At 64.3% G+C, this 55,610-nt stretch carries 50 protein-coding genes and 1 pseudogene (1 of these 51 running past the window's edge); 29 read left to right on the forward strand and 22 right to left on the reverse strand.

Annotated elements, in window-relative coordinates; all coding sequences use genetic code 11:
- Positions 1 to 467, forward strand: a pseudogene (locus ACODS0_RS13170) (methyl-accepting chemotaxis protein); the annotation flags it as partial.
- Between the two features lie 187 nt (positions 468 to 654).
- On the opposite strand, the gene ACODS0_RS13175 reads toward ACODS0_RS13170, so the two are convergent.
- Positions 655 to 1,461: an esterase/lipase family protein gene (locus ACODS0_RS13175; RefSeq protein ID WP_055398168.1), complete on the reverse strand. Its 807-nt coding sequence runs from the start codon at positions 1,459 to 1,461 to the stop codon at positions 655 to 657.
- A 332-nt stretch (positions 1,462 to 1,793) separates the two neighbouring features.
- Between ACODS0_RS13175 and ACODS0_RS13180 the strand changes: the two genes are divergently transcribed.
- Positions 1,794 to 3,599 (forward strand): methyl-accepting chemotaxis protein, encoded by a 1,806-nt coding sequence (locus tag ACODS0_RS13180; RefSeq protein WP_487255324.1) that lies wholly within the window; start codon positions 1,794 to 1,796, stop codon positions 3,597 to 3,599.
- Between the two features lie 188 nt (positions 3,600 to 3,787).
- Here the strand turns inward: ACODS0_RS13180 and ACODS0_RS13185 are convergent, their stop codons facing one another.
- Positions 3,788 to 5,275 (reverse strand): aminotransferase-like domain-containing protein, encoded by a 1,488-nt coding sequence (locus ACODS0_RS13185; RefSeq protein ID WP_488835446.1) that lies wholly within the window; start codon positions 5,273 to 5,275, stop codon positions 3,788 to 3,790.
- A gap of 166 nt (positions 5,276 to 5,441) precedes the next feature.
- On the opposite strand from ACODS0_RS13185, the gene ACODS0_RS13190 reads away from it, so the two are divergent.
- The 12 genes from ACODS0_RS13190 to ACODS0_RS13245 all read left to right on the forward strand — a co-directional run bounded on the left by ACODS0_RS13190 (position 5,442) and on the right by ACODS0_RS13245 (position 22,169).
- Complete coding sequence (locus ACODS0_RS13190) at positions 5,442 to 6,272, forward strand: c-type cytochrome (RefSeq protein WP_488835448.1); 831 nt, start codon at positions 5,442 to 5,444, stop codon at positions 6,270 to 6,272.
- A gap of 14 nt (positions 6,273 to 6,286) precedes the next feature.
- Positions 6,287 to 7,567 carry a c-type cytochrome gene (locus ACODS0_RS13195; RefSeq protein ID WP_488835450.1) on the forward strand — a complete coding sequence of 427 codons (1,281 nt, stop codon included), beginning with the start codon at positions 6,287 to 6,289 and terminating at the stop codon, positions 7,565 to 7,567.
- 57 nt (positions 7,568 to 7,624) lie between these two features.
- Positions 7,625 to 8,023 carry a thioredoxin family protein gene (locus ACODS0_RS13200; RefSeq protein WP_488835452.1) on the forward strand — a complete coding sequence of 133 codons (399 nt, stop codon included), beginning with the start codon at positions 7,625 to 7,627 and terminating at the stop codon, positions 8,021 to 8,023.
- Positions 8,024 to 8,193: 170 nt separating this feature from the next.
- A complete protein-coding gene (locus ACODS0_RS13205) occupies positions 8,194 to 11,568 on the forward strand; it encodes a DEAD/DEAH box helicase (protein ID WP_488835454.1) in 3,375 nt (1,124 codons plus the stop codon).
- Between the two features lie 276 nt (positions 11,569 to 11,844).
- Positions 11,845 to 12,441: a ribosome maturation factor RimP gene (gene rimP / locus ACODS0_RS13210; RefSeq protein ID WP_176886345.1), complete on the forward strand. Its 597-nt coding sequence runs from the start codon at positions 11,845 to 11,847 to the stop codon at positions 12,439 to 12,441.
- 79 nt (positions 12,442 to 12,520) lie between these two features.
- Positions 12,521 to 14,005, forward strand: coding sequence for a transcription termination factor NusA (nusA, locus tag ACODS0_RS13215; RefSeq protein ID WP_121420486.1), 1,485 nt, complete (start codon positions 12,521 to 12,523; stop codon positions 14,003 to 14,005).
- Positions 14,006 to 14,029: 24 nt separating this feature from the next.
- Complete coding sequence (gene infB / locus ACODS0_RS13220; protein ID WP_488835457.1) at positions 14,030 to 16,903, forward strand: translation initiation factor IF-2; 2,874 nt, start codon at positions 14,030 to 14,032, stop codon at positions 16,901 to 16,903.
- Positions 16,904 to 16,921: 18 nt separating this feature from the next.
- Positions 16,922 to 17,293, forward strand: coding sequence for a 30S ribosome-binding factor RbfA (rbfA, locus tag ACODS0_RS13225; protein WP_010458038.1), 372 nt, complete (start codon positions 16,922 to 16,924; stop codon positions 17,291 to 17,293).
- A 3-nt stretch (positions 17,294 to 17,296) separates the two neighbouring features.
- Positions 17,297 to 18,289, forward strand: a complete 993-nt coding sequence (truB, locus tag ACODS0_RS13230; protein ID WP_121420484.1) for a tRNA pseudouridine(55) synthase TruB — start codon at positions 17,297 to 17,299, stop codon at positions 18,287 to 18,289.
- Positions 18,286 to 20,112, forward strand: a complete 1,827-nt coding sequence (gene typA / locus ACODS0_RS13235) for a translational GTPase TypA (RefSeq protein ID WP_055398157.1) — start codon at positions 18,286 to 18,288, stop codon at positions 20,110 to 20,112. Before truB ends, typA begins: the two co-directional genes overlap by 4 nt.
- A 91-nt stretch (positions 20,113 to 20,203) precedes the next feature.
- On the forward strand, positions 20,204 to 21,097 hold the full coding sequence (locus tag ACODS0_RS13240; protein ID WP_488835753.1) for a DMT family transporter: 894 nt from the start codon (positions 20,204 to 20,206) through the stop codon (positions 21,095 to 21,097).
- Positions 21,075 to 22,169 carry an enoyl-CoA hydratase/isomerase family protein gene (locus ACODS0_RS13245; protein ID WP_488835461.1) on the forward strand — a complete coding sequence of 365 codons (1,095 nt, stop codon included), beginning with the start codon at positions 21,075 to 21,077 and terminating at the stop codon, positions 22,167 to 22,169. The genes ACODS0_RS13240 and ACODS0_RS13245 overlap by 23 nt, the downstream gene beginning before the upstream one ends.
- A gap of 51 nt (positions 22,170 to 22,220) precedes the next feature.
- Here the strand turns inward: ACODS0_RS13245 and ACODS0_RS13250 are convergent, their stop codons facing one another.
- The 4 genes from ACODS0_RS13250 to smpB form a co-directional block, all read right to left on the reverse strand.
- On the reverse strand, positions 22,221 to 23,138 hold the full coding sequence (locus tag ACODS0_RS13250; protein ID WP_488835463.1) for an anti-sigma factor family protein: 918 nt from the start codon (positions 23,136 to 23,138) through the stop codon (positions 22,221 to 22,223).
- An 8-nt stretch (positions 23,139 to 23,146) separates the two neighbouring features.
- Positions 23,147 to 23,692, reverse strand: a complete 546-nt coding sequence (locus ACODS0_RS13255; protein ID WP_055398154.1) for an RNA polymerase sigma factor — start codon at positions 23,690 to 23,692, stop codon at positions 23,147 to 23,149.
- A 33-nt stretch (positions 23,693 to 23,725) separates the two neighbouring features.
- Positions 23,726 to 24,097: a COG4315 family predicted lipoprotein gene (locus ACODS0_RS13260; RefSeq protein ID WP_488835465.1), complete on the reverse strand. Its 372-nt coding sequence runs from the start codon at positions 24,095 to 24,097 to the stop codon at positions 23,726 to 23,728.
- A 145-nt stretch (positions 24,098 to 24,242) separates the two neighbouring features.
- Complete coding sequence (gene smpB / locus ACODS0_RS13265) at positions 24,243 to 24,716, reverse strand: SsrA-binding protein SmpB (protein ID WP_055398252.1); 474 nt, start codon at positions 24,714 to 24,716, stop codon at positions 24,243 to 24,245.
- A 118-nt stretch (positions 24,717 to 24,834) separates the two neighbouring features.
- Here smpB and ACODS0_RS13270 point away from each other — a divergent pair, with 118 nt between their 5' ends.
- Both ACODS0_RS13270 and ACODS0_RS13275 read left to right on the forward strand, forming a co-directional pair.
- Entirely contained in the window at positions 24,835 to 25,275 is a 441-nt protein-coding gene (locus ACODS0_RS13270) for a type II toxin-antitoxin system RatA family toxin (protein WP_121420481.1), read from the forward strand.
- Positions 25,268 to 25,627 (forward strand): RnfH family protein, encoded by a 360-nt coding sequence (locus ACODS0_RS13275; RefSeq protein WP_055398152.1) that lies wholly within the window; start codon positions 25,268 to 25,270, stop codon positions 25,625 to 25,627. The genes ACODS0_RS13270 and ACODS0_RS13275 overlap by 8 nt, the downstream gene beginning before the upstream one ends.
- A gap of 21 nt (positions 25,628 to 25,648) precedes the next feature.
- Here the strand turns inward: ACODS0_RS13275 and ACODS0_RS13280 are convergent, their stop codons facing one another.
- Entirely contained in the window at positions 25,649 to 26,188 is a 540-nt protein-coding gene (locus ACODS0_RS13280) for a DUF4124 domain-containing protein (RefSeq protein ID WP_488835755.1), read from the reverse strand.
- A gap of 108 nt (positions 26,189 to 26,296) precedes the next feature.
- Between ACODS0_RS13280 and guaB the strand changes: the two genes are divergently transcribed.
- From guaB to ACODS0_RS13305, 5 genes are all read left to right on the forward strand, one after another.
- Positions 26,297 to 27,772 carry an IMP dehydrogenase gene (guaB, locus tag ACODS0_RS13285; protein WP_228897898.1) on the forward strand — a complete coding sequence of 492 codons (1,476 nt, stop codon included), beginning with the start codon at positions 26,297 to 26,299 and terminating at the stop codon, positions 27,770 to 27,772.
- A gap of 269 nt (positions 27,773 to 28,041) precedes the next feature.
- Positions 28,042 to 28,299 carry a type II toxin-antitoxin system Phd/YefM family antitoxin gene (locus ACODS0_RS13290; RefSeq protein WP_142145376.1) on the forward strand — a complete coding sequence of 86 codons (258 nt, stop codon included), beginning with the start codon at positions 28,042 to 28,044 and terminating at the stop codon, positions 28,297 to 28,299.
- A complete protein-coding gene (locus ACODS0_RS13295) occupies positions 28,296 to 28,730 on the forward strand; it encodes a type II toxin-antitoxin system VapC family toxin (RefSeq protein WP_055398149.1) in 435 nt (144 codons plus the stop codon). Before ACODS0_RS13290 ends, ACODS0_RS13295 begins: the two co-directional genes overlap by 4 nt.
- A gap of 12 nt (positions 28,731 to 28,742) precedes the next feature.
- Positions 28,743 to 30,362 carry a glutamine-hydrolyzing GMP synthase gene (gene guaA, locus ACODS0_RS13300; protein ID WP_218300134.1) on the forward strand — a complete coding sequence of 540 codons (1,620 nt, stop codon included), beginning with the start codon at positions 28,743 to 28,745 and terminating at the stop codon, positions 30,360 to 30,362.
- 32 nt (positions 30,363 to 30,394) lie between these two features.
- Entirely contained in the window at positions 30,395 to 31,396 is a 1,002-nt protein-coding gene (locus tag ACODS0_RS13305; protein ID WP_488835471.1) for an acyltransferase, read from the forward strand.
- A 65-nt stretch (positions 31,397 to 31,461) separates the two neighbouring features.
- Here ACODS0_RS13305 and ACODS0_RS13310 read toward each other — a convergent pair whose 3' ends face one another.
- Positions 31,462 to 32,364 (reverse strand): hypothetical protein, encoded by a 903-nt coding sequence (locus ACODS0_RS13310; protein ID WP_488835473.1) that lies wholly within the window; start codon positions 32,362 to 32,364, stop codon positions 31,462 to 31,464.
- A gap of 399 nt (positions 32,365 to 32,763) precedes the next feature.
- Here ACODS0_RS13310 and ACODS0_RS13315 point away from each other — a divergent pair, with 399 nt between their 5' ends.
- Positions 32,764 to 33,834: a DUF6352 family protein gene (locus ACODS0_RS13315; RefSeq protein ID WP_121506036.1), complete on the forward strand. Its 1,071-nt coding sequence runs from the start codon at positions 32,764 to 32,766 to the stop codon at positions 33,832 to 33,834.
- A gap of 100 nt (positions 33,835 to 33,934) precedes the next feature.
- On the opposite strand, the gene putA is transcribed toward ACODS0_RS13315, so the two are convergent.
- Entirely contained in the window at positions 33,935 to 37,681 is a 3,747-nt protein-coding gene (gene putA, locus ACODS0_RS13320) for a trifunctional transcriptional regulator/proline dehydrogenase/L-glutamate gamma-semialdehyde dehydrogenase (RefSeq protein ID WP_488835475.1), read from the reverse strand.
- A 139-nt stretch (positions 37,682 to 37,820) separates the two neighbouring features.
- On the opposite strand from putA, the gene ACODS0_RS13325 reads away from it, so the two are divergent.
- The 3 genes from ACODS0_RS13325 (at position 37,821) to rlmD (ending at position 40,234) form a co-directional block, all read left to right on the forward strand.
- Positions 37,821 to 38,294 (forward strand): Lrp/AsnC ligand binding domain-containing protein, encoded by a 474-nt coding sequence (locus ACODS0_RS13325; RefSeq protein ID WP_121506038.1) that lies wholly within the window; start codon positions 37,821 to 37,823, stop codon positions 38,292 to 38,294.
- Positions 38,295 to 38,403: 109 nt separating this feature from the next.
- Positions 38,404 to 38,715, forward strand: a complete 312-nt coding sequence (locus ACODS0_RS13330; RefSeq protein WP_055398142.1) for a hypothetical protein — start codon at positions 38,404 to 38,406, stop codon at positions 38,713 to 38,715.
- Positions 38,716 to 38,770: 55 nt separating this feature from the next.
- Positions 38,771 to 40,234 (forward strand): 23S rRNA (uracil(1939)-C(5))-methyltransferase RlmD, encoded by a 1,464-nt coding sequence (rlmD, locus tag ACODS0_RS13335; RefSeq protein ID WP_488835478.1) that lies wholly within the window; start codon positions 38,771 to 38,773, stop codon positions 40,232 to 40,234.
- A 60-nt stretch (positions 40,235 to 40,294) separates the two neighbouring features.
- Here rlmD and ACODS0_RS13340 read toward each other — a convergent pair whose 3' ends face one another.
- A complete protein-coding gene (locus tag ACODS0_RS13340) occupies positions 40,295 to 40,669 on the reverse strand; it encodes a hypothetical protein (protein ID WP_055398140.1) in 375 nt (124 codons plus the stop codon).
- 117 nt (positions 40,670 to 40,786) lie between these two features.
- Positions 40,787 to 41,482: a Bax inhibitor-1/YccA family protein gene (locus ACODS0_RS13345; RefSeq protein WP_055398139.1), complete on the reverse strand. Its 696-nt coding sequence runs from the start codon at positions 41,480 to 41,482 to the stop codon at positions 40,787 to 40,789.
- A gap of 251 nt (positions 41,483 to 41,733) precedes the next feature.
- Between ACODS0_RS13345 and ACODS0_RS13350 the strand changes: the two genes are divergently transcribed.
- Positions 41,734 to 42,141 (forward strand): GlcG/HbpS family heme-binding protein, encoded by a 408-nt coding sequence (locus ACODS0_RS13350; RefSeq protein ID WP_121420472.1) that lies wholly within the window; start codon positions 41,734 to 41,736, stop codon positions 42,139 to 42,141.
- Positions 42,142 to 42,431: 290 nt separating this feature from the next.
- Here ACODS0_RS13350 and hemP read toward each other — a convergent pair whose 3' ends face one another.
- The 9 genes from hemP to ACODS0_RS13395 all read right to left on the reverse strand — a co-directional run bounded on the left by hemP (position 42,432) and on the right by ACODS0_RS13395 (position 50,089).
- Positions 42,432 to 42,653, reverse strand: coding sequence for a hemin uptake protein HemP (gene hemP, locus ACODS0_RS13355; RefSeq protein WP_488835482.1), 222 nt, complete (start codon positions 42,651 to 42,653; stop codon positions 42,432 to 42,434).
- Between the two features lie 269 nt (positions 42,654 to 42,922).
- A complete protein-coding gene (locus ACODS0_RS13360) occupies positions 42,923 to 43,333 on the reverse strand; it encodes an ExbD/TolR family protein (RefSeq protein WP_055398136.1) in 411 nt (136 codons plus the stop codon).
- Positions 43,334 to 43,336: 3 nt separating this feature from the next.
- Positions 43,337 to 44,056, reverse strand: coding sequence for a MotA/TolQ/ExbB proton channel family protein (locus ACODS0_RS13365; protein ID WP_055398135.1), 720 nt, complete (start codon positions 44,054 to 44,056; stop codon positions 43,337 to 43,339).
- Positions 44,057 to 44,095: 39 nt separating this feature from the next.
- The gene (locus tag ACODS0_RS13370) at positions 44,096 to 44,785 is read right to left on the reverse strand and encodes an energy transducer TonB (protein WP_121420470.1); all 690 of its coding nucleotides are present in this window, start codon (positions 44,783 to 44,785) and stop codon (positions 44,096 to 44,098) included.
- A 98-nt stretch (positions 44,786 to 44,883) separates the two neighbouring features.
- A complete protein-coding gene (locus ACODS0_RS13375; RefSeq protein ID WP_055402706.1) occupies positions 44,884 to 45,156 on the reverse strand; it encodes a (2Fe-2S)-binding protein in 273 nt (90 codons plus the stop codon).
- A 116-nt stretch (positions 45,157 to 45,272) separates the two neighbouring features.
- Positions 45,273 to 46,406, reverse strand: a complete 1,134-nt coding sequence (locus ACODS0_RS13380) for an alpha-hydroxy acid oxidase (protein ID WP_488835485.1) — start codon at positions 46,404 to 46,406, stop codon at positions 45,273 to 45,275.
- Positions 46,403 to 47,086 carry a Fe2+-dependent dioxygenase gene (locus ACODS0_RS13385; protein ID WP_488835487.1) on the reverse strand — a complete coding sequence of 228 codons (684 nt, stop codon included), beginning with the start codon at positions 47,084 to 47,086 and terminating at the stop codon, positions 46,403 to 46,405. The genes ACODS0_RS13380 and ACODS0_RS13385 overlap by 4 nt, the downstream gene beginning before the upstream one ends.
- Before the next feature lie 162 nt (positions 47,087 to 47,248).
- A complete protein-coding gene (locus tag ACODS0_RS13390) occupies positions 47,249 to 49,420 on the reverse strand; it encodes a TonB-dependent receptor (RefSeq protein WP_488835757.1) in 2,172 nt (723 codons plus the stop codon).
- A 348-nt stretch (positions 49,421 to 49,768) separates the two neighbouring features.
- Positions 49,769 to 50,089, reverse strand: coding sequence for an SWIB/MDM2 domain-containing protein (locus tag ACODS0_RS13395; protein ID WP_055402700.1), 321 nt, complete (start codon positions 50,087 to 50,089; stop codon positions 49,769 to 49,771).
- Positions 50,090 to 50,563: 474 nt separating this feature from the next.
- Between ACODS0_RS13395 and rraA the strand changes: the two genes are divergently transcribed.
- On the forward strand, positions 50,564 to 51,079 hold the full coding sequence (rraA, locus tag ACODS0_RS13400; RefSeq protein ID WP_218300103.1) for a ribonuclease E activity regulator RraA: 516 nt from the start codon (positions 50,564 to 50,566) through the stop codon (positions 51,077 to 51,079).
- A gap of 20 nt (positions 51,080 to 51,099) precedes the next feature.
- On the opposite strand, the gene ACODS0_RS13405 is transcribed toward rraA, so the two are convergent.
- Positions 51,100 to 52,062 carry a DMT family transporter gene (locus ACODS0_RS13405; protein ID WP_488835490.1) on the reverse strand — a complete coding sequence of 321 codons (963 nt, stop codon included), beginning with the start codon at positions 52,060 to 52,062 and terminating at the stop codon, positions 51,100 to 51,102.
- Between the two features lie 38 nt (positions 52,063 to 52,100).
- Between ACODS0_RS13405 and ACODS0_RS13410 the strand changes: the two genes are divergently transcribed.
- Both ACODS0_RS13410 and aceA read left to right on the forward strand, forming a co-directional pair.
- The gene (locus tag ACODS0_RS13410; protein ID WP_488835492.1) at positions 52,101 to 52,523 is read left to right on the forward strand and encodes a gamma-glutamylcyclotransferase family protein; all 423 of its coding nucleotides are present in this window, start codon (positions 52,101 to 52,103) and stop codon (positions 52,521 to 52,523) included.
- Positions 52,524 to 52,787: 264 nt separating this feature from the next.
- Positions 52,788 to 54,119, forward strand: a complete 1,332-nt coding sequence (gene aceA / locus ACODS0_RS13415; RefSeq protein ID WP_055402695.1) for an isocitrate lyase — start codon at positions 52,788 to 52,790, stop codon at positions 54,117 to 54,119.
- Between the two features lie 161 nt (positions 54,120 to 54,280).
- Here aceA and ACODS0_RS13420 read toward each other — a convergent pair whose 3' ends face one another.
- Positions 54,281 to 55,610, reverse strand: the 3' portion of a protein-coding gene (locus ACODS0_RS13420; RefSeq protein ID WP_488835494.1) for a hypothetical protein. Its footprint extends 554 nt past the window's final position; only the last 1,330 of its 1,884 coding nucleotides appear in the window; its start codon lies beyond the right edge, outside the window — the gene reads right to left on this strand; it ends in the stop codon at positions 54,281 to 54,283.

Raw genomic sequence — 55,610 nt, forward strand, 5'->3', positions numbered from 1 at the left:
CGGACATCATGGGAGAGATCAGCGCCGCCAGCAGCGAACAAAGCGCAGGGGTGGGTCAGGTGGGAGAAGCCGTCACGCAGATGGACCAGGCCACGCAGCAAAACGCAGCGTTGGTGGAAGAAATGGCGGCTGCTGCCAGCGCCCTGAACGCCCAGGCGGGCGAACTGGTCAACGCCGTGGCGGTCTTCAAGCTCGACGCCAACGCCATGCGCAGCGCACCGGCACCCCGAGCGCCCATCGCTGCCCCGGCATTCACCGCCCAACGCAGTGCAGGCGCGACCAAAGGCGCCAGCAAGATCGGCAGCGCAAAGCCCGCCAAACCCCAGGCCAGCCTGGCAGCGCCCAAGGCCAGCGCAGCCACCCCTGCAGCCGCCCCTGCAGCCAGCACCCGGCCCCCGGTTGCCAGCGCGCCAGCGCCTGCAGCCGCAGCCAAGGGCGGCAACGACGACGAATGGGAGAGCTTCTGAGCGGGTATGCCCCCGCCTGAGGGAGAGCGACGAGGGATATGGATAAAAACAGGCCCTGGCGCTTGCCCATCAAGCGCGGGTAGCTATCAAAAGTAAAGCACGCTGAGGGGCATCCTCAGCGTGCTTTTTTTGTTCTCTGTTTTCTATTTCTTTGGGCGGACTGGCTGCATAGCCCCGCGCAAGTCGCTTAGCGGTGGGGATCTGGATACACCAGGTGCAAGCCCGGAACCCGGGGGCGCTGAAAAGGCTGCCACACCACTTGCGGCCCATGCGGTTGTCCGAGGCGGTCGGCCACGGCCCACCAGGCGCTGGGGTTCAGGCCGATGCCAAAGTGGCTGGCCACCACTTCGATGTTTTCGGTGTGCGGGTTGTGCGCCGCCGGGGCCTGGATGCTGCCGCGCCAGGCCACCACGCCATCTGTGCGCGAGTAGATGCTGGTGGTGGGCACGGGGGGCGCTTCGGGCAGGTTGTAGCTCTCGGTTTCGCGCTCGATGTTGCGGCCGCTGGCGAACTGGTAGATGCGCCAGGCATTGGTCGAGGTGTGGTGCCCTGCGAATGGCGTGCCCAGTGTGATCACACAGCGCACCAGGTCGGGCATCTCCTTGGCCAGCTCGCGGGCATAGACGCCGCCCAGGCTCCAGCCCACCAGGCTCACCTTGCCGCCACTGGCTTGGGCTGCCTCCTGCAGCTGGCGCTTGGCGGTTTCCAGCACGCCATCGCGGGGGCCCAGGTTCAGGCCCTGGCCCCAGCCCAGGGTGTCGTAGTTGCGCGAATCCAGGTAGCGGCGCAGCGGCACGGTGGTGGCGTCACCCGCCGTGAGGCCCGGGAACACGATCACCGTGTGGCCGTCGCCCAGCGGGGCGCGCTGCAGCACCGGCCAGGCGGGCAGCACCGCGCCAAACTCCCAGGGCGCCCGCAGCTCCAGCGCCAGCAGGGGCAGGCCCGGGGCGGGGATGTGGTTGGGATCGGTTTCTTTGTTGCTGAAAAGGGGCATCGGATCGTCAGTCAAAAGCGGGGGCGCACCGGCGGTAGGGCCGCTGTGGAAGGTAGCATTTTTTTGCCTGCGCACCGGGGCTGGGACTGGAGCTAGCTCTCCAATCCCAACCGGGCAGGCCGGGGCTGCGACAGGGGGGGAGCGCACTGAACCGACCGGATGCAACGTTTTGTCAATAAATGCCCGGGCGAGTGCAGGGTGATCTGTGGCGCCCAGGCCGGAGTTGCTGCGCTGCGGCGAAATAGCACTGGTGACAAAGATCGCTCACGGATAAGGTGGTGACAGCCAAAAAAACCACCTTCAAACCACCACCAGTCCAGAGGAGAAGCAGGATGAATCAGCTGAAGATATCAACCCGACTTACCGTAGCGTTTGCCGTCATGGTGTTGTTGCTCATCGCGCTGGGGGCGGTCAGCCTGATCCAGTCTGCGAGCCAGCGCGCAGAGCTGAAGGACGTGATTGACGTTCGCATCCCCATCACTAAAGCGCTGGGCACGTTGACCGACCGGGTGAATGTGCAAGCCATCCAGGTGCGCAATCTGGCGATTTTCACGACCGAGGCCGTGACTAAGTCGTCCATGGACCAGATTGCCGCGTCGAGGGCGGAAGTGGACGCACAGTACAAAACCCTTGACGCGCTGATCGTCTCGGAAAAAGGCAAAGAAATTCTGGCGCGCATGCAACAGCGGCGCGCAGACTTTGCAAAGATTGGCGTGCAGTACCTCACCATGATCCAGCAAGGGCAGAAGGACGAAGCCACTAAGCTGCTGGAAGAGCAGTATCGCCCCGCGCAGCTTGCCTACCAGGCGGCTATTCAGGAGCAGGTTGAGTTTCAGGCCCAGACCACGGTCAAAGCAGGTGAGCGGGCCGAAGCTGCCGCCGCTGCGCTGCAACGGGATGTGTTGATCGCTGGCGTGCTCGCCATTGCGATTGCCGTCTTTCTCGCCATCACCATCATCCGCTCCATCACCCGCCCCCTGGCGCAGGCCGTGGAGGCTGCCGACCGTGTGGCCAGCGGCGATCTCAGTGGCCAGATCACCGTGAGTTCCAAAGATGAAACCGGCCACCTGCTGGGCGCCTTGCAGCGCATGCAGCAAAGCCTGGTGAACACCGTGGGCTCGGTGCGCCAGAACGCGGAAGGGGTTGCCTCGGCGAGCTCACAGATTGCCTCGGGCAACAACGACCTGTCGGCCCGCACGGAGCAGCAGGCCAGTGCGCTGGAAGAAACGGCAGCCTCGATGGAAGAGCTGGGTTCCACCGTGCGCCAGAACGCCGACAACGCCCGGGCCGCCAACCAGCTGGCGGTGAGCGCCAGCACCGTGGCCGTGCAAGGCGGCGAGGTGGTGGCCGAAGTGGTCGAGACCATGAAAGGCATCAACGACAGCAGCAGAAAGATCGCCGACATCATCAGCGTGATCGACGGCATCGCCTTCCAGACCAACATCCTGGCCCTGAACGCCGCCGTGGAAGCCGCCCGGGCCGGAGAACAAGGCCGGGGCTTTGCGGTGGTGGCCGGCGAAGTGCGCAGCCTGGCAGGGCGCAGCGCAGAAGCCGCCAAGGAAATCAAAGCCCTCATCACCGCCAGCGTAGAGCGCGTGGAACAAGGCACGGCCCTCGTGGACAAGGCAGGGGCCACCATGACCGAAGTGGTGGCCTCCATCCGCAGAGTGACGGACATCATGGGAGAGATCAGCGCCGCCAGCAGCGAACAAAGCGCAGGGGTGGGCCAAGTGGGAGAAGCCGTCACGCAGATGGACCAGGCCACGCAGCAAAACGCAGCGTTGGTGGAAGAAATGGCGGCTGCTGCCAGCGCCCTGAACGCCCAGGCGGGCGAACTGGTCAACGCCGTGGCCGTGTTCAAGCTCGACGCCAACGCGATGCGCAGCGCACCGGCACCCCGAGCGCCCATCGCTGCCCCGGCATTCACCGCCCAACGCAGTGCAGGCGCGACCAAAGGCGCCAGCAAGATCGGCAGCGCAAAGCCCGCCAAACCCCAGGCCAGCCTGGCAGCGCCCAAGGCCAGCGCAGCCACCCCTGCAGCCGCCCCTGCCGCCAGCACCAGGCCCCCGGTTGCCAGCGCGCCAGCGCCTGCAGCCGCAGCCAAGGGGGGCAACGACGACGAATGGGAGAGCTTCTGAGCGGGCATGCCCCCGCCTGAGGGATAGCGACGAGGGATATGGATAAAAACAGGCCCTGGCGCTTGCCCATCAAGCGCAGGTAGCTATCAAAAGAAAAGCACGCTGAGGGGCATCCTCAGCGTGCTTTTTTGTTTTCGCCCTGGCTCAGACCCGTGTCTGTGCCGGACAGGTTGTGCTGCGTCGCCGCTCTATAGATTTGAGTTGTTGGTGCGCTCACCAGGGGGTGTGCGCGCACCCTCGGCCGCCAGAACAGTGGCCAGGCGGCCCACGCATTCCAGGGCGGGTTGCAGGCGGTCGTGTGCCGGGTGCCCGTAGTTGATGCGCACGCAGTGCGCAAAACGCCGGTCGGCCGAAAAAATCTGCCCGGGCGCCAGGCTGATGCCCTGCGCGAGTGCCTGGCGATGCAGCGCCAGTGCATCGACCTCCTGCGGAAGCTCTGCCCACAAAAAGTAGCCCCCCTCGGGCCGCGACACGCGCGTGCCCCGCGGGAAGTGCTGGGCCACCGCCGCCAGCGCAATCGCCTGCTGCTGTTCCAGGCTGCGGCGCAGCGCGCGCAGGTGCCGGTCGTAGCCGCCCTGGGCCAGGTATTCGGACAGCGCCTGCTGCGATGGTGTGGCGGCTGATAGGGTGGTCATCAGCTTGAGCCGCTGCACCGCCGTGGCAAAGCGGCCCGCCGCCACCCAGCCCACGCGGTAGCCGGGCGCCAGGCTTTTGCTGAACGAGCTGCAGTGCATGACCAGCCCCGTGCCATCAAACGCCTTGGCAGGCGGCGGGCGCTGGGGGCCGAAGTGCAGCTCGGCATAGACGTCGTCCTCGATCAGCGGGATCTGGTGGCGGGCGAGCAGTGCCACGAGTTCGCGTTTTTTGTCCTCCGGCATCAGGCTACCCAGAGGGTTTTGAAAGCTGGGCATGAGCCAGCAGGCCTTGATGGGCTGGTGGGGGGGCTGGCGCTCCAGCGCCTCGGCCAGCGCGGCCAGGTCAATGCCGTCGCGCGGGTGGGTGGCGATTTCCAGCGCCTGCAGGTTCAGCCGCTCCAGGGCCTGCAGCGCGGCGTAAAAGGTGGGCGATTCGACCACCACCACATCGCCCGGCTGGGTGACGGCCTCCAGGCAGAGGTTGAGCGCTTCCATCGCGCCGTTGGTGATGATGATTTCTTCCACTTCCACCGCCATGCCGTGCAGGCCGTAGCGCAGTGCGATCTGCTGGCGCAGGCGTTCGTCACCCGGTGGCAGGCTTTGCACGATGTTCCACGGGTCGAGCTTGCGCATGCCGCTGGCCAGGCAGCGCGCCAGGCGGTCCAGCGGAAACAGCTCCAGCCCCGGGAAGGCCGAGCCCAGCGGTACCAGGTCGCGGTCACGGGCCAGGCCCAGCACCTCGAACACCAGGTCGCTGATCGCCACGCCGGTGGAAGTGGCGGCGGGCTGCGAGGGCAGGGGCTCGGCGGGGCGGGCCTCGGCCGTGCTGGGCAGCCGGGCGCTCACGTAGTAGCCCGAGCGCGGCCGGGCGTGGATGAGGCCCTGTGCCTCCAGCAGGTAGTACGCCTCGAACACGGTGGACGGGCTGATGCCCCGCGTGCGGCTGGCCTCGCGCACCGAAGGCACGCGGTCGCCAGGCCGCAGCGCGCCGCTGTGGATGAGCTGCGCGATGGTGTCAGCGTGGCGTTCGTAGCGTTTCATTGGGGTGGTGGGGCTGGCTGCTTGTCAAACTGATCTGTATTTTTAACAGGAAACTGAATCTGTACTGTTTTTGCCGCTGGGCGTAGAGTGTCGGCTTGTGTTGATGCATGCCCCGAGCGCACGGCTTGTAGGTGCCCGCCGACCGTTTCCCCACGGAAAAATCCCCATGATCGATTGCCTGCGCGGCTTGCTGCGCCCTGTTTTTTCCGCACCCGGCGCGGCTGCCCTGGTGGCGCTGGCGTTGACGGCTGGCGCTGCGGCCCAGACGGTGCCCGCCAGCACGCCTCCTGCCGCCCCTGCCGCCCCTGCCGCCCCTGCCGCCCCTGCCGCCCCTGCGGCCACGGTGCCCGTGTCGTCCATGTCCTCGCGCGTGCTGGCCTGTACCGCGTGCCACGGCAAAGAGGGCCGGGCCACGCCAGATGGGTACTTTCCGCGCATTGCGGGCAAACCGGCGGGCTACCTGGCCAACCAACTGCTCAACTTTCGGGACGGGCGGCGCAGCTACCCGCAGATGACTTACCTGATTGAACACCTGACCGACGACTACCTGCGCGAGATGGCCGAGCACTTTGCAGCGCTGGACTTGCCTTACCCGCCGCCGCCCGCACCACAAGCGCCCGCCGCTGTGCTGGAGCAAGGCCGCAAGCTGGTGCAAGGGGGCGATGTGGCCCGCAATATCCCCGCCTGCGTGGCCTGCCATGGCGCAGCCATGACGGGTGTGACCCCGTCCATACCCGGCCTGCTAGGCCTGCCGCGCGACTACCTCAACAGCCAGCTGGGCGCCTGGAAGACCGGCCAGCGCGGGGCGCATCTGCCCGACTGCATGGCCGACATTGCCCGCCAGCTCACGCCCGACGATGTGAGTGCTGTCTCGGCCTGGTTGGCCGCCCAGCCCGTGGCGGCGGGGGGCAAGCCCGCCCGCACCTTGCCTGCTGCGATGCCCGCGCGCTGCGGTGGTGTGGCCGAAGTGCCCGTGGCCGCTGCGGCTGCACGTTGAGAAGGGATGCACCGATGAAACGCATCCTCTGGACGATCTCTTCCATTCTGGCCGCGTTGGGCATTGCGGCAGCACTGCTGATCAGCCTGAACTTGCGCGGCGAAGAGCCTCTGCCCGCTGGCGAGACGCTGCAGAGCACACCTGAATTGATTCAGCGCGGCGAGTACCTGGCCCGCGTGGGCAACTGCATGGCCTGCCACACCACGCAGGGCGGTGCGCCGTTTGCCGGCGGGCGCGGCATCGAGACGCCGTTTGGTGTGGTGCACAGCTCCAACCTCACGCCCGACAAGGCACATGGCATTGGCAGCTGGACCTCGGCCGAGTTCTGGCGCGCCATGCACCACGGCCGCAGCAAGGACGGGCGGCTGTTGTATCCGGCCTTTCCGTACCCCAACTACACACAGGTGACGCGCGAGGATTCGGACGCCATCTTTGCCTACCTGCACAGCCTGCCCGCCGCCGCTGAAGCCAACCGCGACCACGCGCTGCGTTTTCCGTACAACACGCAGGCGGCGCTGGGTGTTTGGCGGGCGCTGTTCTTCACGCCCGGGGCGCCTCAACCCGAACCCACGCAGTCGGCTGAATACAACCGGGGCGCTTACCTGGTCAACGGCCTGGGCCATTGCACCGCCTGCCACACGCCGCGCAACGCATTGGGCGCCACCACCGACGCCAAGGCCTTTACCGGCGGGCTGATCCCGGTGCAGAACTGGTATGCCCCTGCGCTCAATGCTGCGCATGAGGCGGGTGTCAAAGAATGGAAAACCGAAGACGTGGTGGCCTTGCTGAAAACCGGCGTGGCCCCGCACGGCTCGGTGCTGGGCCCCATGGCCGAAGTGGTGTTCCGCAGCACCCAGTACCTTACCGATGCCGATGCGCGCGCCATGGCCGTGTACCTGCAGGGCCTGCCGCAGCAGGATCGCAAGGTGCCTGCCACCGTAGCCGCCCCACCAGCCAGTGCCATGGCACGCGGCAGCAAGGTGTACGAACAACACTGCGCCCAGTGCCATGGCGACAAAGGCCAGGGCGAACCCGGCGCCTTCCCGGCGCTGGCGGGCAACCGCGCCATCACGCTGAGCGACCCGACCAACCTGGTGCGCGTGGTGCTGCAGGGTGGCTACCTGCCTGCCACGGCGGGCAACCCGCGCCCGCACGGCATGCCACCGTTCCAGCAGTTTCTGTCCGACGAGGACGTGGCGGCGGTGACGACCTTTGTGCGCAACAGCTGGGGCAACCAGGCGCCGGGTGTGGGTACCATCGAGGTTTACCGCGCCCGCGAACGGCGTGGTTTGTAGCGCGGGGCCTGCTGTCTTCACAGGGCTCCCGCCACGCCAGCCCCAGGAGCCCGTTTGATGTCCAGCCCCGCCGCATTGCCCCCGTCCTCCCCGCCAAGCCCGGCGGCCGCCACGCCCGGTGGCTGGTGGGCCGTGTGCTTGTGCGCTGCGTGGTGTAGCACCTGTGGCATCTACCGCCCCCTGTTCAACGAATTGGCCCGCGCGCATCCGGAGGTGCGTTTTGAATGGGTGGACATCGAAGACGAGTCCGATCTGGCTGGCGACCTGGACGTGGAAACCTTTCCCACCCTGCTGATTGCCGACGGCCAGCGCGCGCTGTTCCTGGGGCCGCTGCTGCCCCAGGCGCCCGTGCTGGCGCGGCTGCTGGCCAGCCTACAGGACGCCCCTGGCAGCGCAGGGGCGGGCAGCGAGGCCCAGGGCGTTTTTGAGCGCGTGCGCGCCGCGCGCAGCCGGTAAGCGTCGCGTTCTAAATACTCACTCAATGCTCATTTTTTAGTAGCTGCTAGCGCTTGATAGTAAAGCGCTAGGGCCACTTTCCGCTTTTATTTGTGTCTTCCCCCACTGCTCCGTCCTTTTCCCTCAGCTCGCTGCAGGCCCACTGCGACCAAGGCGCTTGGTCGCGTGGTATGGGACTTTTCCGGCAGTCCGCCGTCGTCCGCATCGACGTTGAAGAGGAAGGCAAAGGCGTCTGGCGCATCGGCGGCGACGTGCAGGGCACCCAACCCGAGCCGTACGCGCTGTCGGTAGAGCTGGTGCTGGCGCCCAACGGCCAGGTCCGCTCCTGGACGGGCGAATGCACCTGCCCGGTAGGCGAAGACTGCAAACACGCGGTAGCCCTGACGCTGAAGGCCCTGGACATGCGCCCAGGCGCAGAGCCTGCCCCCCGTTCGCCCCCTACAGCGCAGGCCGCGCAAGCGCTGCAGGCTATGCAGGAGCGCGTGGCCGCCCAGGCCCGCGCAGAGGCCGAGGCCCGCCTGGTGCGTTGGCTGAACGACTGGGATCTGGCGGCAGACAACGCCGCGCCGCCACTGGCTGGCGCACAGGCAGACCGGCCGGAGTGTTACCTCTACCTGCTCTCCACCATCGGGCGCCTGCGCAATGGCGCGCCACAGCTGCAGATCGAGGCCGTGGTGTCCTACCCCAAGCTCACCGGCGGCTGGGCCAAGCCCAAGGCCGTCCGGACCCAACCTGGACCCGGCCAGGCGGTGTATGACCGCGCCACGGATGCAGACCGCCAGCTGCTGCAACTGCTGCGTGCCATGCCGCGCAGCGTGGGCTACTACTCGGCCTACAGCGGCGCACCGACGGGTGTGCTGGAGGGAGCTGTAGGCCTGCTGGCGCTGCAGCAGGCGGCCGCCACGGGGCGTCTGTTTGTGGATGCAGGCGGCTCCACGGTGGGCGTGCCGCTGCGCTGGGGCGATCCGCTACCCATTGCCTGGGCCTGGAAAGAAAAAGTCACGTCCGGTGGTGGCGACGGTGGCGACAACGCCTGGACCTTGCAGGCCCGCCTGCCCAGCCCCAGCGCCACGCTGTGTGCCAACCACCCGCCCCTGTACCTCGATGTCGCCCAGGGCCTGTGCGGCCCCGTGTCGGCCGAGGGGTTGAGCCCTGCGCAGCTGGAGCTGCTGCTGCAGGCGCCCCCGCTGAGCGCCGCCGCGCTGGAAAAACACCATGCGGAGGTGGCCAGCCGCCTGGGCGGCATGCTGCCGCTGCCGCCGGTGCTCCGCCCCCTGGCGCGCGTGCAGGGCGTCAAGCCCGTGGCGCGCCTGCACCTGGCGCCCGTGGCCGAAGCCGATGTGCCCACTCTGGGCCTCATCACCGCGCAGCTCCGTTTTGACTACCAGGGCCATGTGGGCTGGTGGGCGGGGCAGGACTTGAGCGTGCTGGTGACCGGCGCCGACGGCAGTCAGGTGCTGCTGCAGCGCGACGCGGCGGCCGAGCTGGATGCCATTGAACGCCTGATGGACCTGGGCCTGCTGGCCACCGACGATGGCCTGTTCGGCATCCCCGGCGAGGAATCGCAGGACGACTGGATGCACTGGTTTGACAACGGGTTTTCTGTGTTGCGCGAGGCCGGTTTTGTGCTGACGCAGGACGCGGCGCTGGACGGCTGGATCACCCATGCCGACACGCTGGACGTGTCACTGCAACCCAGTGGCGAAGATGAGGCCACATCGCCCTGGTTTGCGCTGTCGCTGGGCATGGAAATCAACGGCGTGCGCCACAACATCCTGCCGTTGCTGCCCCTGCTGATCGCCGCTGCCGCCCAGCAGCCGCCCGACCCCGTCACTGGACAGCCGCAGCTGCCGCCGTTTGCTTACCTGCGGGGTGTGGGTACATCGGGTTTTGTGCGGGTGCCGACCGACGCGCTGCGCCCCTGGATGGCCGCCTTGCTGGACCTGGTGGGCGACCGCGCGCACGACTTCAGCGGCGACAGCCTCAAGCTCTCGCGCATGGACGCGCTGCGCACCAGCGCCGCGTTGGGCGAGGGCGCGGTGTGGCAGGGCGCCGATGCCTTGCGCGCCATGGTGGCCCAGTTGCAGGGCGTCGGCGCCTTGCCGGAGGTGCCTTTGCCCGCCAGCGTGCGGGCCACCTTGCGGCCGTACCAGCAGCAGGGGCTGAACTGGCTGCAGTTTCTGAGTGCCCACGGACTGGCCGGTGTGCTGGCCGACGACATGGGCCTGGGCAAGACGCTGCAGACCCTGGCACACATCCAGGTCGAAAAAGACGCGGGGCGGCTGACCGCACCTGCGCTGGTCATCGCACCCGTGAGCCTCATGGGCAACTGGCAGCGCGAGGCGGCCCGCTTTTGCCCTGGGCTGCGTTGTCTGGTGCTGCATGGCGCCGGCCGACACGGCATGGCAGATACAGTCACCGAGCATGACCTGGTCATTGCCCCGTATTCGCTGCTGCAGCGCGACCGCGAGCGCTGGTTGGCGCACCAGTGGCACCTGGTGGTGCTGGATGAAGCGCAGAACATCAAGAACGCCAGCACGCATGCCGCGCAGGTGGTCAGCCAGCTGCAGGCGCGCCACCGGCTGTGCCTGTCGGGCACGCCCATGGAAAACCACCTGGGCGAGATCTGGAGCCTGTTTCACTTTTTGATGCCAGGTTTTCTGGGTAGTCAAACACGCTTCAAGGAGGTGTTTCGCACGCCCATCGAAAAGCAGGGCGACGGCGCGCGCATGGCGCAGCTGCGCTCGCGCATCACGCCCTTCATGCTGCGCAGGACCAAGGCCCTGGTGGCGGGCGAGCTGCCGCCCAAGGTCGAGTCGGTGATGCCTGTGGAGCTGACCGGCACGCAGGCCGATCTGTACGAAATCATCCGCCTGGGTATGGAAAAAACCGTGCGCGAAGCCCTGCAGACCAAGGGGCTGGCCAAGTCGCAGATCACCATCCTCGATGCGCTGCTCAAGCTGCGCCAGGTGTGCTGCCACCCGCAACTCGTGCCGCTGGATGCCGCCAAGAAGGTCAAGACATCGGCCAAGCTGGACCAGCTGATGGCGCTGCTGCCCGAGATGCTGGCTGAGGGGCGGCGCATTTTGCTGTTCTCGCAGTTCACCAGCATGCTCACGCTGATCGAGGCCGAGCTGAAAAAACGCAACCTGCCCTGGGTCAAGCTCACGGGGCAGAGCCAGAAGCGCGACGCGATCATCGAACAGTTCACCAGCGGGCAGGTGCCCCTGTTCCTGGTCAGCCTGAAGGCGGGCGGGGTGGGGCTGAACCTGCCGCAGGCCGACACGGTGATTCACTACGACCCCTGGTGGAACCCGGCAGTGGAAAACCAGGCCACCGACCGCGCCCACCGCATTGGACAGACACAGAGCGTATGGGTGATCAAACTGGTGGCGCAGGGCACGATTGAGGAGCGAATTTTGGTGCTGCAGGAGCGCAAGGCGCAGCTGGCGGGCAGTCTGTACAGCAACTCCGCTGCACGCAAGGAGCCGCTGTTCACCGAGGGCGATCTGGCCGAGCTGCTGCAGCCGCTATCACTGTCATAGCTGCTCGCGCCGATTGGATAAGCGCCAGGTGCCGTTTTGGCACCATATCGTCCGGCAGGCCGCATGCACACTGGCCTGGGCGCGTTGACAACAGTTTTGCCCGTCCGCGCCTTTGCAAATCAACACTTTGCGCGCTACAATACGACTCTCACGACCAAACGGGCGGGTACCAACCGCCCGTTTTTTTTGGTCGAACGCTTTTGGAGCTCGAAGCTGTCGGGGAAGAGTCTCCGGGGGTTATCGGGTTTTTTGTTTTTCCGGGATTGAACTGAACACGTGGCATTGCAGCAAGTCGTTGAACAAATTGTGACGGGCCTGGGGTATGACTTGGTGGAGATCGAACGCTCCGCTGGCGGTTTGCTGCGCGTCACCATCGACTTGCCCTGGGTGCAGCCGGCCGCTGATGCGCCCCAGCCCGTGATTGATCAGTTCGTGACCGTCGAGGATTGCGAGAAGGTCACGCGCCAGCTGCAGTTTGCGCTGGAGGTCGATGGCGTCGAGTACAAGCGCCTCGAAGTGTCGTCCCCCGGCATCGATCGCCCTCTGCGCCATGAGCAAGACTTTGTTCGCTTCGAGGGTTCGGTCATTGACGTCACCCTGAAGGCGCCCATCGGCGTTGCGGCGGCGGCGGGGCAGGTCAATGCCACCCGCAAGAAATTTCGCGGCACGCTGGAGCGCGCCGAGGCTGGGGGGTGGCAGATTGTCTGGAGTGACGAGCCGCCGGTCAAGCCAGGTCAAAGGGTCAGCAAGAAACGTGTGCCCGCCCCATTGCAGGCGCTGGGCTTTACCTTGGACGAGGTTCGGGATGTGCGCCTGGCGCCCATCGTGGATTTCAAGGGGCGTGCAGGCAAGGCTGGGGCGGCACCCGCCTGAGTGGCTGCTGAAAAATTGGGGTGGGTGGCAGCCGCGCGCAGCCTCCGCCTTCGGGTGATTGAAACAGGAGAGTTGTCGCATGAATCGCGAATTGTTGATGTTGGTTGAGGCCATTTCGCGCGAAAAGAACGTGGAGCGTGATGTGGTCTTGGGCGCCGTGGAGTCGGCCCTGGCCCAGGCTACCAAGAAGCTGTACCAGGGCGAGGTGGACATTCGCGTGTCCGTAGATCGCGACAGCGGCAACTATGAGACTTTCCGTCGCTGGCTGGTGGTGCCCGATGATGCCGGCCTGCAGAACCCCGAGGCCGAAGAGCTGCTGATGGATGCGAAGGACCGCATTCCGGACATCGAAGTGGGCGAGTACATCGAAGAAGGTGTCGAGTCCGTGCCGATCGGCCGCATCGGCGCCATGGCTGCCAAGCAGGTCATCCTGCAGAAGATCCGGGACGCCGAGCGTGAAATGCTGCTCAACGACTTCATGTCGCGCGGCGAGAAAATCTTTACCGGCACCGTCAAGCGCATGGACAAGGGCGACATCATTGTCGAATCCGGCCGTGTGGAAGGACGTCTGCGCCGTGGCGAGATGATCCCGAAGGAAAACCTGCGCAGTGGCGACCGTGTGCGTGCCATGATCATGGAAGTGGACCTGACGCTGCGCGGCGCTCCCATCATCCTGTCGCGCTCGGCCCCCGAGTTCATGATCGAACTCTTCCGCAACGAAGTGCCTGAGATCGAACAAGGCCTGCTGGAAATCAAGTCCTGCGCCCGTGACCCCGGCTCGCGCGCCAAGATCGCCGTGCTGAGCCATGACAAGCGCGTGGACCCCATTGGCACTTGCGTCGGTGTGCGTGGCACCCGCGTCAATGCGGTGACCAACGAACTCGCTGGCGAACGCGTGGACATCGTGCTGTGGTCCGAAGACCCCGCACAGTTTGTGATCGGAGCCCTGGCCCCGGCCAACGTGTCCTCCATCGTGGTCGATGAAGAAAAACACGCCATGGATGTGGTCGTGGACGAGGAAAATCTCGCCATCGCCATTGGCCGTGGTGGTCAGAACGTGCGTCTGGCGTCCGATCTGACCGGCTGGAAGATCAACATCATGGACGCCGCCGAAAGCGCGCAAAAGCAGGCCAACGAGACCGACACGGCCCGCAAGCTGTTCATGGAAAAGCTCGATGTGGACGAGGAAATCGCCGACATCCTGATCTCCGAAGGCTTCAACAGCCTCGAAGAAGTGGCCTATGTGCCGCTGCAGGAAATGTTGGAGATCGAAAGCTTCGACGAAGACACCGTCAACGAGTTGCGTGCCCGTGCCAAGGATGCGCTGCTCACGATGGAAATCGCCCGTGAGGAAAGCGTGGAAGAGGTCTCCCAGGACCTGCGCGACCTCGAAGGCCTCACCCCCGAGCTGATTGCCAAGTTGGCTGAAGGCGGTGTGCACACACGTGACGACCTGGCCGATCTGGCCATTGATGAACTGACCGACCTGACCGGACAGTCTGAAGAAGATGCCAAAGCCTTGATCATGAAGGCGCGCGAACACTGGTTCGCGGGGCAAGAGTAAAGGTCAGGGAGGCACGAACCACATATGTCCAGTAATACTGTCGCCGAGTTTGCAACCGAACTCAAAAAATCGCCTGAAACCCTGCTCGACCAGCTCAAAGCTGCGGGCGTGGGCAAGGCCGCCCCTTCCGACGCGTTGACCGAGTCGGACAAGCAAAAGCTGCTTGCTTATCTGCAGGCCAGCCATGGCACGGCTTCGGCCGACCGCAAGAAGATCACGCTGGTGAAGAAGTCCACCAGCGAGATCAAGCAGGCGGATGCCACGGGCAAGGCCCGCACGATCCAGGTGGAAGTGCGCAAGAAGCGCACGTTCATCCAGCGCGACGAAGGTGCCGAGGCATCTGCCGAATCCCACGCGCCCGCCGCTGCGGAAGAGGCCGCTGTTTCCAGCGAAGACCTGGAACTGTCCCGCCGCGAGGAAGAAGCTCGCCGCCAGGCCGAGCTGATCCGCCGCCAGGAGACGGAGCTGGCCGAAAAGCGTGCCGAGCGTGAAGCGCGTGAGAAGCGTGAGCGTGAAGCTGAAGAGCGCGCTGCCGCCTATGCCGCCCAGGAAGCCGAGAAGAAGGCACAAGCCTCTGCTGTCAAGCAGGAGGCCACCCGTGAGCAAGCGGCCGAAGCCGCTGCACGCAATGCAGCCCAAACCGAAGCCCGCGAAAAGGCTGCCGCTGAATCCAAGGCACGCGCCGACGAGGAAACAGCGCGCGCTGCTGACCTGGACGCCCGTCGCCGCAAGGCCGAAGCGGAAGCTGCTGCCATCCGGTCCATGATGGCCACGCCCAAGAAGGCGGTCATGGTGGCCAAGAAGCCAGAAGAACCCAAGCCAGTGGCCAAGCCCGCTGCCGTGGGGGATGCCAAGAAGGGCACCCTGCACAAGCCGGCTGTCGGCACCGGTGTGGCGCGCGCAGGCGCTCCCGCCACTGCCGGGGCAGGCGCAGGTGCGCCAGGCGCTGGCAAGGAAGTGAAGTCGGCCAAGCTGTCCTCCAGCTGGGCCAACGACACTGCCAAGAAGAAAGAAATCAAGACCCGTGGCGACAGCAGCGGCGGTGTCGGTCGCAACAACTGGCGTGGTGGCCCGCGTGGCCGCCGTGGCGACAGCCGCGACCATCGCGACGATCACCAGCAGTCCGCACCGGTCGAGGCGCGCATCATTGAAGTGCATGTGCCCGAAACCATCACGGTGGCAGAGCTGGCACACAAGATGTCGATCAAGGCGTCTGAAGTGATCAAGGCGCTGATGAAGATGGGCCAGATGGTCACCATCAACCAGCCGCTGGACCAGGACACCGCCATGATCGTGGTGGAAGAACTGGGCCACAAGGCGGTGGTGGCGGCGCTGGACGATCCAGAAGCCTTTACCGACGACGATACGACCCAGCAGAACGTGGAATGGTTGCCACGTGCTCCTGTGGTGACCGTCATGGGCCACGTGGACCATGGCAAGACCTCGCTGCTCGATTACATTCGCCGCGCCAAGGTGGCTGCGGGTGAAGCCGGTGGCATCACGCAGCACATCGGCGCCTACCACGTGGAAACACCACGCGGCATGGTGTCGTTCCTTGACACCCCGGGCCACGAGGCCTTCACGGCCATGCGTGCCCGTGGTGCCCAGGCCACGGACATCGTGATCCTGGTGGTGGCGGCCGATGACGGTGTCATGCCCCAGACCAAGGAAGCCATCAAGCACGCCAAGGCGGCTGGTGTTCCTATCGTGGTGGCGATCACCAAGGCCGACAAGCCCGATGCCAACCCCGACCGCGTCAAGCAGGAGCTGGTGGTCGAAGAGGTGGTGCCTGAAGAGTACGGTGGCGATTCGCCTTTCGTGCCGGTGTCTTCCAAGACCGGCATGGGCATCGACACCCTGCTGGAGCAAGTGCTGCTGCAGGCCGAAGTGCTGGAACTCAAGGCACCGGTCGATTCACTGGCCAAGGGTCTGGTGATCGAAGCCCAGCTCGACAAGGGCCGCGGCCCTGTGGCCACGGTGCTGGTGCAGTCCGGCACGCTCAAGGTGGGCGATATTGTGCTGGCTGGCCAGACCTATGGCCGCGTGCGCGCCATGCTGGACGAAAACGGCAAGGTCGCCAAGACAGCAGGCCCGTCGATCCCGGTGGAAATCCAGGGTCTGACGGAAGTGCCGCAGGCCGGCGACGAATTCATGGTGCTCACGGACGAACGCCGTGCCCGCGAAATCGCGACCTACCGTGCCGGCAAGTTCCGCAACACCAAGCTGGCCAAGCAACAGGCCGCCAAGCTGGAAAACATGTTTGCCGACATGACGGCGGGCGAAGTGAAGATGTTGCCCATCATCGTCAAGGCCGATGTACAGGGTTCGCAGGAAGCGCTGGCGCAGTCGCTGCTCAAGCTCTCGACCGACGAAGTCAAGGTGCAGCTGGTGTATGCCGCCGTGGGCGCCATCAGCGAGTCCGACATCAACCTGGCGATCGCCTCCAAGGCCATCGTGATCGGCTTCAACGTGCGGGCCGATGCCGGTGCGCGCAAGCTGGCCGAAGGCAATGGCGTCGATCTGCACTACTACAGCATCATTTACGACGCTGTGGACGAGCTGCGTGTGGCGATGTCCGGCATGCTGGCCCCCGAGCAGCGCGAAGAGATCATCGGTACCGCCGAGATCCGCACGGTGTTCGTTGCGACCAAGATCGGCACGATTGCCGGTTCGTACATCACTTCGGGCATGGTCCATCGCAACGCACGCTTCCGCCTGCTGCGCGACAACGTGGTGGTCTACACCGGCGAAGTCGATTCGATCAAGCGCCTCAAGGACGATGTCAAGGATGTCAAGGAAGGCTTTGAGTGCGGTATCAAGCTCAAGAACTACAACGACATCAAGGAAGGCGATCACCTCGAATTCTTTGACATCAAGGAAATCGCGCGGACGCTGTAAGGCATCGGTGACGACGACATGGCTGCGAAGAAATCTTCCACCCCCAACCGCGCCTTCAAGGTCGCCGATCAGATCCAGCGCGATCTGACGGAACTGATCGCGCGCGAGTTGAAAGATCCGCGTGTGGGCATGGTGACGCTGCAGGGTGTGGAGGTGACTCCAGACTACGCACATGCCAAGGTGTTCTTCAGCCTGTTGACGGGCGACCCTGTGGAGACACAGGCGGCGCTCAACCAGGCTGCGGGTTTCCTGCGCAACGGCTTGTTCAAGCGCCTGCACATCCACACTGTGCCCACGCTGCACTTCGTGTTCGACCGCACCTCCGAGCGTGCGGCCGACATGAATGCCTTGATCGCCAAGGCAGTTTCTTCCCGCGCAAAAGAGGAGTAGTCCATGCACGCGCCTCGCACCAGGGTGCAGCGGCGCCCTGTGCATGGGGTGTTGCTGCTCGACAAACCGCTCGGCCTTTCGAGCAACGACGCCTTGCAAAAGGCGAAATGGCTCTTGCGCGCCGAAAAGGCGGGCCATACCGGCACGCTGGACCCATTGGCCACCGGCGTGTTGCCGCTGTGTTTTGGCGCGGCCACCAAGTTCAGCCAGCTGCAGCTGGATGCGCCCAAGACCTACGAAGCCGTTGCACTGCTGGGCACTACCACCACCACCGGCGACGCCGAAGGCGATGTGGTGCAACGCTGTGATGTGGACTTGGCACAGCTGACCCCTGAGCGTCTTGCGGCCGTGCAAGAGCAATTCACCGGCCCTATTCGCCAGGTGCCGCCGATGCACAGTGCGCTCAAGAAAGACGGCAAGGCGCTGTACGAGTACGCGCGAGCAGGTGTCACGGTAGAGCGTGAAGCGCGCGATGTCGTCATTCATGCATTAAAACTGACCCTGACGCAGACAGATAAAGCGCAAGCAGCTATTAAAATTATAGTAACTTGCAGCAAAGGCACCTACATCCGAACGCTGGGCGAAGACATCGGGGCGGCGCTGGGTTGCGGCGCGCACCTGACCTTCTTGCGCCGCATCGACACGGGTGGAATCGGTGTGGAGCGCTGCGTCACGCTGGCCCAGCTGGAAGCCATGCCGGAGGCGGAGCGCCTGGCCAGCCTGGAGGCGCCCGAGTCGCTGCTGGCACAACACGTGCGTGTCACGCTGGACGGCGAGAATGCAGCCCGATTCCTGTCGGGCGTGCGTCGCCGTGGCACCTGGCCCGATGCCAGTGCCGTGGCGGTGTTCGGCGAGAATCCTCCGGCACTGCTGGGGGTGGGCCACATCGTGGGCGGGGAGCTGGTGCCGGACAGGCTCCTGAGTCCGCTGGAAATTCAACAAATTTTGGAAGGCATGCCGCACCCTCAAGCCAGCGGCACATTGGAAAAACTATGACGACGAAACAAATCCGCAACATCGCGATCATTGCCCACGTTGACCACGGCAAAACCACCATGGTCGACCAGCTGCTGCGCCAGTCCGGCACCTTCGCCGACCACGAAAAGGTCGTTGACACCGTGATGGACAACAACGCGATTGAAAAAGAGCGTGGCATTACCATCCTGGCCAAGAACTGCGCCGTGAGCTGGAAGGGCACGCACATCAACATCGTGGACACCCCCGGCCACGCGGACTTCGGCGGTGAAGTGGAGCGTGCGCTGTCCATGGTGGACAGCGTGGTGCTGCTGATCGACGCGCAAGAAGGCCCCATGCCCCAAACGCGTTTCGTGACCAAGAAGGCCCTGGCTCTGGGCCTGCGCCCCATCCTGGTGGTGAACAAGGTGGACAAGCCCGGTGCCAACCCCGACAAGGTGGTGAACGCCGCGTTCGACCTGTTCGACAAGCTCGGTGCCACCGACGAACAACTCGACTTCCCCGTGGTGTACGCATCGGGCATCAACGGCTGGTCGTCGCTGGAAGAAGGCGCGCCGGGCGAGCAGTGGGGTCCCGACATGTCGGCCCTGTTCGACACGATCCTCTCGCACGTTCCACCGAACACGGGTGACCCAGCCGCTCCGCTGCAACTGCAGATTTCGGCGCTGGACTTCTCCACCTTTGTGGGCCGCATCGGCGTGGGCCGCATCAGCCAGGGCACCATCAAGCCGGGCCAGGATGTGCTCGTCATGGAAGGCCCCGATGGCAAATCCGTCAAGGGCCGTGTCAACCAGGTGCTCACCTTCCAGGGCCTTGATCGCATGCAGACGCCGCTGGCGGGCCCTGGCGACATCGTGCTGATCAACGGCATCGAAGACATCGGCATCGGCGTGACCGTGACCGACCCCGCCAACCCGTCGCCGCTGCCCATGCTGAAGGTGGACGAGCCCACGCTGACCATGAACTTCTGTGTGAACACCTCGCCCCTGGCCGGCCGAGAAGGCAAGTTCGTGACCAGCCGCCAGATCTGGGACCGCCTGCAAAAGGAGCTGCAGCACAACGTGGCCCTGCGCGTGTCCGAGACCGATGAAGAAGGTATCTTCGAAGTGATGGGCCGGGGTGAACTGCACCTGACCATCCTCTTGGAAAACATGCGCCGTGAAGGCTACGAGCTGGCCGTGTCCAAGCCCCGCGTGGTGTTCAAGGACATTGACGGCGTGAAGCACGAGCCTATCGAGCTGGTGACGGTGGACATCGAAGAAGGCCACCAGGGCGGCGTGATGCAGGCCCTGGGCGAGCGCAAGGGCGAGCTGGTGAACATGGAGTCCGACGGCCGTGGCCGCGTACGCCTCGAATACCGCATCCCCGCACGTGGCCTGATCGGTTTCACCAACGAATTCCTGAACCTGACGCGTGGTTCGGGCCTGATCTCCAACATCTTCGACAGCTACGAGCCGCACAAGGGCGACATCGGTGGTCGCAAGAACGGTGTGCTGATCTCCATGGACGATGGTGAAATCTTCACCTACGCCCTGGGCAAGCTGGACGACCGTGGCCGCATGTTCGTGAAGGCGAACGACCCCGTGTACGAAGGCATGATCGTGGGCATTCACAGTCGCGACAACGACCTGATCGTGAACGCCACGCGCACCAAGCAGCTGACCAACTTCCGTGTCTCTGGCAAGGAAGACGCGATCAAGATCACGCCCCCGATCGACCTGACGCTGGAATACGGCGTGGAATTCATCGAGGACGATGAACTGGTCGAAATCACGCCCAAGTCTGTGCGCTTGCGCAAGCGCCACCTGACCGAGAACGAGCGCAAGCGCGCTGCACGGTCCTGATCGGCGGAGCGTTCAGAGAAGCGCTCAGAGCACGTTCAAAAAGGGGCCACTGCGACGCAGTGGCCTTTTTGCCGTCTGAATCCTGGAGCCTCTGTTGAAATTGACACATTCCCGTGCCGTGGCGCTGATGGTGGCCGTGACCCTCATGTGGTCCATTGCCGGTGTGGTCACGCGCCACCTGGAGCATGCGGCGAGCTTTGAGGTGACCTTCTGGCGCAGCTTCTTCACGCTGCTGTCGCTGCTGGTCATCCTGCCTGCGCTGCAGGGCAGGGCGGTGTTCGCCTCCATGCGCCACAGCGGCCGTGCGCTGTGGATCTCTGGCGTGTGCTGGAGCGTGATGTTCACGGCATTCATGGTGGCGCTGGTGCTCATGCCGGTGGCCAATGTGCTGGTCACGATGGCCGTGGGGCCGCTGCTCACGGCGTTGTTCGCGCGCATTTTTATCGGCCACCACATCGCCCCGCGCACCTGGGCCGCGATTGCCGTGGCTGGGCTGGGCATTGGGTGGATGTATGGTTCGCAGATGGCGGGCCTGCCCCTGGCAGGTACGCTGGTGGCGCTGTGTGTGCCGGTGGCAGCCGCCATCAACTGGACGGTGGTGCAGCATTCGCAGCGCCACGGCCATGCGGTGGACCTGGTGCCTGCGGTGCTGGTCGGCGCGGTGATCTCGGTGGTGGCTACGTTGCCGCTGGCGCTGCCTTTTCAGGCTTCAGGGCATGACCTGGCCCTGCTGGCGCTGTTGGGCGTGGTGCAATTGGCCATCCCTTGTGTGCTGGCCGTGCGCTGCGGCCGGGTGCTCAAGGCGCCAGAGATGGCGTTGCTCGGCTTGCTCGAAGTCATCTTTGGAATTTTGCTGGCCTGGCTGGGCGCAGGCGAAAAGCCTGCTCCGGCGGTGCTGACGGGAGGCGTGCTCGTGATCGGTGCGCTGGTTTTTAATGAACTGTTGGGTTGGAAGGAACAAAATGACGGAGACGGTATTGCCTGATGTGTTGAGTGAAGTGCGAGGCCAGGTGGGCTTCATCACGTTGAACCGCCCGCGTGCGCTCAATGCCCTCTCGCTGGGCATGGTGCGTGACCTCATGGGCATCTTGCTGGCATGGCAAAACGATGCACGGGTGCTGGCCGTGGCCATCCGTGGCAGCAACAAGGAAGGCCCGTTTGGTGCCTTCTGCGCCGGTGGAGACATCCGCTTTTTGCACCAGGCGGGCAGCCAGGGCAACCCGCTGATCGAGGACTTCTTCACCGAGGAGTACGCGCTCAACCACCTGATCCACAACTACGCCAAGCCCTACATCGCCTTCATGGACGGCATCGTGATGGGCGGCGGCATGGGCATCAGCCAGGGCGCCGCCCTGCGCGTGGTGACCGAGCGCACGAAGATGGCCATGCCGGAGACGGCCATTGGCCTGTTCCCGGATGTGGGGGGGGGCTATTTTCTGAGCCGTTGTCCCGGTCGTGTGGGCGAATGGCTGGCGCTCACCGGCGACACCATTGGCGCCGGTGATGCCATCGAAAACCGGTTGGCGGACGGTTGTCTGCCTGCTGACCAGCAAGCGGCCGTGTGGGAGGCGCTGGGCACCCAGAGCTTTGCCAGCGGTGCTGCCGTCAAAGACTATGTTGCTTCTAAGTTTGTAGCTTCTAGCGCTTTGCAGAAAAGCGCTAGGGGCCAAATTGACCAATATTTTTCGTTGGGCAGCGTGGGCGAGATCGTGGCGGCGCTTGAAGCGGCCGACAGTGACTGGGCACGCGCCACTGCGGCCACGCTGCGCAAGCGCTCGCCCCTCATGCTGCACGTGGTGCTGGAACAAATCCGCCGCGCACGGGACATGGGCTTGGCCGACGACCTGCGCATGGAGCGCGACATGGTGCGCCACTGCTTCTTCCTGCGCCCCGGCCAGAGCGAAACGGTGGAGGGCATCCGCGCCCTGGCCGTGGACAAGGACCATGCGCCCCAATGGAACCCTGGCCGCATCGAGGACGTGACGCCCGATATGGTGGCGCAGTTCTTCACCAGCCCCTGGCCTGCACACGCCCACCCGCTGGCCCATTTGTCCTGATCGGCGAAGGTTGTAGCCGGGCAGGCCACCCGCAGAGTCCCTGGCGGCGCGTCAGGGGTTCAACTGCTGGTACGCCGCTGTCGCCAAGCTCAGCAGCTCGGTGCGGGACAGCTGTCCGCTCAAGGCGTAGCCAAAGCCCGCGTCAGTCCAGTAAAAGCCTGGCACCGGGCCTTCTTGCGTGAACTGGAATGCGGTCGTGCTTGCGGTGGTCGGTGGCTGTGGACGGGGCGTGTAGTCGCTGGCAGGGCCAGGGCTGGTGGATGCCGCAGCCAAGGCGCCCAGGTACAGCGTGATCCGCTGGCCTGCGCTGTTCTGGTACATGAACTGCGCGCGCACCCCGGTGTCGCCAGGCAACAAGCGGCCGCCCACCAGTTCATAACCTTGCGCGCTCAGCGCGGGGACCTTGAGCGGGCGGTCCAGCCGCTTGGACAGCCATTGCACCAGGTGGTCTTGCTGGGCGGCTGTGACTTCCACGGGGTGGCGGACTTCGGGCTGGTACACCGCGTGGGCGACTGCGGCTTGCTGGGCGAAGCGTTGTGCCGGTTCGGCAGCCAGCAGCGTGGTGCCGTTGCCCGTCGCCAGCGTTTTGCCGGGCGCCACGGCGGGCCACTGGCCGCGTCCTGTCCACCCCAGCACAAAGGCCAGCAACACGGAGGCGGCCATGCCACCCCAACGCCACCACTGCGCCTGCTGCTCCCGGCGGTCCGTGGCCCGCAATGCTGCGGCCATCAACGTATCGGGCACGGGGGCGTGGAGCAGGTCCTGGTGCAGGGCGTGTAGCTGCTCTCGCTGTGCCTGCCAGTGCGCCAGTGTGGCCTGCGCTTCCTGATCATCCTGCAATTGCTCGCGCAGCGCCTGCGCCTGTGCGGGCGGCAATTGGCCGTCCACGAGGGCGTGCCAAGTGCTGCTTTCGCCAGCGCGTGGGTGGGGGGCAGGGTGGATCGGGTCCATGGAGGGGGGGCGGGTCATGGCTCTTTTTATTTGAGGCGACGCAGCACAGGCACTGCGCCTGCTGCGGGTGCGTCTGCGTGGGCGGCCGGTATAGGGCTGGGCGCGGGCTCTCGGTCCATCAGCGCGCGCAGGCGCGTGCGGGCGCGGGACAGGCGTGACATCACAGTGCCTGCCGGAATGCCCAGAATGCGCGCGGTGTCCTCGTAGCTCATGTCCTCCATGGCCACCAGCAGCAGCACGGCCCGCTGGTCGGCGGGCAGGCGCTGCAGACAGCGCTCCAGATCCAGGGCGTCATCCGAGGGAGCGCGGGCACCCGGCAACTGGTCATGAATGTCGTCGATGTCCACCTGCGCCAGCGCGGGCAGCGCACGGCGTTGGTTGAGGTACAGGTTGTGCATCAGAGTGAACAACCACGCGCGCAGGTCGCTGCCCGTGCGCCACAGCAACCACTTGCTGCAGGCACGTTCCAGCGTGTCCTGCACCAGATCATCGGCCGCCCAGGCATCGCCTGTGAGCACCCGCGCGTACCGGCGCAGGCCGGGCAGTTGTTCGATGACCTGGGTGCGGTTCATGCCGTGTGGGGCCTGTGCGGCGTTGAAGGGTTCTCAGGGCCGTGCGGTGCGCCAGACCTGATTCACCCCTTCGCCGGTTTTGTCGCCGGGCTTGGTGTCCTTGATCCAGTAGTAGAGCGGCTTGCCCTTGTAGGCCAGTTGGGTCTTGCCATCGTCACGGGTGATGACGCTGTAGTCGCCACCGGGTGCCTTGCTGGCCATGAGTGGTGGCCAGTTGGTGGCGCAGGGGCCGTTGCACACCGACTTGCCACTGCCTGCCGCGTCGCGGTCGAACGTGTACAGCGTCATGCCGCCCGCTCCGACCAGTACGCCGTCCATGGTCTTCACGGGCGAGTCGTTCATGGTGGCGCAGCCGGCCAGTGCGGCTGCTGCGACGAAGGCGGCCATCGAGATCAGTTTTTTCATGGGTTTCTCCAGGGTGTGGTGCAGGCGGAGGCGAATGCTGCCTTGCACCAGGACAAACACATGGGCGCAGCGGTTTATTCCACGGCGTCACAAAAAAATCTCAAGGGCTGGGCTGGGTGAGCGCAGACCGCATCGCACGCATGCCTCAGCGGCTGCGACTTTTCATGGCGCGCTCCACCTCGCGCTTGCCTTCGCGGTCCTTGATGGTGTCGCGCTTGTCATGCTCAGCCTTGCCCTTGGCCAGGGCAATTTCGCATTTCACAAAGCCGTTTTTCCAGTGCAGATTGAGCGGCACCAGCGTGTAGCCCTTTTGCTCGACCTTGCCGATCAGGCGCTTGATGTCGTCTTTCTTGAGCAGCAGTTTCTTGGTGCGCGCCGATTCGGGGTTGACGTGGGTGGAGGCGGTCTTGAGCGCATGGATCAGGCAGCCGAGCAGATACAGCTCGCCATCGCGGATCAGCACGTAGCCATCGGTCAGCTGCACCTTGCCCTCGCGCAGGGCCTTGACCTCCCAGCCGTGCAGCACCATGCCCGCCTCGTGGCGTTCCTCGAAGAAATAGTTGTAGGCCGCTTTCTTGTTGTCGGCAATGCGGGACGTAGGATCGGGTTTTTTGGCCATGAAGAGGTAGATGCGGCACAAACCGGGAGTTAAAAGGCCTCCCTACAATGTGTGGGTGTCGCTGGCAGCGATTCTAATTTCCTCCGCTTGGCGCACACCGATGCCAGGCACAGTCTGCATGAAAACCGTTCACAAGTCCGTCCTCATTTGGTACAGCCCCGAAGAAATGTTTGCCCTGGTCACCGGGGTGGAACACTACCCCCAGTTTCTGCCGTGGTGCGATCACGCGGGCGTGCTGGAGCAGACCGAGGACGGCATGACCGCCGAAGTGGGCATCGCGTTCAGCGGCATCCGCCAGACCTTTGTGACGCGCAATACCCACGAGGCAGGTCGGCGCGTGCAGATGCATCTCATCAAAGGGCCGTTCTCGCGCCTGGATGGCGACTGGCACTTCCACCCGGTGGGCGATGGTTCGCAGCGCGCATGCAAGGTGGAATTGCTGCTGAACTACGGTTTTGACAGTGCCACGCTCGCGGCGCTCGTAGGCCCGGTGTTTGACCGCATCGCTGGCAGCATGGTCGATGCCTTTGTGAAGCGTGCGGAGCAGGTGTATGGCTGAGCGGGTGCCGGGGAGCACTGTGCAGGTCACGGTGGTGGTCTGTATTGCTCCTCGCAAAACGCAGGAATGGGTACTTCAACTGCCCGAAGGTGCCACCGTGGCTGATGCGTTGCGGGCGTGTGGGGCGGATGGCGCACTGGGGCCGCAGGGCAGTGCAGACCGGCCGACCCTGGGCATCTGGGGGCGTGCAGTGTTGCCTGACGCCGCAATCAGACATCTGGACCGTGTGGAGGTCTACCGCCCACTGAAAGTGGACCCCAAGGTGGCCCGCCGTGAACGTTTTGCACGGCAGGGCGCGCGGACCACGGGGCTTTTTGCACGCCAGCGGCCCGGGGGTAAGTCGGGCTACTGAGGTCGCCTTGGGGGGCTCGGGTTAGCGCTTGCAGTCGGCGGCAATGATGCCGTCGAGGCGTTTGGATTCCGCCGCCCGGCCAGCTTCGTCGAGGAAGATGCGTTCGCCCTGGGCGTTGGATTGGGTGATGGGTCTGCCCGAATCAAACGCTGCCTTGGCCTGGCGCGCGCGCGTGCAGTTGTCTGCCTTGGCCTTGGCCAGCTTTTCTTCGTCTGCTTTTTTCTTGGCCGCTTCGGCCGCTTCTGCCTGGGCTTTTTTCTCTTCCAGGGCTTTGTCTTTGCCGGTACCCGGCGCGCTGGCGGCAGGCTTGGTGGCCGAGGCGGCAGCGGTGGTTGCGGCCACAGGGGTTCCTTCCGCTGGTGCGACTGCCACTGGAGCGGGTGCTGAACGCGGAACCCCGCCACCGGGCTGCTTCAGGATGTTCTTTTCCGGGGTATCTTGGGGTGGAGGGCGGTCGCTGAAGACCTTGCGGCCGTCCTTGTCGATCCACTGCCATTGCGCCGCCGCGCCCATGGCCCAGGTGCAGGCCACGGCCAGCAGGAGAAGCTTGTGCATTTTCATGCGGACAAGTTTATCCATGTGACTCACCCCCCGCCAGTGCGTTGAAGACGGGCGGGCGCGTTTTCACCACACGCGGCGCGGGTACAATCCGTCTTTTGGAGCTTTCTCATGCGCCTTCTTGGAAAAGCGCTCACCTTCGACGATGTGTTGCTGGTGCCAGCGTACTCCCAGGTCCTGCCCAAGGACACGTCCCTCGCGACGAAACTCTCCCGCAATATCCAACTGAACCTGCCGCTCGTGTCCGCCGCCATGGACACCGTGACCGAGGCGCGTCTGGCCATTGCCATTGCCCAGGAGGGCGGCATCGGCATCGTGCACAAGAACCTCACGCCGCAGGAGCAGGCTGCTCATGTGGCCAAGGTCAAGCGCTACGAGTCTGGCGTGTTGCGTGATCCCGTGGTCATCACGCCCGAGCACACGGTGCTGCAGGTGCTGCAGTTGTCCGAACAGCTCGGCATTTCGGGCTTTCCCGTGTGCGACGGCGGCAAGGTGGTGGGTATCGTCACCGGCCGCGACCTGCGCTTCGAGACCCGTTACGACGTCAAGGTCCACCAGATCATGACCCCGCGCGAGAAGCTCATCACGGTCAATGAAAAAGAGGGCACCACGCCGGCCGAAGCCAAGGCGCTGCTCAACAAGCACAAGCTCGAACGCATCCTGGTCGTGAACGACGCCTTTGAGCTCAAGGGCCTGATCACGGTGAAGGACATCACCAAACAAACCAGCTTCCCCAACGCTGCACGCGACGCCGCAGGTCGCCTGCGTGTGGGCGCTGCCGTGGGCGTGGGCGAGGGCACCGAAGAACGCGTTGAAGCGCTGGTCAAGGCCGGTGTGGACGCCATCGTGGTGGACACGGCCCACGGCCACAGCAAGGGCGTGATCGACCGCGTGCGCTGGGTCAAGCAGAACTACCCGCAGATCGACGTGATCGGCGGCAACATCGCGACCGGCGCGGCGGCCCTGGCGCTGGTCGAGGCGGGCGCGGATGCCGTCAAGGTCGGTATCGGCCCTGGTTCCATCTGCACCACCCGCATCGTGGCCGGTGTGGGCGTGCCCCAGATCATGGCCATCGACAACGTGGCCACCGCGCTCAAGGGCACGGGCGTGCCGCTGATTGCCGACGGCGGTATCCGCTACAGCGGCGACATCGCTAAGGCCCTGGCCGCTGGCGCAGGCACGGTGATGATGGGTGGCATGTTCGCAGGCACGGAAGAAGCCCCCGGCGAAGTCATCCTGTTCCAGGGCCGCAGCTACAAGAGCTACCGCGGCATGGGCTCCATTGGCGCTATGCAGCAGGGCAGTGCGGACCGCTACTTCCAGGAATCGAGTACCGGCAATCCCAATGCCGATAAGCTGGTGCCTGAAGGCATCGAAGGCCGCGTGCCCTACAAGGGCTCCATGGTCAGCATCGTTTACCAGATGGCTGGCGGCGTGCGTGCCTCCATGGGCTACTGCGGTTGCGCCACGATCGAAGAGATGAACAACAAGGCCGAGTTCGTCGAGATCACCACTGCTGGTATCCGCGAAAGCCACGTGCACGATGTGCAGATCACCAAGGAAGCGCCGAACTACCGCGCTGATTAAGGGACAACCCCCTGAGTCGCTTCGCGCCTTCCCCCTTCTCTCGAATGGCTGCGCCATTCGGGAAGGGAGACGCAGCCAGTGCACGCAAGCGAAGCGCCGCTGCGCAGCTAGGCGGCCCTTGCACGGCTGCCCTAGCCTGGATCGCGGGCGTTAGCAGGGCATGGGTCTGATCTACCTTGGGAGATGCCGAGTCTGGCCTGATTGAAAAAATCTGGTCAGACTGATATAGTCTGGTCTGAATTCACCATTCAGGCCAGACTTTTTTATTTATGCAGTCCGTTGGCATCTACGAAGCGAAAAGCAGGTTCTCTGCCTTGATCGAACTGGTCGAGCAGGGCGAGGAAGTGCGCATTACGCGCCATGGCAAAGAGGTGGTGCGCATGCTTCCCGTGCGTCGGCGCCCAGTGATTTCTGACGAGCAGATTGCGCGCGAGCTGGGCCAGATGGATGCGCTTCATGCCAGCATTCAACCCGCAGGTTCATCGACGGTGGATAGCCTGCGTCGCACAGGTCGGAGTAACGCATGACCGCCTTCGTGCTGGATGCCTCGGTCACCGCCGCCTGGCTGCTGCCTGACAGTGCTAGCGAACATACCCGCCGTCTTTACACCCTTATCCGCCGCGATGAGGTGGAGCCCCAGGCGCCCAACCTCTGGCACTGGGAGTGCCACAACATCCTGGCCAGTGGCGTGAACAGCGGGCGCATCCCCGCCACATCTGTCGAAGGCCTGTGGGGCGTACTCGAAGCCATCCGCCACCGGGTGGAGCTCCATGAATTGGCCCCTGCCCAGCACAAGGCCGTGCTCGACGTGGCACTGGAGACCGGCCTGCCCACCTTTGATGCGGCCTATCTGTGGCTCGCCCGCTCGCTGCGCTTGCCCCTGGCCACCTTTGATCCCCAACAGGCCGCTGCCGCACGGCGCAGCGGTGTCCCACTTCTCGACCTCTCCCGCCTCTGACGGACCACCACCATGCAACACCAGAAAATCCTCATCCTCGATTTCGGCTCGCAAGTCACCCAGCTCATCGCCCGCCGCGTGCGCGAGGCCAATGTGTACTGCGAAGTGCACCCTTGCGATGTGACTGACGAATGGGTGCGCGACTATGCCAAGGACGGTTCGCTCAAGGGCATCATCCTGTCGGGCAGCCACGCCAGCGTGACCGAAGACACCACCGACCGCGCACCGCAAGCGGTGTTCGATCTGGGTTTGCCCGTCTTGGGCATCTGCTACGGCATGCAGACCATGGCGCAGCAGCTGGGCGGCAAGGTCGAAATGGGCCACAAGCGCGAGTTCGGCTTTGCAGCCGTGCGCGCGCGCGGCCACACCGCCTTGCTCAAGGACATCGCCGACTTCACCACGCCTGAAGGCCACGGCATGCTCAACGTGTGGATGAGCCACGGCGACAAGGTCACCGAGCTGCCCCCGGGCTTCAAGCTCATGGCCAGCACCGACAGCTGCCCCATCGCCGGCATGGCCGACGAAAGCCGTCGCTTCTACGCCGTGCAGTTCCACCCCGAAGTCACGCACACCGTGCAGGGCAGGGCGTTGCTGGACCGTTTCGTGCTCGGCATTTGCGGCACCCGTCCCGACTGGGTGATGCGTGACCACATTGCCGAAGCTGTGGAGCAGATCCGCCAGCAGGTGGGTGATGAAGAAGTGATCCTGGGTCTCTCGGGCGGTGTGGATTCGTCCGTGGCCGCCGCGCTCATCCACCGCGCCATTGGCGACCAGCTGACCTGCGTCTTCGTCGATCACGGCCTGCTGCGCCTGAACGAAGGCGACATGGTCATGGACATGTTCGTCGGCAAGCTGCACGCCAAAGTGATCCGCGTGGATGCGAGCGACCTCTTTCTGGGCAAGCTGGCGGGCGTGAGCGACCCCGAAGCCAAGCGCAAGATCATCGGCGGCCTGTTCGTGGACGTGTTCAAGGCGGAAGCCGCGAAACTGAAGGCGGGCGACGGGGGCCACAAGGGTGCCACCTTCCTGGCGCAGGGCACGATTTACCCCGACGTGATCGAGAGCGGCGGGGCCAAGAGCAAGAAGGCCGTCACCATCAAGAGCCACCACAACGTGGGCGGTCTGCCCGAGCAACTGGGCCTCAAGCTGCTGGAGCCCCTGCGCGATTTGTTCAAGGACGAAGTGCGCGAACTCGGCGTTGCCCTGGGCCTGCCGCCCGAAATGGTCTACCGACACCCCTTCCCTGGCCCCGGCCTGGGCGTGCGCATTCTGGGCGAGGTGAAGAAGGAATACGCCGACCTGCTGCGCCGTGCCGACGCGATCTTTATCGAAGAGCTGCGCAACTTCCGTGACGAATCCAGTGGCAAGACCTGGTACGACCTCACCAGCCAGGCCTTCACCGTCTTCCTGCCCGTCAAGAGCGTGGGCGTGATGGGCGATGGCCGCACCTACGATTACGTGGTGGCCCTGCGCGCCGTGCAGACCAGCGACTTCATGACCGCCGACTGGGCTGAACTGCCCTATGCGCTGCTCAAGAAGGTGTCAGGCCGCATCATTAACGAAGTCCGCGGCATCAACCGCGTAACGTACGACGTGAGCAGCAAGCCGCCAGCGACGATCGAGTGGGAATAAACAAGCACTGTCACGCCAAAGACCTAGAAACAATGATCTGGCTTGATGCAGCGAGGGTCGTCTCCATCATGGCCGTGGTGGTCCTGCACGTGGTCGGCAGCGTGGTCACCGTGGCGGCGCTGGGTTCCCCTGGTTGGTGGTACGGCAATCTGTACGACGCCCTCGTGCGCTGGTGTGTGCCGGTGTTCGTGATGGTGAGCGGCGCGTTGTTGCTCGACCCGCGCAAGACCGAGGGCGTGGCCGAGTTCTACCGCAAGCGGGCGGCACGGGTCCTGCTGCCAATTGCCTTCTGGAGTGCTGTCTACATTCTTTGGAACCACCGGGGTGCCCTGGCCGAGCTGCGCGCGATGGATGTCTTGCACAGCGTTGCCAGAGGGTGGCCTCACTACCACCTGTGGTTCCTGTACATGATCCTGTGCCTGTACCTGTTCGTTCCCTTCCTGAGGACGCTGGTGCGCAACACAAGCCGGCGCGATCTGTGGTGGCTTGTGGCCTTGATGTTTGTGCTGTCTGGCGTGAACGAGTTTTCCCGCGTCTTTTCTGGCGATGGGGCGGGCCTTTTCATCAACTGGTTTCTGCCGTACCTGCCGTATTTCCTCTGTGGCTACCTGATCCAGACCAGTGACAGGAAAATCCCCCTGGCTGTGTTGATGGCGGTCTTTGGGTTGGCTGTGGCGGTCACCGCCGTGGGCTGCTACTGGCTGGGCCGCGCGCAGGGGCTGGACAGGGGACTGTATTTCTATGGCTACCTGAGCTTTTCCGTCATCCCCATGTCGATCAGCTTGATGCTGATGCTCAAACAATGCACCTTGGCGGGGGGATGGGCGCAGTGCGTTCAGAGGGTTGCTCCGTTAACGCTGGGCGTCTATCTGGTGCACCCGATTTTGCTGGAATCGTTCAGGGAATACGGTTTCAAGCCTGAGGACCACGCGCCGCTGCTCACGGTGCCGCTTGTGGCCGCTCTGGTGTTTGGTGGTGCGCTGGTGGTGGCGCTGGTGTTCCACCGTACCCCCTGGTTGAAACGGCTCATTTAGGAAGTCCATGCCGGACCACGTCTTCCCCGCCCTGGGAAGACGGCAAACCCCAGGCCAGGCTGCGGTCAGGCCCTGGCTTCACCGGTGACCGGGTCGTAGGCGGTTCCGTCGAAATTGATGATGCTGTTTGTGGCCGAGTCGTAAGTGGTCAGCCGGTAGGTGTCGGCACCTTTGCCGTCCAGACCGATGTAGGGCGCTTGGGCCAGAACCAAGCGGTTGTCTTGGGGAACTACCCCATCAGCCGTCCATTTATTGCTCATCAGCCATTCAGAGGGGTTCACGCCCTCAGGCGTTGCGACGGTCCCGTCCGTGCGCATTTTGGCGAGTGTCGGGTCCATGTTGAACCCTTCGGCTGCCAGCAGCATTTCGGGGTTCTTCTTGTAGAACGAGGCGGTCTCCGACGGCATTGCGGTCAGGTCGCTTTTGACGAGCGTCGAGCCATCCGTTGGGAACTGCGACAGTTTGCCGCTGCGAATGGCTTCGTAGTCCGCCGCAAACTCGGGGTGGTTCTTGAAGAACATGTAGCGGCCGACCACCTCCTGGTCGCCTCCGCTCAAAGACATCGCTGTCATCCGCACATAGTCCGGCACTTCGTAGTCTTCGGCAAACGTATCGCCCAGGCCACGCTCCCAGGCGCGGAATTCTTCCAGGTTGCTGAAGGGCGCCTTGACTGCGGCCTCGGTGGTCCCGGTGTCCGCCGCATCTTTGGTGCTGTAGAGGGCGGCGGTGGATTGGTAGGGTTTGGTTTGTGCGGGCACCGTGGTGGCCCCTGCGGTGCTGGTGCCAGTCGCTTTTCCCTGTGCAGCCTCGGCAGACAGTTGTTCCAGCGTGGTCTGCAATTCTTTGAGAAAGGTGACAGGGTCCGCGCCCGCGTGGTTCTGGGCCGTGCGCTCTGCCGCCTTGGCCGCCATGGAACTGGAGACGCCCAGGGACGTCAGCATGTTGGTGGCTTGTGAAATATCGAGCATGTTGCGACTCCTCGGGTGATCTGGCAGTCCATGGTGTGGCATCGGGTGGATCACCGGGCCGATGGGGGTTCTGTGGACGTTGCCTTGATAGTCCCTGAATTCGATCAGGCCAATCCCGGGGTAAGCAGCGGAAAAACGGTGCTTTTCGAGAGGAGGTGGCCCCCTTTGTTACTGGGGCGGTATGGGTAGCGAGAGGCGTTCGCACACAGCGTAAGGCGTGAGGAGTGCGACAACTACACTCACGGACTGTGTCAACGCCGCGTCGCAACTTCCCGTGAAGCCACTTGTTGCCCACCCACATTCACCCCAGCATTCACCTCCCGTCTTCCATGGTCCGACCCTTGACGCTTCCCACCGCGCCGCCACAACGTTCTTCTTCCTGGGGCAGAGGTCCTTCGCATGACGCCAGCTGCTGATTTCTGGCCCGGATGTGGCTTTCAGGCGCTGGCCCGGGATGCGCGCGGCTGGCTGGTGCCTTCCGATGAATACCTGCAGTGGCTGCTTGCCCGGCCTGAACTGGCGCTGGTGCCAGAGTCCTGCGCCGCCGAGATCGCCCTGCACGAATCTCTGGCGTTATCGCCTGCACGGGTGGTTTTGTCGGCCGAACTGGCAGCGGTGCAGGACGACGACGCCCGCGAAAACTACACCGTGTTCCTGCGTTTTCGCGATGGCCTGCTGGCCGCCGGCACGCTGGAGGCGTACTACTTGCAGCTCATGCGCAGTGGGGTGGTGAACGTGCCCGCCGTGTTCATCGACGCCGTGGTGCAGGCCCTGCTGCGCAACCTGCTCGACAACTGCAACGACGCCTTCGAAGCCCGCGCTGCCGAAATGCTGTTTCGGTCGCAGCGCATTACCTTGCAAGACGGGCAAATGCTGGCAGGCGACCGGGCGACGCTCGACATGCTCAACGAGACCGCGGGCCTGGGCGAGGTGGGCCGCTTGCTGCTGCAAAGCGGTGCACTGCAGCCCACGGCGCAGGTCAAGGTGCTGTCGGCCGACAATGCGGCGCAATATTGGCAGGAGAGCGACCGCCACCACTTTCTGCTCGACCTGACCCATGAGCTGACGCAGGACCTGAGCCATGGCCTGACCTTCAAGATGACCCGCGCCCGTTCTGGCCTGAAGGCGCTGGCGCGGGTGCTGGAGCGCTGGGTCGGCCACTTGCTGGGCGTGCAAGTGCAGATCGAGCCTGTGCACCAGGTCACCGACAGCGCGTGGCGCTGGCATGTGGGGCTGGATGTGGAGTCCACCGCCATCCTTAACGACCTGTATCAGGATCGGCCGGTGGATGGCGAGCGCATGGCGCGGCTGGTGAGCCTGTTCACGCTGACCTTTGCCAACCCGGCCGAGATGCGTGCCGATGTGGCGGGCAAGCCGGTGTACCTGGGGCTGGCGACCAACGCCGAGGGCGTGGTGCGCATCAAGCCGCAGAACCTGTTGCTCAATCTGCCGCTGGCATCGGTATCTTGAGTGCTATTAAATTAATAGCTAATAGCGCTTGATGAATAAGCGCTAGCAGCCAATTTTATTCAAATTTCTCCAGGTTGGATGATGGCCCGATGCTGGGCCCTCATCCAATTGTCATCAGGCTCGCGTTGCCGCCAGCTGCGGCTGTGTTCACGCTCAGCGCGCGCTCGATCAGCAGGCGCTCCAGCGGGATGTCCGTGGCACCGGGCTGCAGTGCCGTCACACCCACGATAGGCCCCGCGCGGCGGGCGAGGGCGGTGCACACGGCCTGCAGCGAGGGGGCGTCGCCGTGGTGCAGCACGGCATCCAGCTCCAGCGTGCCGTCGTTCAGCGTGTTGTCCTGCAACTGGATCTGCGCCTGCACCAGCGTGGGCAATGGCGTGCGCAGGTGGGCCTGGGCGTTGGGCCACAGGGCGGTGCCACCGGTGGCGAGCACGGCCGCAGTCTGTACCAGCAGGTCATCCACACTTCGCGCCAGGCACAGCACGCGGGCACGGGGGGCCAGGGTGTAGACGTTGCGCTCGCCCGTGGGGCCGGGCAGGGTGCGGGCGGTGCCGCTTTGGGTTTGCTGGGCAAACTGTTGGCAGGTGTTGGCCAGGGCTGCATTGCCCTGGATCTGCGCCCATTGCTGCAAGGTGGCCAGGGGCGCCAGCAGGCGCTCGCGCACTGCCTCTTCGGGCGGCGTAGCGCGGTCGGCGTCGGCAAAGGTGCGCGCCAGCACATCGGCCGGGCGCTGCGACAGCAGGCGCAGCAGGTACAGCGGCCCACCTGCCTTGGGCCCCGTGCCCGACAGGCCTTCGCCGCCAAAGGGCTGCACGCCCACCACGGCGCCCACCATGTTGCGGTTGACGTACACGTTGCCAGCATGGGCACGGTTCACCACGCGGGCAATGGTTTCGTCGATGCGGGTGTGCACGCCCTGGGTCAGGCCGTAGCCGGTGGCGTTGATCTGGTCGAGCAACTGGTCCAGGTCGTTGCGGGCGTAGCGCACCAGGTGCAGCACAGGGCCGAAGACTTCGCGTTGCAGCTCGCCGATGTGGTTCAGCTCGATCAGCGTGGGGGGAACGAAGGTGCCTTGTACGCCGGCGGCCGACACATGGTTCGGGTGCTGGAACACCCGATGGCCCTTGGCCTTGAAGTTCTCGATGTGTCGGACGATGCCCGCTTGTGCTTCGGCATCGATGACGGGGCCCACGTCCACACGCAGCGCTCCGGGGTTGCCCACGCGCAGTTCGCCCATGGCACCTTGCAGCATCTCCACCACGCGGTCGGCGGCGTCTTCCTGAACGCACAACACGCGCAGGGCGGAGCAGCGCTGGCCTGCGCTGTCAAAGGCCGACGACACGGCATCGCCCACCACCTGTTCCACCAGCGCGGACGAGTCCACGATCATCGCGTTCTGGCCGCCGGTTTCTGCGATCAGCGGAATAGGGCGGCCTGCGGCATCCAGGCGCCCGGCCACTGTGCGCTGCAGGATGCGGGCGACCTCGGTGGAGCCGGTGAACATCACGCCCATCACGCGGGCGTCGCCAATGAGGCGCGCACCCACGGTTTCGCCCTGGCCGGGCAGCAACTGCACGGCGGCGCGGGGCACACCAGCTTGCCACAGCAGGCGTACGGCCTCGGCGGCGATCAGCGGGGTTTGTTCGGCAGGCTTGGCCAGCACGGGGTTGCCAGCGGCCAGCGCGGCGGCGACCTGGCCCATGAAGATGGCGAGCGGGAAGTTCCAGGGGCTGATGCAGGCCACGGGGCCCAGCGGGAGGTGGGTGGCGTTGTCGAAGGTGCTTTGCACCTGGGCGGCGTAGTAGCGCAGGAAGTCCACGGCCTCGCGCACCTCGGCCACGGCGTTGTTGGCGCTCTTGCCCGCTTCGCGCATCAGCAGGCCCAGCAGGGGCTGCATACGGGCTTCGAGCAGGTCGGCGGTGCGCAGCAGGGCGGCAGCGCGCTCGGCGGGCGGCGTGGCGGCCCAGGGGGCTGCGGCGGCCTGGGCGTGGGCCAGGGCCTGGTCTACGTCGGCGGTGGTGGCCTCTTGCACCCGGCCCACCACATCGTGTTGGTCAGCAGGATTGCGCACGGGCTGGGTGGTGCCTGCGGGCAAGTCAGTAGCCAGCAGGGGCGCTGCCGTCCAGGCGTGGCTTGCCGTGGCTTGCAGCGTGGTGGCCAGCTCGGTCAGCGTGTTTTCGTTCGATAGGTCCAGCCCGCGCGAGTTGGTGCGGTGCGCGCCATACAGGCCCTGGGGCGTGGCAATGCGGGGGTGGGGCAGGCCAGCGGTGCCTTCTGCCGCAGCTTGCTGGTCCACCACTAGCACGGGGCTCTTCACCAGCTCGTCCAGCGCAATCGTTTCGTCGGCAATGCGGTTCACGAACGAGGTGTTGGCGCCGTTTTCCAGCAGACGGCGTACCAGGTAGGCCAGCAGGGTTTCGTGCGTGCCCACGGGGGCGTAGATGCGGCATGGGCGTCCCAATTTACCGGCGGTGATGGCCCCCACCACCTGCTCATACAGCGGCTCGCCCATGCCGTGCAGGCACTGGAACTCGTATTGCCCGGCGTAGTAGTTGCTGCCCGCCAGTTGGTAGATGGTGGCCACCGTTTCGGCGTTGTGGGTGGCGAACTGGGGGTACACGGCCTCGGGTGCGGCCAGCAGCTTCTTGGCGCAGGCGATGTAGGAGATGTCGGTGTGCACCTTGCGCGTGTACACCGGGTAGTCTTCGAGGCCATCGACCTGAGCGCGCTTGATTTCGCTGTCCCAGTACGCCCCTTTGACCAGGCGCACCATCAGGCGGCGATGCGTGCGGCGCGCCAAGTCCACGACAAAGTCGATGACATAGGGGCAGCGCTTTTGGTAGGCCTGGATGACAAAGCCAATGCCGTTCCAGCCCGCCAGCGTGGGTTCGTGGCACAGGCGCTCCAGCAGGTCCAGCGACAGCTCCAGCCGGTCGGTTTCTTCAGCGTCGATGTTCAGGCCAATGTTGTACTGCTTGGCCAGCGCGGTCAGGCGCAGCACCAGCGGGTACAGCTCGTCCATCACACGGCCAAATTGTGCGCGGCTGTAGCGCGGGTGCAGGGCCGACAGCTTGATGGAGATGCCTGGCCCTTCATAAATGCCACGCCCGGCAGAGGCTTTGCCAATCGCATGGATGGCCTGCTCGTAAGAGGCGTAGTAGTGCTCGGCGTCCGCGCTGGTCAGCGCGGCCTCGCCCAGCATGTCGTACGAATAGCGAAAGCCCTCGGCTTCCATCGTGCGGGCGTTGCGCAGTGCTTCGTCAATCGTCTCGCCGGTCACAAACTGCTCGCCCATCATGCGCATCGCCATGTCCACGCCCTTGCGGATCAGCGGCTCGCCGCCCTTGCCGATCAGACGGCTGAGCGAGTTACCCAGGCTGCCTTCGCTGTGTGTGGCCACCAGCTTGCCGGTGATCAGCAGGCCCCAGGTGGCGGCGTTGACGAAGAGCGACGGGCTCTTGCCCAGGTGGGCATCCCACTGGCCATGGCTGATCTTGTCGCGGATGAGCGCGTCGCGCGTGGCTTTGTCGGGGATGCGCAGCAGCGCCTCGGCCAGGCACATCAGTGCCACGCCTTCTTGCGACGACAGCGAAAACTCCTGCAGCAGACCCTGCACGATGCCCGCGCGCCCGGCGCTGGCCTTGCGTTCGCGCAGCGCCTTGGCAATGCGCAGGGCCAGTTGTTCGGCCGACGCCGCTTGATCGGCAGGCAGGCGGGCCTGGGCCAGCAGCGGGGCCAGGGCCTCGGACTCGGCGCGGCGGGTGGCGGCGGTGATGGCGGCGCGCAGAGGGTTGTTCAGCGGTGTGCGGGGCGCGAAGTCTGCAAACGGGGCGGAGGGCTGCGTCATGGCGGTGTCTTTCAGGGATTTGGCGGGGCCCAACACGGGGGAAAGTGTTGGTTGGGCGCGTTATTGGCGATGATCCTTGGGTTGGTGGTGAATAAATGGTCGAAAATTGGCTTCTACACCGAATTAATCGCTAATCAAGATGCAAGCAGAACCCGATCTCGACCGGATTGACCGCAAGATACTGTCAATCCTGCAGGAGGACGGCCGCATTGCCAACCTCAAGCTGGCCGAGGCGGTGGCCCTGTCGCCCACGGCCGTGCTGGCGCGGGTGCAGCGCCTCACGCGCGATGGCTTCATCCTGGGCTACGAGGCGCGCCTGAACCCCCTGAAGCTGGGCGCGGGCATGCTGGTGTTTGTGGAGGTGCTGCTCGACCGCACCACGCCCAATGTGTTCGACCAGTTCAAGGCCGCCGTGCAGGTGCACCCCGAAATCATGGAATGCCACATGGTGGCGGGCGGGTTTGACTACCTGCTCAAGACGCGATCCGCCGACATGAATGCCTACCGCGTGTTTGCGGGCAATGTGCTGTGGCAGCTACCGGGCGTGCGCGAGACGCGGACCTATGCGGTGATGGAAGAGGTCAAGCACACCAACCATCTGCATCTGCGGTGAAAGCCACGGGGTTCGTGCTGCCGCGCCGCAGCCTCCAGCGGCCGCATTGGCGTTGCCTGCCAAAGCCCGCATAATGCCCGGCAGACCTGTCAGATTGAGGAGAAGAACCATGATCCGCTTTCCATACGCTACTGCTGCCCTGCTGGCGGCGGCCTTTTTCAGCCAGTCGGCTGCAGCCTCGTGCTACGTGGTTTACGGCCCCGACCAGGACATCGTGTACCGCGCCCCCCAGCCACCGGTGGACCTGTCCTACCAGATCCACCAGACCCTGCCACAGGTTGCCCCGGGCTCCACACTGGTGTTCTCGCCTGACAACCACAACTGCGACCTCCCCATCAACAAACTTCCCCTGGCGTCTGCTCAAGGGGCTACGGGTTCCATGGGCATGGGCGGTCGTCCCGCCCGCGCAGACCGCAGCTGAGCGCCCGGTTCAGCGGCCCGTGCGGGGGCTGTCCTGGGCCTGAGACAATCGGGGGATGAGCGAACCGAAAGAACTATCCCCCTCGTTTGAACCCACCGCGCAGGATTCCCAGAGCGACTTGCCCGAAGGCTGGCTGCAAGTGCAGTCCATGGACCTGGATGCCCAGGGCGTTGCCCGCAAGCCCGACGGCAAGGTGATCTTCATCGACGGTGCCCTGCCGTTCGAGCTGGTCACCGCCAACACCCACCGAAAAAAGAACAACTGGGAGCAGGCCAGCCTGGTGGCGATTCACCGCGAATCGTCGCAGCGTGTGCGCCCCGGCTGCCAGCACTTTGGCCTGCACGCCGGTGCCTGCGGTGGCTGCAAGATGCAGCACCTGCACGTGGGCGCCCAGGTTGCCGTCAAGCAGCGCGTGCTCGAAGACAACCTCTGGCACCTGGGCAAGGTCAAGGCCCAGACCATGCTGCGGCCCATCGAAGGCCCGTCCTGGGGTTATCGCTACCGCGCCCGTTTGTCGGTGCGCCATGTGATCAAGAAGGGCCAGGTGCTGATCGGTTTCCATGAGCGCAAGAGCCGCTATGTGGCCGACATGCAGCAGTGCCCCGTGCTGCCCCCCCATGTGGACGCCATGCTGATGCCCTTGCGCGCGCTGATTGCCGGCATGGATGCGCGCGACACCTGCCCCCAGATCGAACTGGCCTGCGGCGACACCGTAACCGCGTTGGTGCTGCGGCACCTGGAGCCGCTGAGTGCGGATGACCTCGCCCGGTTGCGCGCCTTTGCGGCCGAACACCACGTGCAATGGTGGCTGCAGCCCAAGGGGCCCGACACGGTGAAGCTGCTGGACGAAGGGGGCGAGCTGCTGTCATATGCGCTGCCGGACTTTGGCATCACCATGCCGTTCAAGCCCACCGACTTCACCCAGGTGAACCCGCACATCAACCGCGTGCTGGTGTCGCGTGCGCTGCGCCTGCTGGATGTGCAGCCGCACGAACGCGTGATCGACTGGTTTTGCGGTTTGGGCAATTTCACGCTCCCACTGGCCACACAGGCGCGCGAGGTGCTGGGCATCGAAGGCAGCGAGGCCCTGGTGGCCCGTTCGCGCGAAAACTATGCATTGAATCAGGCCGTGGCGCCTGACCATAAAGCGCTAGCAGCTACTGATTTTGTAGCGCGCAACCTGTTCGAGATGACCCCGGAAATGCTGGTGGCCGACGGATCTGCCGACAAATGGCTGGTGGACCCACCCCGCGAAGGGGCGTTTGCCCTGGCCAAGGCCCTTGCCGACATCGAGCAGGCGCGCCTCGGCGCCGAAGGCGCGGGCCCGCTGCCAACGGGGGCGGAGGGCTGGGCCCCGCCGAAGCGCATCGTCTACGTGAGCTGCAACCCCGCCACACTGGCGCGCGACGCCGGGCTGCTGGTGCACCTGGCAGGCTACCGGTGCACGGCGGCGGGCATGGTGAACATGTTCCCGCACACGGCACACGTTGAGAGCATGGCGGTGTTCGAGCGCGACTGAGCGAAGGGGGAGGCCGACAACGGCGCTGCCTGCCTCCTCAGGTGTCGATTGCGGGACGGGCTAGCTGCGATTGCGGCTGGCAGCCGGGTCGCGTGGCTCGGTTTCGATGTCGCTGGATCGTTCGGTGCGCTCGGGTTTCTCGACCTTGCCGAGCACTGACGGTGCGCCTTCGATCTTGTTTTCGCGCATGTAGGCGTCCATGTCCTTCCACCCGGCAAACACCGAAGCCTTGGGGGCCTTGGGGTTCAAGGTGTAGCAGTCTTCCAGGCCCCGCAGCGCGTGGCGGCAGGCGCCGCCGATGGCCTTGGCTTCCTCCTCGCGCTGGGCGACGCGCGGATCCGGGCCCAGGCCGGGAATCTTGTCGCAGGCAGTCAGCAGCAGGATGCTGGAAAGAGCCAGCAGCCGTAGTGCGGTGGAGGAAGGTTTGCGATACATGTACTTGCATTATCGGCACGCCGTGCGCGCTATTGAGCCCCGGGCTGTGCAAAGCCGCAAGAAAAAAGGCTCCCGAAGGAGCCTTTGAGGGAAATCACCTGCTTGCAGGTGCGCGGGTTACTCGCGCTCCCCGCCCATGATGCCCAGCAGGGCCAGCAGGCTCTGGAACACGTTGAAGATGTCCAGATACAGAGCCAGAGTAGCGCTGATGTAGTTGGTTTCGCCGCCGTCCAGGATCTGCTTCAAGTCATACAGCATGTAGGCGCTGAAGATGCCGATGGCCGCCACCGAGATCGCCATCATGCCGACCGAGGAGCCCACGAACACGTTGATGACAGCGCCGACCATGAGCACCAGAGCGCCCACCATCAGCCACTTGCCCATGCCCGACAGATCGCGCTTGATCACGCTGGCGAGGCTGGCCATCACGAAGAACACGCCTGCGGTGCCGGCAAACGCCGTCATGATGAGGTCGGTACCGTTCTTGAAGCCCAGCACCATGCCGATCAGGCGCGAGAGCATGAGGCCCATGAAGAACGTGAAGGCGAGCAGCACAGGCACGCCAGCGGCCGAGCGCTTGGTCTTTTCGATCGCGAACATGAAAGCGAACGCGCCGCCCAGGAACACGATCAGGCCCACGCCGCCGCGCAGCGACTGGGTGATGCCTGTGGCAACGCCCACCCAGGCGCCGAGCACCGTGGGGATCATGCTCAGTGCGAGCAGCCAGTAAGTATTGCGAAGCACCTTGTGGCGCTCTTCCTGCGAGATGCCATAGCCCGCAGAGTGGCCCAGGGTGGTGACTTGGTCATTCATCTTGTGTCTCTCCTTGTTGGCCTGCACAACGCAGACATGACAAATTTTAGGTGGTGATGGTTTTTGGCCCTGCAATACCCGCATCCGGTCACCTACTTTTGGTAAGGGTTCTTTCACCCTGGTTAGGGGTGAAGGGCGGTTGGGATGCCGCTATGCTTGCCGCTTCTTGTGGCGGGCTGGCCCGTTGGCAGCCCGCACAGCCTCCATTTCATCTCTCTATTTCTCTACTTTTCCATTTCTCGGATCGCACCATGAAAACCAAACACGAACTCGAACTGGCCGACGTCAAGGCCGTCGCCGCAGCGGCCGAAGCCGAAGCCCTCAAGAACAACTGGGCAGTGACCATCGCCATCGTCGATGACGGCGGCCATCTGCTGTGGCTGCAGCGCCTGGATGGCGCCGCAGCGGTGTCGTCCCACATCGCCCCGTCCAAAGCGCGCACGGCCGCTTTGGGGCGCCGTGAGAGCAAGGTGTACGAGGACGTGATCAACGGTGGCCGCACATCCTTCCTGAGCGCCCCCACCATCGACGGCCTGCTCGAAGGCGGCGTGCCGATCCTCAAGGACGGCCAGTGCCTGGGCGCCGTGGGCGTGAGCGGTGTGAAGTCCACGGAAGATGCGCAGATTGCCCGCGCCGGGATTGCAGCGCTGGGGCTTTGATACCCGCGGGTTGCTGGAGATTGCTATAAAAATAATAGCTGCTGGCGCTTTTCCATCAAGCGCTAGCAACCAAAAAAGCTTTAAACCTTCAGGGCAGACCTGCATCTCCCATAAAAAAACCGGCCACTGGCCGTTTTTTTTATGGGGTTCGATGAATCCTGGGGCGAGGAGAGCTGGGGAGAAAAAAAGCCTGGCTACGCGGGCGAACCCGTTGGCTGGCAAAAACGACCCTTTCGAGCTTGTTGCAAGCCCGGGAGTCGCCCCACGATGAAACTTGGTTCCTGGTGCAACTACTTGGTGAGGATGAGCTTGCCCAGTTTGGTGGCCTGCAGGCGATACACCGAGCCGTTGTGGCTGATCGCTACCGCTTTCTGACCCCGAAGCAGGGCACTGCTGTCCACGGCGCCAGCCACTGCGTCGGCAGGGTGGGGCGTGTCCCGATCCGTGCGTGGCACGGGCAGGTCTGAAGGGGCAGTACGCAGGAGCGAGGCGGCGGTCAGTGTGGCTTGCATGAAGAGTATTCCTGTTGCGTTGCAGTGCGTTTTGTTAATGATAACGATTCGCAATTACGAGTCAAGCGGGTTTGGTGTTTCTTTTTGTTGTTTTTTTATGGCCTGTGCGACCCTGAAAAGACTTTGAACAGGTTCTGAGGGCCTTCAACGCCTGTGCCCGGGCAGCGTCGCTGCACCGGGCACAGGCGTAAAAACGTTCTTGAAAGTGAACTGCAGGCGGTGCTGATTCGGGCGAAATGGATTCACTGCGCCTGTAAAGCCCGACCCACTCAGGACTGGGGCTCGGTCACGAACCCAATCTTGCGCACGCCGGCCCGCTGCGCTGCGGCCATTGCCTGGGCCACGAACTCGTAGCGCACGTTCTTGTCGCCCCGGATGTGCAGGTCGGGCTGGGGTTCCTTGGCGGCCTCGGTCTGCAGTCGGGGGAAGAGTTCTTCCTCCGTGACCTCGAACTCGTTCCAGAAGTACTTGCCATCGGCCGACACCGACAGGCGCACGGTCTCGGGCTTGATGTTCTCGGGCTGGTTGGTAGCGCGGGGCAGGTCCACGTTCACCGAGTGTTTCATCACCGGCACGGTGATGATGAAGATGATGAGCAGCACCAGCATGACGTCCACGAGGGGCGTCATGTTGATCTCGTTCATCACGTCATCGGCATCGTCTTGGGTTCCGAAGGCCATGGCTTAGCCACCTTTCTTCATGGGCAGGACCTTGCCTTGCTCGCCGGGCGCATTCACGCGGGCGCCGGTCACAAAGTAGGCATGCAGGTCGTGCGCAAAGCTGTTGAGGCCGCCCAGGATGGACTTGTTGCCACGCACCAGCGCGTTATAGCCCAGCACGGCAGGGATGGCCACGGCCAGACCCAGGGCGGTCATGATCAGCGCCTCGCCGATGGGGCCGGCCACCTTGTCGATGGTGGACTGGCCCGAGGTGCCAATGGCCAGCAGTGCGTGGTAGATGCCCCAGACGGTGCCGAACAGGCCGATGAACGGGGCGGTGGAACCCACCGAGGCCAGGATGGCCAGGCCCGATTGCAGGCGTGCAGTGAACTCGTCAATGCAGTTGCGCAGGCAGCGGGTGACCCAGTCGCTCACGTCCAGGCTGTCGTGCAGGTGGGCCTTGGTGTTGCGGTGGTGGGCGGTGGCTTCGCGGCCTTCCAGCGCCAGGTGGCGGAAGGGGTTGGTGGGGTCGGCTCCCAGCTTGGTCAGGCCGGCGGCAAAGTCTTCGCTGTGCCAGAAATCCTGGGCGGCGCGGGCGTGTTTCTTGAACTTGATGATGTCCAGCGCCTTGATGAGGATGACGATCCACGATGCCAGCGACATGGCCAGCAGCAGGATGGCGACGGCGCGGGTGACAAAGTCACCCTGGATCCAGACGTTGGCGATGCCGAATTGCGATTCCATGAGAAAACTCCCTAAAGCGATGATTGGTGGTGAATGCGGTTATTCGAGAACGAAATTGACAGGGACCAGGTTCCACATGGTCTCGGGCACGCCGTTGCGTTTGCCCGGCACAAAGCGCCAGCGCATGACGGCCTCCTGGGCCTGCCGGTCCAGGCGGTCGAAGCCGCTGGACTTGTTGATTTCCACCTTCTGCGGGGTGCCGTCGATGCCGATCAGTACGCGCAGCACCACCTTGCCCTGTTCGCCCATGCGTTTGCTGATGGCGGGGTAGCTGGGCTTGGGGTTGTTCAGGTAAGCGGCGTCGCTCGACGGCAGTTCGATCTTGGGCGGTGCGGGCGGAGCCGGGGGGGCTGGCGCAGGCGCTGGCGGGGCGACGGGCGCCTCAATGGGCGGCGCAGGTGGCTGGGGTGTGGTGATGCCCGTGGGGGCGTTGGGCGCCGGGGTGGGGTCGGCAATGGCCACCGGCATGGGTGCGGGGCGCGGAGCCACCTTGGGGGCTGGCTTGGGCGGTGGGGGTGGCGCTGGCGGCGGGGGGGTGACCTTGGGCGGAGCGGGGGGCGCGATGAACTCGGTCAGCAGTTCTGCTGGCACGATGACTTCGGCTGCCTTGCGCAGCAGGCCCGATTGCAGGGCCCAGAGGCCCGCAACATGCAGTGCGACGACGGAGCCCACGATCACGGTATTGCGGCTGAGGCCCCCGGGGGTGGCAAATCGATCTGGGTGAGACATAAAAATGATAGCAGCTAGCGCTTGTAAATCAAGCGCTAGCGCCCTAAAAGACCTCGATTATTTGCGAAAGATCCACCAGGCCGAGCCTGCGACGAGGATCAGGCTGCCTGCGAGTGTAGAGAGGAGTTCCATGACTTGCTTTCCAGGATGGAGCTGGCAAGCTGGATCGTTTTCGGCGCTGCCTCATTGTGCAGGGCGGCCACCGGACTCGATGCACTGCACTGCGCCACCACATCCCGGGCGCAGCTTTCGCAGCACCCGCATTGGGTGGCCACGCCCAGTTCGAACTGGATTTCGTCAAAGCTCATGCCTGCACGTGCGTGGCGGGCAATCTCACGGTCGGAAATCCGGCGGCAAACACAGACGATCATGGCGGCAGGCAGTGTGGCTGGCTGTTGAAGGTGATCTGATTATAAATACGAATCTATCGCATTTGCAATAAATCATTTCCCGCAACGGGGACAAGGCCCACGGGGCGGGCAGGTCGTCAACGCGGCACCAGTAGCGCCGGGGACGCGTCGGCCAGGGTGGCACAGCCGGTGAGCGCCATGGCGATCTCCAGTTCATCGCGCAGCAGCCGCAGCACGTGGGCCACGCCAGCTGCGCCAGCATTGGCCAGGCCGTGGACGGCGGGGCGCCCCACTAGCACGGCGCTGGCTCCCAAGGCCATGGCCTTGAGCACGTCGGTGCCGCGCCGGATGCCTCCGTCCACCAGCACAGGCATCGCTGCGCTCACCGCGCGGACTGCCTCGACCACGTGCGGCAGCTGGGTGGCGGTGGCGGGCGTGGTGTCCAGCGTGCGCCCACCATGGTTGGAGACGATGATCCCCGCCACGCCCAGGTTGGTGGCCTCGCGGGCGTCGTCGGGGTGCAGCACCCCTTTCAGCAGCACGGGCAGCCGGGTGATGGACTGCAGCCACTGCACATCGGCCCAGGTGGGGGCGTGGTGCAGAAGGCCGTCGAACAGCGCGCTTTGGCCGGGGGCGAGCGGGACTTCCGGCGCCGGCAGCATACCCAGCAGGTTGACGGCGGTGATGCCGGTCGGAAGGCGGAACCCGGCACGGCGTTCGCGGTCGCGTGCGCCATGGCAGGGGGCGTCTACCGTCAGTACCAGGGCTTCGTAGCCCGCGCGCTCGGCCCGTTCGACCAGTTCGCGGGTGAAGTCTCGGTCGTGCTGCAGGTACAGCTGAAACCACAATGGCCCTCGCCCCGCGTCGTCCCGGATGGCATTGGCCACGGCCTCCAGCCGGGTGCTTGCCTGGGTGCTCAGCACCATGCCTGCGCCCAGGGCGGCTGCGGCATAGGCGGCGCCCAGTTCGCCATCGGGGTGGGCCATGCGCTGGTAGGCCACGGGGGCCAGCAGGATGGGGTGGGCCAGCGTGCGGCCGAGCAGTTCCACCCGCGTGTGCCCGCCCGCCAGCGGGCGCAGCACGCGGGGCAGCAGACCCATCCGGTCCCAGGCATGGCGGTTGGCAGCCAGCGTGATCTCGTCGGCCGCAGCCCCGTTGAAATAGGCCCAGGCTCCAGGCTCCAGGTGGGTGGCGGCATGGGTTTCGTGGTCCGCCAGGTTCACGATACCAGGCGGCAGGACGGTGCGGGGATCGGAGGCAGGCTGGCTCACGTATCCGCCCACATGCGCAGCAGGTTGTGGTACGTCCCCGTCAGGGCCACGGTCTCCGGCGATTCGCCGTGCTCTTGCCGCAGGCGCAGCAAGGCCATGTCCATGTTGTAGAGCAGACGCCGCTGTTCGTCGCTGCGCACCATGCTTTCAACCCAGAAGAAACAGGCCATACGGTGCCCCCGGGTCACAGGGCGCACCTGGTGCACGCTGGTGCCGGGGTAGATCACCGCGTGGCCTGCAGGCAGCTTGACGCGTTGCTCACCAAAGGTGTCGTCGATGCAGAGCTCGCCGCCGTCGTATTCGTCGGGCTCGGACAGAAACACGGTGCACGAGATGTCGGTGCGCAGGCGTTCGCGCCGGTCCGCCATCTGGCGCACGGCGCTGTCCACATGGTCGCCGTAGTGGTTGGCCCCACCGCCGTAGCGGTTGATGCGCGGGGGGAAGACGCGCTTGGGCAGGGTGGCGGTCAGGAACAGCGCACTGCGGTCCAGCGACGCCATCACCAGAGCGGCGATGCGCTGGGCGGCCTCGCAGTCGCGGGGCAACTGTTCATTGTTCTTGGCCTGGCGCGCCTGCGTGCCCGCACTGTCCTTGCCATCGGCCCAGGGGGCGTTGCGCAGCAGCTGGCGGGCGGTCTGCAGGTCATGCGGCGAGAGAAGATCGGGGAGCGTGAGGAGCATGGCGGGGGTTGTAAAGCAAAAAAAGCCGCCCCGGTAAGGGGGCGGCAAATACCTTGAAGAAACGTTGTGACGCCGGTCAGAGATAACTCGCGCAAAACAGAGGTTTGCCACCTGCCTGCCCCTTGGAACTGCAGGTGGCCATCTATGTCTGCGCGAGCCCTGTCAGAACTTCATGCTGGCCGTGACCTGGAAGACGCGGCCCGCGCCCGGAATGTAGTGGCCGCTGTAGATCGAGTCGGCGTAGAGCTTGTTCGTCACGTTGCTCAGATTGGCCTTGATCGTGTAGCGCTCGTTGATGGCGTATTCGGCCATCAGGTCGGCGGTCACGTAGCCGGGCACTTCCCAGCCGGGGTTGCGGTTGGGGGTTTGCGAGCTGCGGAAGTTCAGGCCGCCACCCACGCGCAGTTCGGGTGTGATCTGGTAGGTGGTCCACACCGTGCCACTGTGGCGGGGCGTGAGCGAGGGGCGTGTGCCCTGGCCTTCGGCGCCTTCAGCACCGATGTCGATCTTTGCGCTGGGCATCCACATGTACGAGCCATAGATCTCCCACTTGGACGTCAAGCGGCCGGTGATGTCGATCTCGGCACCCGCGGCGTGGCGCTTGCCCGACAGCACGGCGATGTTCAGGTCGGGGTCGGTGTTGCGCTCACGGTACTTGGTGGAGTGGAACACGGCCAGTCGTGTGGTGAAGCGCTTGTCGGCCGAGTCCAGCTTGGCGCCGATTTCGATGTTGCGGCTGGCTTCGGGCGGCGTGTTCACCGTGGCGGCGCTGTACGAATACGTGTCGCCCGAGGTGTTGAACGACGTGCCGTACGAGAAGTGGTACGACTGCAGGTCGTTGGGCTGGTACAGCACGCCTGCACGCTTGCTCCACTCGGAAATCTTCTGGCGGTAGCTGGTGGTGGTGACGGGGCCTGGCGCATCGGCAGGAATGCCGAACGTGTTGTAGCGGCCGTCCATGTTGTCGTAGCGCAGGCCGGCCAGCAGCTTCCAGTGCGGAGCGATCTGGATCAGGTCTTGGGCATAGATGCCAAAGCCCTTGGCTTCAAAGTTGCTGGTGTCGCGCAGCACGCGCAGGGTTTCGTCCACGCCGACGCCGTCGTTCGGTGTGCCCACGGTGGTTGGCGGTTTCGTGATATTGACGCCCCCTTGCGCTGCAGTGCGTGCGCCATACACGGTCTTCTTTTCGTGGGAAAAGTCTGCACCTGCCAGCAATTCGTGCTTGTAGCCCAGGGCTTCAAATTTCTTGCTGAAGTCGCTTTGCAGGTGCACCGTGTCCATGTCCTGGATCTTCAGGTGCGTGCCGCGCGTCAAGCGCGTGGCCGGGCCGAAGTTCTCCAGCGTGGCAGCCACGCCGCCGGGTTGCTGGGCGGCCGCTGCCAGGCGGATGGCGCCGGCGCGCTGGTCACGCTCGAAGCGGCCCACGCGCAGTTGCGTCTTGAGCTCGGCATCGCCGTCAAAGCGGTGGATGTGACCCAGCGTGGCAAAGCTTGCACTGCCGGCGTTGTAGTCGCTGGCGGCGCCGTAGTAGGCCTTGGGGTCCAGCGGCAGCAGCGTGGTGTCGCTGGCGGGCGAGCCTGCGCTGCGGCGGATCCAGGGCATGCCGTAGTTCATGCCGTTCTTGTTGTCCAGGTGGTACAGGCTCACGGAGAACTCGTCGCGCGTTCCGATGCCAAAGGCGTAGGTGCCGGCAATGCCCTTCTTCTCGATGCTGCTGCCCGAGCCGTTGTTGTCGGCCGTGGTGCTCATCGCGTTCAGGCGCAGGGCTGCGTTTTCGCCGGTGAGGATGTTGAAGTCGCCCGTGATGCGGCGGTATTGGTGGCTGCCCAGGGTCAGGTCGACCTGGTGCGAATCGATAAGGCGCGGGGCCTTGCTCACCTGGTTGACCGCGCCGCCGGTGGAGCCCCGGCCGAACAGCATCGATGCCGAGCCACGCAGCAGTTCGACGCGGTCCAGGTTGAAGGTATCGCGGTCATAAAACGCGGGGTCGCGCATGCCGTCGATGAACATGTCACCCGTGCTTTGCAGCGCAAAGCCGCGCAGGCGGATGTCTTCCTCGCCGCCTTCTGCCGCCAGGAAGGTGATGCCAGCGGTGTTCTTCAGGGCTTCCTTGACGGTGTCGAGGTTGCGGTCGTCGATCAGGCGTTCGGTGACCACGGTGACCGACTGGGGAATGTCACGCAGCTGCTGCTTGCCCTTGCCGATGGTGGTCTCGGTGGCGCGCACGCTGTCTTTGCCCTCGGGGGCTTCGGCACGTTCTTTGACGACCACGGGGGCCAGCGTTTTCTCGGGGGTGGTGGTCTGTGCCATGGCGCCCACAGAGGCAGCCAACATGAGTGCGCCCAGCGGGAGCAGGGCCTTGTCGGACGACAGGCCGCGCGGTGTGGTGGACACGAAGGAAGGAGAGGATTGTTGTGGGCGCAGCACGGAGCTGCGGCGCTGAGCGCGTGGTTTTGCCAAGATGGCCTCCGTCGGTGGGGATGTGCTGATGGCGCGCGGGGCGCCAGGCGCAGGCGAGAGGCAGTGGCTAGATCAACATGGCTGTGCTTCGACTTGCTTCATTATGTTACATCAAATGCGGGTCATTCTCATTTGCATTGATGTTAATGCGCCACAGTCTGCCGGAGTACAGGCGAAAAAAAGCCGGCTGAGCCGGCTTCTTTGGTGCACCAGGTGCGGGGATTATTTGACGTGCTTGCCAATCAGGCCAGCCAGCTCAAACATCGAGACCTGGGGCTTGCCGAACAGCTCCTTGAGCTTGGCATCGGCGTTGATGTTGCGCTTGTTGGTGGCGTCCTGCAGGTTGTTGGCCTTGATGTAGACCCACAGCTTGCTGATGATCTCCGTGCGTGGCAGCGGTGCCGAGCCCACCACGGCGGCCAGCGCGGGGCTGGGCGTGAGCGCTTTCATGAAAGCAGCGTTGGGGGTGCGCTTCTTGGCGGGGGCAGCAGCCGTCTTGGCTGCGGGGGCTGTTTTTGCCGGAGCTTTTTTTGCAGTTGCCATGTTGGGTTTTCCTTGTTGGAAGTAAATTTTCACCAGCGAAAACTAGGCTTTCCCACTGGCAGGCTGATGCTACTGGGAAAAAAACGCGTTTCCAAGGGAGAAACGGCTTTTTTTGCCTCGATTTGTAGCCGTGGTGCCGCGTGCAGGCCAATAAGTCGCCCACGCTGCGCTCCTGCCTTGACAAAGCGGCCTGCGCGGGCCGCGTTTGAGGGCCTGCCCCTGGGGCTGTATGACAATGCGGGGCAACCTGCGTGGCCCGGCGCTAGGAGGCTTCGCGGCAGAAGGCGTCGAAGCGAAACGCGCGAAAACCGGGGATCGCGCGGTGCAGCCGACACGCCCAGGGTGGACCCCTGGGCGCAGGAGGTAGTACCGCGCGAGACCGGTTTATCGCACGTTGCAGCCGATGTTCCTTCTGCCGCGCAGCCTCCTAGCCGCTTTCCCTGTTGTTCATTCCGCCTGAAAGGCTTACGAAACATGACTGCTGCACCTTCCTCCACTCCCTTCAGCACCTGTGATTTTTGCGACGAGCACAAGGGTGATATGAGCGGGTCTTTCCGCGTTTTGCCCCCCGTTTTCCAGAGTTTTGGCGGTGTGGCCGCGTTTGCGGGCCCCGTGAGCACCGTCAAGTGCCATGAGGACAACACGCAGGTCAAGGCTGCTGTGGAGTCACCGGGTGAGGGCCGCGTGCTGGTGGTGGATGGGGGTGGATCGCTGCGCCGCGCGCTGGTGGGTGGCAATCTGGCGGCTGCCGCTGCGCGCAATGGCTGGGCCGGCCTGGTGGTGGATGGCTGCGTGCGTGACGTGGCCGAACTGAACGCCGCAGCCGTCGGCCTTCGTGCGCTGGGGTTGATGCCATTGCCCACCGAGCGCCGTGGCGAGGGGCAGCGTGATGTGGCCGTGCAGATCCAGGGGGTCTGGGTGCGGCCGGGCGACTGGCTGTATGCCGATGCGGATGGCATCGTGGTCAGCACACAGCCCTTGGCTGCGTAGCGATCGCGGTCGGGCTGCCGTCAGCCTGCTTGATTGTCGCGTCGGCCGACACGCAGCGCTGTGCGTGAGGGCAGGGTGGCCAGCAGCATGCTGGCCAGCGCGATGGCAAACGCCGCCCATTGCCAGACGGTCAGTGATTCGCCCAGCACCAGCACGCCGACCAGGGCCGCGCTCACTGGCAACATGACCGAGAAGACGCCGCCCTGAGCAGCCGGCACGGCCTTGAGCCCGGTCATCCAGAGCCACACCGTCCACACGCAGGCAGCCAGCGCGTAGAACACCAGCAGCGTCCAGGTGCCCCAGCCTACGGCGGCAAAGTCAAAATGCCAGGCGGCGTACAGCCCGAACGGAGTGGACAGCACAAAGCCCCACAGGTTGATGAGCGAGGTGATGCGCTTGGGGCCCAGACTGCTGGTGAGCTTCTTGCCGATCACCGTGTAAGCAGCTTCGCACACCACCGCGCCCAGCAGCAGCAAGGGCCCCAACCATGCAAGGTTTTGAGTATTTTGGGTGCCTGGCGCTTGTCCAATATGCGCTGAATGCTCTTGTTTTGATAGCGAAAACAAGGCAATCCCCGCCACGGCACAAACCACGGCGGCCCAGGTGCGTGGCGCCACGCGTTCGTGCAAAAAGAGCCAGCCCATCACCGCCACCGCGGCGGGAATCGCGGCCAGGGTCACTCCGGCCGTGACCGCATCGGTGAGGCTCACGCCATAGATCATGCAGATGGTGAACAGGAAATTGCCCAGAAACGACTGCAGAAACAGCAGCCGCCGGGTTTGTGGGGCGAGGGGCGGCTCATCCACAGGTTTGCGGAGCCAATGCAACATGGCTACGCCACCAATGCCAAAACGCATCCATGCGAGCAGAAAAACCGGCAGCACGGCGGCCAGCGGTTTGGACAGCGCCACGTAGCTGCCCACCAGCGCCATGCTGAGGGCTAGGCACAGGTAGGCAAAGGGGCGGCTGGGAGTGGTATTCACTAGACTGGTGATCGCTCAACGAAAATGAGGTGCGCATCATGCCCGACGAAACCCCGCCCGCCAGCCCTGCACGCCATGTCTTTGTCTATGGCACCTTGCGGCGCGGCGGATCCAATGACATCACCCGCCTTCGCCCGGCGCCAAGATTCATGGGGGCCGCCCAGGTGCCTGGGGTGCTCTACCACCTGGGGGCCTATCCCGGCATGGCGTTGGGCGGGCCCCTGGGGGTGGTGCACGGGGAGGTGTATGCCATTGAGCCAGCGCTGGAAGCCGTACTGGACGAGATCGAGGACCTGGGGGCGACCCCCAGTGACGAGTATGTGAAGCGCGAGATCGTGGTTGATGTGGGCGGGCAGGGCGTGCCTTGCCTGGTCTATGAGATCAATCCCCGGCATGTAGTCTCTGCACCCCGGATTGCCGGGGGGGACTGGCTGCAAGCGCCGCCTTCGGCCGTGTTGTGAATGACGATCTTTGTTTTTTGCAATACGGAATTTTGATTCCTCAATGTGGAATGCGATAGATGTTGCATTGCCGCATTTTTTCTCGATATGAGAAATCAATTTCTGTATTGAGAAATGCTGTGGTTAAGTTGTTGTTTTTCAAAGAGAAAATTTATCTCTTCTATAAGACATAAGAGCTTGCACAAGTCTTATAGAAGACTTAAAGTTGTCTCCAAGGGCGGCACAAGCAGCCCGGCGTTTTCAACCAACCTCTGGAGTGATCTCATGCCCCAATCCCTCAACGAACAACTGAGCCGCGAACAGCAAATTGCCGCCCTGGAAAAAGACTGGGCGACCAACCCCCGCTGGAAGGGCGTGAAGCGCGGCTACTCCGCTGCCGACGTGGTGCGTCTGCGCGGCTCGTTGCCCATTGAGCACACGCTGGCCAAGCGCGGCGCTGAAAAGCTGTGGGACAAGATCAACGGCGGCGCCAAGAAGGGCTACGTCAACGCGTTCGGCGCCATCTCCGCCGGCCAGGCCATGCAGCAAGCCAAGGCAGGCCTCGAAGCCGTGTACCTGTCGGGCTGGCAAGTGGCCGCCGACGGCAACACCAGCGAAACCATGTATCCCGACCAGTCGCTGTATGCCTACGACTCGGTGCCCACCATGGTTCGCCGCATCAACAACACCTTCAAGCGCGCTGACGAAATCCAGTGGGGCCGTGGCATCAACCCCGGCGACAAGGAATTCATCGACTACTTCCTGCCTATCGTGGCTGACGCTGAAGCCGGTTTCGGAGGCGTGCTGAACGCGTTCGAACTGATGAAGAACATGATCCAGTCGGGCGCTGCTGGTGTTCACTTTGAAGACCAACTGGCCGCCGTGAAGAAGTGCGGCCACATGGGTGGCAAGGTGCTGGTGCCTACGCAAGAAGCCTGCGAAAAGCTGATCTCCGCACGTTTCGCGGCCGACGTGATGGGCGTGTCCACCATCGTTCTGGCCCGTACCGACGCTGAAGCAGCCAACCTGATCACGTCCGACCACGACGCCAACGACAAGCCCTTCCTGACTGGCGAGCGCACGCAAGAAGGCTTCTACCGCGTCAAGAACGGCCTGGAGCAAGCCATCAGCCGTGGCGTGGCCTACGCCCCCTACGCCGATCTGGTGTGGTGCGAAACCGGCGTGCCAGACATCGGCTTCGCCCGTGAATTTGCGCAAGCTGTGCACGCCGCCTGCCCCGGCAAGCTGCTGTCGTACAACTGCTCGCCCTCGTTCAACTGGAAGAAGAACCTCAACGACAAGCAGATCGCTTCGTTCCAGGAAGACCTGTCGGCCCTGGGCTACAAGTACCAGTTCATCACGCTGGCCGGTATCCATATCAACTGGTTCAACACATTCCAGTTCGCCCATGCATACGCCCAGGGCGAAGGGATGAAGCACTACACCGAGATGGTGCAAGAGCCAGAATTCGCAGCACGCGAAAAGGGCTACACCTTCGTGTCGCACCAGCAGGAAGTGGGCGCAGGCTACTTCGACGACGTGACCACGGTGATCCAGGGCGGCTCGTCCTCTGTGAAGGCCCTGACGGGTTCGACCGAAGAAGAGCAGTTCCACTGATCTGAAATCCCCCGTACGGGGGATGGGGATACAGCAAGAAAAAAAGCCACCCCTTGGGGTGGCTTTTTTCCGTCTCTCTTTTTCGTCTGGTGTTGGACGCATCGGGGCCGGGCGGTACGCGCACATGGGCTTTGCGCGGTCTTTCCGGGGAGTTCGCCCCGTCAGTGCACAGTGATGGGACGGGTAATTGCCGAAACGTCGCAATCCAGTGGGCCCAGCGTCGACGAAATGGTGGCGCCGTAGGCTTGGCTTGCGGGCATGGTCAGTGTCCATTCCAGATCGTAGTAGTTGGAACCAAGGTACCGGGCGTGCGCGGTGGTCAGGGGCTTTTTGTACTCGGCGCCCTGGACCTTCCAATGGGCCTGTTGTTCGATGGGGTAGTCCCTGCCGCACCGCAAGGCAACACGCACGATGGTTTCTGGCGCAGGCGGGAGGGTGAGGGTCAGGCCTTCTGCGAGTCGTGCTGGCAGGAAGGTCATGTAGTCCATCTTTTTGTTGGACAGGACATTGTTTTCTGCCTTGCCATTGACCAGCGCACCAGTGTTGCGGACTGCATAAATCGCGCTGGCGCCCACTGTGGTCATGGCCTGCAAGCCTTTGGTGAAGTCGAACCGGAGTGCATCCTGATCGTTGGCGATGAAATAAAGGGTTTGCGAAACCTGCCCCGTCGTAGCCGGAGAGGGGCAAGGCGCGTCGAGCGTCCGGTTGGCGGCGTTGCTCATCACCATGGGGTCCAGGCCGACGACTTGGTCCTGGCAAATCCCTCGGCTCGACAGGCCGTCGCGCATCGCATGCAGGTACTTGAATGTGTACCCCGGAATCTTGTATTCCAGGGGTTCCAGTTTGGGGAAAAACAGCGATGCGAGCAGGAGATCGTATTTGCCCCTTTTCTCGAACTGAAGGTAAAGGTTCAGATGGGCGACGACAACGAGGACCAAGGATGTTGCGGCTAGGGCATTGAAGTGCCCGGTCGAAAGTGACGCTTTTTCGCTGGCGCGCGCCAAACCATGGGCCGCCAATACTGCAAGCCACGGGTGCACCACGTCCAGGTGCCAAAAAGCGCCCTGGCTTAGAAAAGCCATGGAAACGATGAACCACAGCACCGTGGTGAGCAATATCCAGCGGAGGGTCCGCTCTTTTGCTGCATAGACGATGCCCAGCAACACCCCTCCCAGCATCAGAGTCAGGTGAAAGGCCGTCAGTGCGCCCAGTCCACTGATGGCCGGCTGGATGCTCTCAATGGCGCTGTAGGGCATCAGGAAAACGTCACGCCATTTGTCCATGTCCAACAGATTGCTGAGCCAGCCATGGCCGGAGGCTGTGGCGGCCGACGCAGGCGCGGGCGACAACAGCTTCGAGACGGCCCCTGATTGGCTTCCCCACACGGCTGCCATCCCTGCAATGAGGAGCAGGGAAGCCAGCGTTCTACGGTTTAGGAGAACCTGGTAGTTCAGCAGTGCGTAGGCTCCCAGGCCCAGCAACAATGGCGCT

This window comes from Acidovorax sp. FG60, assembly GCF_057808995.1.

What these genes read in the sequence shown, in the direction of transcription:
- ACODS0_RS13175 (WP_055398168.1), bottom strand. Translation starts at nt 1,461, where the DNA reads ATGCCCCTTTTCAGCAACAAAGAAACCGATCCCAACCACATCCCCGCC.
- ACODS0_RS13390 (WP_488835757.1), bottom strand. Translation starts at nt 49,420, where the DNA reads ATGTTGGCTGCCTCTGTGGGCGCCATGGCACAGACCACCACCCCCGAG.
- guaA (WP_218300134.1), top strand. Translation starts at nt 28,743, where the DNA reads ATGCAACACCAGAAAATCCTCATCCTCGATTTCGGCTCGCAAGTCACC.
- ACODS0_RS13345 (WP_055398139.1), bottom strand. Translation starts at nt 41,482, where the DNA reads ATGAATGACCAAGTCACCACCCTGGGCCACTCTGCGGGCTATGGCATC.
- ACODS0_RS13295 (WP_055398149.1), top strand. Translation starts at nt 28,296, where the DNA reads ATGACCGCCTTCGTGCTGGATGCCTCGGTCACCGCCGCCTGGCTGCTG.
- nusA (WP_121420486.1), top strand. Translation starts at nt 12,521, where the DNA reads ATGAATCGCGAATTGTTGATGTTGGTTGAGGCCATTTCGCGCGAAAAG.
- ACODS0_RS13195 (WP_488835450.1), top strand. Translation starts at nt 6,287, where the DNA reads ATGAAACGCATCCTCTGGACGATCTCTTCCATTCTGGCCGCGTTGGGC.
- infB (WP_488835457.1), top strand. Translation starts at nt 14,030, where the DNA reads ATGTCCAGTAATACTGTCGCCGAGTTTGCAACCGAACTCAAAAAATCG.
- ACODS0_RS13260 (WP_488835465.1), bottom strand. Translation starts at nt 24,097, where the DNA reads ATGAAAAAACTGATCTCGATGGCCGCCTTCGTCGCAGCAGCCGCACTG.
- ACODS0_RS13290 (WP_142145376.1), top strand. Translation starts at nt 28,042, where the DNA reads ATGCAGTCCGTTGGCATCTACGAAGCGAAAAGCAGGTTCTCTGCCTTG.
- putA (WP_488835475.1), bottom strand. Translation starts at nt 37,681, where the DNA reads ATGACGCAGCCCTCCGCCCCGTTTGCAGACTTCGCGCCCCGCACACCG.
- ACODS0_RS13315 (WP_121506036.1), top strand. Translation starts at nt 32,764, where the DNA reads ATGACGCCAGCTGCTGATTTCTGGCCCGGATGTGGCTTTCAGGCGCTG.
- rraA (WP_218300103.1), top strand. Translation starts at nt 50,564, where the DNA reads ATGACTGCTGCACCTTCCTCCACTCCCTTCAGCACCTGTGATTTTTGC.
- ACODS0_RS13270 (WP_121420481.1), top strand. Translation starts at nt 24,835, where the DNA reads ATGAAAACCGTTCACAAGTCCGTCCTCATTTGGTACAGCCCCGAAGAA.
- ACODS0_RS13200 (WP_488835452.1), top strand. Translation starts at nt 7,625, where the DNA reads ATGTCCAGCCCCGCCGCATTGCCCCCGTCCTCCCCGCCAAGCCCGGCG.
- ACODS0_RS13360 (WP_055398136.1), bottom strand. Translation starts at nt 43,333, where the DNA reads ATGGCCTTCGGAACCCAAGACGATGCCGATGACGTGATGAACGAGATC.
- ACODS0_RS13305 (WP_488835471.1), top strand. Translation starts at nt 30,395, where the DNA reads ATGATCTGGCTTGATGCAGCGAGGGTCGTCTCCATCATGGCCGTGGTG.
- ACODS0_RS13185 (WP_488835446.1), bottom strand. Translation starts at nt 5,275, where the DNA reads ATGAAACGCTACGAACGCCACGCTGACACCATCGCGCAGCTCATCCAC.
- ACODS0_RS13190 (WP_488835448.1), top strand. Translation starts at nt 5,442, where the DNA reads ATGATCGATTGCCTGCGCGGCTTGCTGCGCCCTGTTTTTTCCGCACCC.
- rbfA (WP_010458038.1), top strand. Translation starts at nt 16,922, where the DNA reads ATGGCTGCGAAGAAATCTTCCACCCCCAACCGCGCCTTCAAGGTCGCC.
- typA (WP_055398157.1), top strand. Translation starts at nt 18,286, where the DNA reads ATGACGACGAAACAAATCCGCAACATCGCGATCATTGCCCACGTTGAC.
- hemP (WP_488835482.1), bottom strand. Translation starts at nt 42,653, where the DNA reads ATGCAAGCCACACTGACCGCCGCCTCGCTCCTGCGTACTGCCCCTTCA.
- smpB (WP_055398252.1), bottom strand. Translation starts at nt 24,716, where the DNA reads ATGGCCAAAAAACCCGATCCTACGTCCCGCATTGCCGACAACAAGAAA.
- aceA (WP_055402695.1), top strand. Translation starts at nt 52,788, where the DNA reads ATGCCCCAATCCCTCAACGAACAACTGAGCCGCGAACAGCAAATTGCC.
- ACODS0_RS13350 (WP_121420472.1), top strand. Translation starts at nt 41,734, where the DNA reads ATGAAAACCAAACACGAACTCGAACTGGCCGACGTCAAGGCCGTCGCC.
- ACODS0_RS13280 (WP_488835755.1), bottom strand. Translation starts at nt 26,188, where the DNA reads ATGAAAATGCACAAGCTTCTCCTGCTGGCCGTGGCCTGCACCTGGGCC.
- ACODS0_RS13410 (WP_488835492.1), top strand. Translation starts at nt 52,101, where the DNA reads ATGCCCGACGAAACCCCGCCCGCCAGCCCTGCACGCCATGTCTTTGTC.
- ACODS0_RS13385 (WP_488835487.1), bottom strand. Translation starts at nt 47,086, where the DNA reads ATGCTCCTCACGCTCCCCGATCTTCTCTCGCCGCATGACCTGCAGACC.
- ACODS0_RS13340 (WP_055398140.1), bottom strand. Translation starts at nt 40,669, where the DNA reads ATGTATCGCAAACCTTCCTCCACCGCACTACGGCTGCTGGCTCTTTCC.
- ACODS0_RS13250 (WP_488835463.1), bottom strand. Translation starts at nt 23,138, where the DNA reads ATGACCCGCCCCCCCTCCATGGACCCGATCCACCCTGCCCCCCACCCA.
- ACODS0_RS13365 (WP_055398135.1), bottom strand. Translation starts at nt 44,056, where the DNA reads ATGGAATCGCAATTCGGCATCGCCAACGTCTGGATCCAGGGTGACTTT.
- ACODS0_RS13330 (WP_055398142.1), top strand. Translation starts at nt 38,404, where the DNA reads ATGATCCGCTTTCCATACGCTACTGCTGCCCTGCTGGCGGCGGCCTTT.
- truB (WP_121420484.1), top strand. Translation starts at nt 17,297, where the DNA reads ATGCACGCGCCTCGCACCAGGGTGCAGCGGCGCCCTGTGCATGGGGTG.
- ACODS0_RS13245 (WP_488835461.1), top strand. Translation starts at nt 21,075, where the DNA reads ATGACGGAGACGGTATTGCCTGATGTGTTGAGTGAAGTGCGAGGCCAG.
- ACODS0_RS13205 (WP_488835454.1), top strand. Translation starts at nt 8,194, where the DNA reads ATGGGACTTTTCCGGCAGTCCGCCGTCGTCCGCATCGACGTTGAAGAG.
- guaB (WP_228897898.1), top strand. Translation starts at nt 26,297, where the DNA reads ATGCGCCTTCTTGGAAAAGCGCTCACCTTCGACGATGTGTTGCTGGTG.
- rlmD (WP_488835478.1), top strand. Translation starts at nt 38,771, where the DNA reads ATGAGCGAACCGAAAGAACTATCCCCCTCGTTTGAACCCACCGCGCAG.
- ACODS0_RS13375 (WP_055402706.1), bottom strand. Translation starts at nt 45,156, where the DNA reads ATGATCGTCTGTGTTTGCCGCCGGATTTCCGACCGTGAGATTGCCCGC.
- ACODS0_RS13255 (WP_055398154.1), bottom strand. Translation starts at nt 23,692, where the DNA reads ATGAACCGCACCCAGGTCATCGAACAACTGCCCGGCCTGCGCCGGTAC.
- ACODS0_RS13395 (WP_055402700.1), bottom strand. Translation starts at nt 50,089, where the DNA reads ATGGCAACTGCAAAAAAAGCTCCGGCAAAAACAGCCCCCGCAGCCAAG.
- ACODS0_RS13180 (WP_487255324.1), top strand. Translation starts at nt 1,794, where the DNA reads ATGAATCAGCTGAAGATATCAACCCGACTTACCGTAGCGTTTGCCGTC.
- ACODS0_RS13370 (WP_121420470.1), bottom strand. Translation starts at nt 44,785, where the DNA reads ATGTCTCACCCAGATCGATTTGCCACCCCCGGGGGCCTCAGCCGCAAT.
- ACODS0_RS13325 (WP_121506038.1), top strand. Translation starts at nt 37,821, where the DNA reads ATGCAAGCAGAACCCGATCTCGACCGGATTGACCGCAAGATACTGTCA.
- ACODS0_RS13275 (WP_055398152.1), top strand. Translation starts at nt 25,268, where the DNA reads ATGGCTGAGCGGGTGCCGGGGAGCACTGTGCAGGTCACGGTGGTGGTC.
- ACODS0_RS13310 (WP_488835473.1), bottom strand. Translation starts at nt 32,364, where the DNA reads ATGCTCGATATTTCACAAGCCACCAACATGCTGACGTCCCTGGGCGTC.